The sequence below is a fragment of the Streptomyces sp. NPDC001889 genome (assembly GCF_053594535.1).
Genome location: NZ_JBSFER010000003.1, coordinates 281023 through 336637, shown reverse-complemented (window position 1 = coordinate 336637; position 55615 = coordinate 281023). Strand labels below are relative to the sequence as shown.

Genomic DNA, 55615 nt, shown 5'->3' with positions numbered 1-55615 from the left:
AGCCAGTGGTCCTGCGGGGTGACCAGGACGAAGTCCTCCTCGAAGAGCGGCAGTTCGGTGACGCCCGGCACCCCGAGCGGCACGGCGAGCAGCAGCAGATCGAGCCGTCCGCAGGTCAGTCCCTCCAGGAGGGAGGAGGTCTGCTCCTCGTGGACCTGGAGGTCGAGATCCGGGTAGGTGTCGTGCACCAGCCGGAGGACATGGGGCAGCAGATAGGGCGCGACGGTGGGGATCACGCCGAGCCGCAGGACCCCGGTGAAGGGGGCGCGTACCGCCTCGGCCTCCTCCATCAGCGCGCCGACGGCGTCGAGCACGGCCCTGGCGCGGGCGGCGAGCCGCTCACCGGCCGGGGAGAGCAGCACCTTGCGGGTGGTGCGCTCCAGCAACTGGACGCCGAGCACCTCCTCCAGCGCGGAGACGGCCCCGGAGAGCGCGGGCTGGCTCATGCCGATGGCCGACGCGGCATCCCGGAAGTGCAGATGCTCGGCGACGGCGGCGAAGGCGCGCAACTGCGCGACGCTGGGCTGCTTGCCCCGGCCCGCTCCACTCATTGATAACTTCCTCCGATCGCGGTGGCCGAGTCTAATCGCCCGCGCGGCGGTGGAAAGAATCGATCACGAGTACGGGAGCGGGGGCCGGCGTGAGCGGCGCGGCGGCGGTGCGGGGAACCGGGGACGAGCCACCGGCGGAGGAGATCCACTCGGGCGCCGAGCGGGCGTTCACCCTGCTCGCCGAGAACCCTGCTCGCCGAGAGGTGCTACCGGGGCGCCCGCACCACGGCCGGTGTCGCCATGCCGTTCTCCTCCAGCGCGATCTCGTCCAGTTCGACGCCGCGCACCAGGACGCCGGGCAGGTCCACGAATCGGCTCAGTGCGTCCGCGATGGCCTCGGTCAGCGTGTCGGCCTCGAAGGAGCACGTGAAACGGGAGTCTCCGGGCCCCTCCTGGAGATGGATGCGCCCGTCGTGGAAGCCGGCCAACTCCGTCAGGGTGTCGTCCTGCTCCTCGGTGAGAGCGTCCTGAAGGACCAGATGGAAGTACCAGTTACGCACAGCTCGCATGCCTCCGAGTGAATCGATCAATGTCCCGGGCCTCCTCCCCCTGGTTCTGCGGGGTGCAGGACACCGTGTGCCTGCGACTGCACGGGCAGCAGACCACATAACCCCAGCGGTGCCCCTTCCCCGTGCGCGCCACCTTCAGCCCCGCCGCCTCCGCCCTCCTCAGCGCCGCCTCGACATCCTTCTTCTGGTGCCGGTCACCGATCCCCATGACCGTACGTACTACTCTCCGACCGCGAGGAGGATACGAAACCGTCGGCGAAACCACCCGGTCGAGCCATCTCCCGGTGCGCCGCGACGACAGAGATTGATCGGGGTCGCGAATCACACTGACCCGATTGATCGATTTCACCCGTGATCGCGGATATGACAGGGTGCATTTGTCCAAACCCTCACGCACACCCTGGAGTAACACCGTGCTGACTGTCGGCGACCAGTTCCCCACCTTCGAGCTCACCGCCTGCGTCTCCCTGGAGACCGGCAAGGAGTTCGAGGTCATCAACCACAAGTCCTACGAGGGCAAGTGGAAGGTCGTCTTCGCGTGGCCGAAGGACTTCACCTTCGTCTGCCCGACCGAGATCGCCGCGTTCGGCAAGCTGAACGACGAGTTCGCCGACCGTGACGCCCAGGTCCTCGGGTTCTCCGGTGACTCCGAGTTCGTGCACCACGCCTGGCGCAAGGACCACGCCGACCTGCGTGACCTGCCCTTCCCGATGCTGGCCGACTCGAAGCACGAGCTGATGCGCGACCTGGGCATCGAGGGTGCGGACGGCTTCGCGCAGCGGGCCGTCTTCATCGTGGACCCGAACAACGAGATCCAGTTCACCATGGTGACCGCCGGTTCCGTGGGCCGGAACCCCAAGGAGGTCCTGCGGGTGCTGGACGCGCTCCAGACCGACGAGCTGTGCCCGTGCAACTGGACCAAGGGCGAGACCACCCTGGACCCGGTCGCGCTGCTGGCCGGTGAGTGACCCATGTCCCTCGACGCGCTGAAGTCCGCCCTGCCGGAGTACGCCAAGGATCTGAAGCTGAACCTCGGCTCGGTCATAGGCAACAACGACAAGCTCTCGCAGCAGCAGCTGTGGGGCACCGTCCTCGCCACGGCCATCGCCTCGCGCAGCCCGATCGCGCTGCGGGAGCTGGAGCCCGAGGCGAAGGCGAACCTGACGCCGGAGGCGTACACCGCCGCCAAGGCCGCCGCCGCCGTCATGGCCATGAACAATGTGTTCTACCGGACCCGGCATCTGCTCTCCGACCCGGAGTACGGCACCCTGCGCGCCGGGCTGCGGATGAATGTCATCGGCAACCCGGGCGTGGAGAAGGTCGACTTCGAGCTGTGGTCGCTCGCCGTCTCCGCCGTCAACGGCTGTGGCCAGTGCCTGGACTCGCATGAGCAGGTCCTCCGCAAGGCCGGGGTCGAGCGGGATGTCATCCAGGAGGCGTTCAAGATCGCCTCTGTGGTGACCGCCGTGGGCACGACCCTCGACGCCGAGGCCGTGCTCGCGCCGTAACGGCGCGGTACCGGACGAAGGCCCCGCCGCGACACGCGGCGGGGCCTTCTCGGTCCCGGCGTCAGCCCTCTTCGGCCCCGGAGCTCTGGAGCCGCTCCATCAGCGCCGCCATGTCGTCCTTCACCAGCGGCTCCAGCCGTGCGACATCCGCCGGGCGCAGTTCCCCGTCCGCCCCTCTCGGCGAGGAGATGCGCATGCTGATCGTCGCCCGTCCGTCCAGCACGTGGAGGGACGGTACGTCCTTGTCGACGCTCTGGACGAAGAAGGCGCGCTCGCCGAGTCCCCCGACCGGGACCAGCTCGTGGTCCTCGCTCTCGTTCAGCTCCTCGGCGGCGACGGACGCGTCGAACTGCGGCTCCGGGTCGGTCCGCTTGTGCAGGGTGTAGGTGATCGAGCCGCTGCCGGTCATCTCCATCGCCGGGTCGCCGTTCCCCTGGCCGCCGAAGCTGAACCAGCAGTGCGCCCTGTCCATCGCCGGGTCCTCGCGCCCGCTCTCCTCCGCCCCCGTCTTCTGCCCGTAGAGGGAGGTCAGCTCCGGCATGGCCGCGTCCTCGCAGAGGTTGCCGCTGGCCCGGTAGCCCTGGAGGTCCGGTGCGCGCGAGGTGTACGCCCAGAGCCCGCCCGCCCAGACCGCCGAGGCGGCCACGGCACCGCCGAGCGCCCAGAGCCAGGCCCGGGGCGGCGTGCGGCGGGGCGCGCCGGCGGGCTCCCCGGGGTCGTGGTCGCGGTCGTGGTCGTGGTCCCCGCCGGGGTCGCGGCCGGGAGCGGGGCGGCCCGGGGACCCGGCGCGGCGCACCGGCTCCCCGTCCTCGCCGATCAGTTCGAGGTCGGAGATCATTCCCGCGGCCCCGGCGGCGGGGCGGGCACGGCGGCCATGGCGGTGGCGGGAGCGGGAGCGGGGTCGGAGGGCTCCGGCGGCCGGGCGGCGACGGCGTTCAGCGCCTGTTCCCTGCTGTACGCCCGGAGGTAGCCGACGACCGTGTTGACGACCGCCACCAGCGGTACGGCCACCACGGCGCCGCCGATCCCGGCGGTCACCCCGCCCACCGCCACCGCGAGAACGACCGCGAGGGGGTGGACCCGGACCGCCCGGCCCAGGATGAAGGGCTGGAGCACATGCCCCTCGATCTGCTGCACGGCGAGCACCACGACCAGCACCATCAGCGCCGTGAACACCCCCTGGGTGACCAGCGCGACCACCACCGCGAGCGCGCCCGACATGACCGCGCCGACCAGCGGGATGAAGGCGAAGAGGAAGATGAAGACGGCGAGGGGCACGGCCATCGGGACATCGAGGATGTAGATGCCCAGACCGATGAAGATGGCATCGATCAGCGCGACGATCACCGTGCCGCGCACATAGGCGGTCAGGGTCCGCCAGGCGCGCGGCCCGGCCCCGGCGACCCCGGCGCGGGCCTGGGTGGGGACCAGCTTGAGGGTCCAGTGCCAGATGCGCTTCCCGTCGTGGAGCAGGAAGAGCGTGGAGAACATCGCCAGCAGCAGGCCGGTGAGGAACTCCACCATCACCGTGACGCCCTGGAGCCCGGCGGAGGTGATCTCCTGGGTGTTGGTGGAGATGGTGTCGCTGAGGTTCTTGGCGATGCCGTTGATCTGGCTCTCGGTGACATGGAAGGGGCTGTCCAGCAGCCATCGCTCCAGCTCCCCGATACCGTCCCTGACCCGCTCGGACAGGTTGTCGAGGTTGTCCATCACCTGCCAGACGACGAACCAGCCGACCAGGCCCATGACGACGAACCCGGAGACCGCCGTCACCGCCGTGGCGAGCCCGCGCGGCAGTCCGAGCCGCCGCAGCCGGGCCACGGTCGGCTGGAGCAGTGCGGTGATCAGCAGCGCGGAGACAAAGGCGAGCACCACGAGCTGCACGGCGCTGATCACGCGCATCAGCACCCAGAGCGTGCCCGCCAGCACCAGCAGCCGCCAGCCGGCCTCGGCCGCGACGCGGATGCCCCAGGGGATGACGGTGACGGGCTCCGGGCGGGCGGGCACATCGGGCGCGTACGCGGGAGGCGCGGGGACACTGAGCGGCGCGGCGCCGTCCGTCCCGTCGGACGCGCCGTGCCGCCCGCGCTCGTCGTCCTCGCCGGTGTCGGCGCGGCGTTCGTCGAGCCGCTCGGATATCCGGCTGAGCCCCGATCCGATGTCGGAGAGCCAGCCCGGCAGTTTCGCCATGTTTCTTCCTCTTCCCCCATGAACTCCCGACGACGGTACACGCATCGGAGCCCTCCACCGGGGAAACGGTGGAGGGCTCCGATGACGCGACGAGGCGCGGTGCCAGGGCACGCGAGCCCAGCAAGATCCAAACGGAAGGTCCTAGTACCAGCGGTTGGCCTGCCAGAACGACCAGGCGCCACAAGGGCTGTCGTACCGCTCGTTCATGTAGTTGAGGCCCCACTTGATCTGGGTGGCGGGGTTGGTCCGCCAGTCCGCGCCGGCGGTCGCCATCTTGGTGGCGGGCAGGGCCTGGACCAGTCCGTACGCACCCGAGGACGGGTTCTCCGCCTTGTAGTTCCAGGTGGACTCGCGCTGCACGATGTTGCTGAAGCACTGGAACTGTCCGGCGGGGATGATCCCCCGGGCGATGGCCTGGACCTCGGCGACCGTGTAGGAGCCCTTCGCGGGGGCGGAAGCGGAGGCGGTGCCGACGGTGTCGCGGGCAGCGGCACGGCTGGCCCGCTCCTCCTTCTCCTTCTTCTCCCGCTCCGCCTTCTCCTTGGCGGCCTTCTCCTCGGCCAGGCGCTCCTGCTCGGCCTTCGCGTCGGCGGCTTCCTTCTTCGCCTTCGCGGTCTTGGCGGCCTGGTGGCGGGCGTCCTCCTCAGCGGCCTTCTTGGCGGCGGCGTCGGCGACGGCGGCCTGGGCACTGGCCTGTTCCGCGATGGACGCGACCTGCACCTGGGCCTGCTGACCCATGGGTATATCGGCGAGGAGGGTCGCGTCGGCGGCGGCCGTCTCCAGGTTGTCGTTCGCGGGCTGAGCACTGCCCGACGCGACGCCTACGACGGCTCCGACGGTGGTGACCGCGGTGGCTGACGCCACGGCGAATCCCCGGACCGAGATCCGGCTCACACGATTTCCTTCCAGCATCACCCGCGCAGGTGACCCTGCGGGCGAATCGTGCCCCTGGCACGGGCCTCCCACTGCGTTGGGTCACAGGAGGCGCTGGCCCGTGGTCAACTCCGCTGCGGGAGTGGCCGAAACAGCTTGCGGGCGGCACACGACGGCAGGTCTTGAATTGTTTCACCGGTACGGTGCACCGGCGGTGGGGTTGTTCTGTCGTGTGCGGGGCCTGACGGAAGCAAGACTCTGCCGGAACCGGCCACCGCAAGGCAATTCTTCGATACGTGGGATAGATCACACTCGTTTGGGTGTGGAGGTCCCTGGAAAGAGCCGCACAACACGACGCCGCCCCAGTACGCTTCTGCGCTCCAGGGGCGGCGTCGCCAGTCCTTCCACCGCATCAGATCTGGACGTCCTCCAGCATTTCGGTCACCAGTGCGGCGATCTGCGAACGCTCGGACCGGGTGAGGGTCACATGCGCGAAGAGCGGATGGCCCTTCAGCTTCTCGACCACGGCGACGACTCCGTCGTACCGCCCCACGCGGAGATTGTCCCGCTGTGCCACATCGTGGGTGAGAACGACCCGGGAGTTGGCGCCGACCCGGGAGAGCACCGTCAGCAGGACATTGCGCTCCAGGGACTGCGCCTCGTCGACGATGACGAAGGCGTCGTGGAGGGAGCGGCCCCGGATATGGGTGAGCGGGAGGACTTCGAGCATCCCGCGCCCGAGCACCTCCTCGATCACCTCCCGGCCCGCGACCGCGGAGAGGGTGTCGAAGACCGCCTGGGCCCAGGGGCTCATCTTCTCGGCCTCGGTGCCGGGGAGATAGCCCAGCTCCTGCCCGCCCACCGCGTACAGCGGCCGGAAGACCATCACCTTCTGGTGCTGCTGGCGCTCCAGCACCGCCTCCAGGCCCGCGCAGAGCGCGAGCGCCGACTTGCCGGTGCCGGCCCGGCCGCCGAGGGAGACGATGCCGACCTCGGGGTCGAGCAGCAGATCGAGCGCGACCCGCTGCTCGGCGCTGCGGCCGTGAATCCCGAACGCCTCCCGGTCGCCGCGCACCAGCCGTACGCTGCCGTCGGCGGTGACGCGGCCCAGCGCCCTGCCGCGCTCGGACTGGAGGACCAGCCCGGTGTGCACCGGGAGCCCGTCCGCCTCCGGGGCGTACACCCTCTCCTCGCTGTAGAGCAGGTCCACCTGTTCGGCGGAGAGCGTCAGCTCCGACATCCCGGTCCAGCCGGAGTCGGTGATGGCCAGCTCCGCGCGGTACTCCTCGGCCAGCAGACCGACGGACGAGGCCTTGATGCGCAGCGGCAGGTCCTTGGAGACGACGGTGACGTCGTACCCCTCGGCCTGGAGGTTCCTCGCCACCGCCAGAATCCGTGAGTCGTTGTCACCCAGTCGGAACCCGGCCGGAAGCAGAGCGGGGTCGGAGTGGTTGAGCTCGACCCTGAGGGTGCCGCCGAGGTCGCCCAGGGGAATGGGGGCGTCAAGGCGTCCGTACCGGATACGGAAGTCGTCCAGCAGGCGCAGCGCCTGGCGGGCGAAGTAACCCAGTTCCGGATGGTGCCTCTTGGCCTCCAGTTCCGTGATGACCACGATCGGGAGCACGACCTCGTGCTCGTCGAACCGGGTCGGGGCGTTCGGGTCGGCCAGCAGGACGCTGGTGTCGAGAACATAAGTGCGCCTGTCGGGCAGCCGGCGCTTTGTGCTGTTCACCACGGAAGGACGTACCCCCTCGGATGAGGTCGGCGGTGCGACGCCGTCGCGGGCCAGATGGTCTCCCCGCCGCAGGGCGCGGGGGACCTCCCCGCCGGAGGCGGGGGGAGAAGCCGGGCTTCAGGCCACGATGCGTGGGCCGAGCGCCGGCCCTCCGCGTGGTCCGCACAGGGGGTGCGTTCCTTCGTGTGCAAAGGGCCTCCCGGGTGAGTGGACAGCGCCACTCACTGAGATACGACGTTCGTGGATCGGACGTCGACCTGGAAGGGATATTCCCTCGAACACCCGCCGCCATGCCACGGCGTGGGGCTACGACTGGATGAACAGAGGGTGATCGGCTGTGGTGACGTGCTGCTCAGCCGCCGTAGCGGCGGTGGCGGGCCGCGTAATCACGGAGTGCTCTGAGGAAGTCGACCTTGCGGAAGGCGGGCCAGAACACCTCGCAGAAGTAGTACTCCGAGTGGGCGCTCTGCCAGAGCATGAACCCCGAGAGACGCTGCTCCCCGCTGGTGCGGATGACCAGATCGGGGTCGGGCTGACCGCTGGTGTAGAGGTGCCGGGAGATGTGCTCGACATCGACGATTCCGGCCAGTTCCGCGACGGTGGTGCCCTTGTCGGCGTACTCCATCAGCAGGGAGCTGACCGCGTCCGCGATCTCCTGCCGGCCGCCGTAGCCGACCGCGACATTGACGAGTATCCCGGTGTGGCCGAGGGTGGCCTGCTCGGCCTCCTTCAGCACGGTCTGGGTGCGGGCGGGCAGCAGATCGAGCGTGCCGACGTGGTGGACCCGCCAGCGGCCGTCGGCGGCGAGCGCGCGCACGGCGTCCTCGATGATGCCGAGGAGGGGGCGCAGTTCCCGCTCGGGCCGGTCGAGGTTGTCGGTGGAGAGCATCCAGAGGGTGACCACCTCGACCTCGGTCTCGGCGCACCACCCCAGCAGCTCCTGGATCTTGCTGGCGCCGGCCTTGTGGCCCGCCTCGGTGGAGCTGCCGGACGCCTTGGCCCAGCGGCGGTTGCCGTCCAGGATGACTCCGATGTGCTTGGGCACCTGGGCGTGGTCGAGCCGGCCTTCCACCCTGCGGGCGTAGAGCCGGTACACCAGGTCACGCAGGTTCACGGAGTCCACCTCGGTTGTCTCGGCTCGGTTGTCTCGGCTCGGTCGCCCCGGCTCGCCGTTCCGGCCGGGAGGCCGGGTCGCCCGCCCCGGACGCCCGGGGCCGGGGCGCGGCTCGGGGGCGCGGCCCGGAGCCGGGGCCGCGCTCGCGGGCGGAACCGCGGCCGGCGCGCCGGTGGACCGGCGCACCGGATGGTGCGGTCCGGCCGGAGATGTACGGCGGTCTCCGGCGCCGTGGCGCCATCCCTGAAACGGCCACACTACTGCGGAAGGGACAGACCGGCCCAACCCGGTCTGTCACAAGTCCGTGATAAAGAGGGAGGTGTGACTGATCCCTCTGTATACCTCGCTGCGGCCGACCGGTACGACACCATGGAGTACCGGCGCACCGGCCGTTCAGGGCTGCGCCTCCCGGCGATCTCCCTCGGCCTCTGGCACAACTTCGGTGACGACCGGACCCTCGACGCGCAGCGCGCGATCCTGCGCCGGGCCTTCGATCTGGGGGTCACCCATTTCGATCTGGCGAACAACTACGGCCCGCCTCCCGGCTCGGCCGAGCTGAACTTCGGCAAGCTCTTCGCGCAGGATTTCGCCCGCTACCGCGATGAGCTGATCATCTCCACCAAGGCCGGCTATCTGATGCACCCGGGCCCCTACGGCGAGTGGGGCTCGCGGAAATATCTGCTGTCCTCCCTCGACGCCTCGCTGAAGCGGATGGGGCTGGAGTACGTGGACATCTTCTACTCCCACCGCTTCGACCCGGAGACTCCGCTGGAGGAGACGATGGGCGCGCTGGCCACGGCGGTACGGCAGGGCAAGGCGCTGTACGCCGGTGTGTCGTCCTACAACTCGGAGCAGACGGCCGAGGCGGCGCGGCTGCTGCGGGAGATGGGGGTGCCGGCCCTGATCCACCAGCCCTCGTACTCGATGATCAACCGCTGGACCGAGGACGACGGGCTGCTGGACACCCTGGAGACGGCGGGCATGGGGTGCATCGCCTATGTGCCGCTGGCGCAGGGGGTGCTCACCGGGAAGTATCTGCACGGCATCCCGGAGGGCTCGCGGGCCACCCAGGGGAAGTCGCTGGACCCGGGGCTGCTCTCGGAGGAGGTCGTGCGGCGGCTGAACGGGCTGAACGCCATCGCGGAGCGGCGCGGGCAGTCGCTGGCGCAGCTGGCGCTGAGCTGGGTGCTGCGGGACCCGCGGATGACCTCCGCGCTGATCGGCGCTTCGAGCGTGCGGCAGCTGGAGGAGAATGTCGCGGCGCTGGCGGGGGCACCGCTGAGCGCGGACGAGCTGACGGAGATCGATGTCTTCGCGGTGGACACCGAGGGCGCGAACATCTGGGCCAAGCGGGGCTGAGGCCGGGCGGCGCCCGGAGCCCGATGGCGCCGGCCCCCGGGCCGGAAAAGAAACCGGGCCGGTCCGTGGGGGGGGATACGGACCGGCCCGAGGGGGGGTTTCCACCATAACGCGTCGCAGGTCGTGGTGCGCGCCACCGGGAGGCGACCGCGTGTCGCGGCGGGCGCGAATGGCCAAAGAGCACCGGCCCGGGGCCCGTGATCCCGGGGGTTCCGGGCCTCTCGGGCCCGGGATCGGCGGCCTCGGCGCCGGGGACGGAGAGCCGGCGGTCAGGGCGTGTCCCCGGGCCCGTACCCCCGAAGAGGGACCCCGGCCGCGGTGCGCGGGGTTGACGGCCGCCACCGGGGCGGGCCGGGGCGGGCACGACCGGCGCGGGGGGTGCTGCGGGCTCTGGCCCGGCAGCGCGCGGGCGGCCGGGCGGGGTGGCCGTGGGCAGGGCCGGCGGGTCGGCGAAACGGGCGGGGCTGGCAGGGCTGGCAGGGCCGGCAGGGGGATGCTCAGGCCGTGGAGCCGGAGGCCGGGGCGGAGTCCTTCGTCCTGCGGGCGATGATCTCCTCCATATGGGTCTCGCCCCAGAGCCCCAGCGGCAGCAGCGCGGTGTTCAGGGCCTCCCCCAGCGCGGTGAGCGAGTACTCGACGCGCGGCGGGACCTCCCGGTGGACCTCGCGGTGGACGACACCGTCCGACTCCAGCTCCCGGAGCTGCTGGATCAGCATCTTCTCGCTGACACCGGCCACCGCCCGCCGCAGCTCCCCGAAGCGCAGGGTCCCGGCGTCGTGCAGCGCCCACAGGATGAGCGCCTTCCACTTGCCCCCGACGACATCCATCGCCGCGTCGAGACCGCACTGGTACGCCGGCCTGATCCTGGTCACGGCCACCCTCCGGGATCGTCAGCACTGATGATCCCGCCAGTAGACCACCCTCCCCGGCCCGCCTCGGGCCCGGCCCCATGCGGACAGGAAGCGGCCTCTCTCTCCGTTCTGCGGTCGGCGCGTGACGCCGGCCGCGGCGCGGTCAGCCGGCCGGCCGCAGCCGCAGCAGGGTGATGCCGTCCCGTACGGCGACGCGCCGGTAGCCGTACGAGCGCTGGGCGGCGGCCAGTTCGGCGGCCTGCTGCTCGGGGGGATAGGGCCAGTGGCCCGTGCGGTACGGCCAGGCCTCGGGCGCCCGGCTGTCGTGGACGATCCACTCGGCGGTCGGGCGCGGCAGCCTCTTCCGGTGGTACGCGTAGAGCCGGGCGTCGACCGGGAAGGCCGGGAAGAGCACCACGTCGCAGCGGGAGGTGAGCTGGGGCACCAGCCGGTTGGACGCGGCGACGGACGCGCCGTCGGGGATGCGCGCCAGCAGGGTGCGGGCCGCCTCGACATGGGCGGTGGTGCGCCAGGTGGCCCGCTGGGCGAGCTGGGCCAGCGGGAACGACGGCAGCATCACGAGCGTCACCGCGAGGGCGGTGGCCAGCGAGGCCCTGACGTGGCGGGCGCCCAGCGGATGTCCGCCCCTGCGCCAGGGGCCCAGCGCGTCGATGAGCCCGGCGATGACCACGGGCATCAGCACGGCGCTGTAGTGGAAGGACGTGCCCCAGTGGAAGCCGTTCTGCGAGAGCATCCGCCAGGCCAGGGTGGGGGCGGTGAGCAGTGCGAGCGGGGAGCGCAGGGCGAGCAGCGCGGCGGGCGCGAAGACCAGGATCAGGGTCATGGCCTTGATGTCCGGCCGGAGCGCGTCCAGCGGGCCGAGGACGACGGTGGCGAGGAGGGAGGCGTGGGCGCCCTCGCCGAGGTTGCCGCCGTGGGCGTAGCCGCCCGCCGGGTGGAAGGCGGGCAGCAGCACCTTGATCTCGATCGCGGAGGCGAGGACTCCGGCGCCGGCGGTGAGGGCGCCGAGGCGGCGGGGGCCCTTCCAGGCGATGACACAGCCGACGGCGGCGAGGGTGAGCCCCAGATCCTCCTTGATCAGTACGAGGGGTGCCGCCCAGGCGACGGCCGCGCGCCAGCGCCGCCGCCCGAGCGCGACGGCGGCACAGGAGAGCAGCGGGACGGCGAGCGCGACCTCGTGGAAGTCGAAGGCGGCGGCCGACGCGATGCCCCAGCTCAGTCCGTAGCAGAGCGCGACGGCATGGGCCGCTCGGCATCCCAGGGTGCTCCGGGCCCAGGTCACGAGCGGGACGACGGCGACGGCGAGCAGCGCGGACTGGGCGGTGAGCAGACAGAGGGGGGAGGGCCAGACGCGGTAGAGGGGGGCGAGGAGGGCGAGCGCGGGGTGGAAGTGGTCGCCGAGGAGGTTGAAGCCCTCGCCGCGCAACGGGACGACAGGGGCGCGGAGTCGGGCGTAGGCGCGGACGGCCTGTTCGAAGATGCCGAGGTCGTAGCCGGTGGTGCGGAGGAGGGTGTGGCGGCGTACGGCGACGGTGGTGTAGAGCGCGAAGAGGACCGCCGCCCAGCTCCAGGGGAGGAGGGCGGCGGGGCGGCGGGTGGCGGGGCGTGATCCGGGTTCCGGGGCGGCGGGCCCGGGGGGCCCGGGGGGCAGCGCGCGCCGCACCGTCAGGCTGTCAGAAAATGTCCGCATACATCCGGACTCTAGACGGGGGTGAGGAGGGCTCGGCGCGTCAGCCGGGGGCGTGTCCCGGGGGCCTGGGTTCAGGTGGTGGCGGAGAGGGCTCCCAGCAGCACCCCGGCGAAGGCGCCTGCGGTCATGAACGGGCCGAAGGGGATCACCGACCGGCGGCCCGCGCGGCCCAGGAGCATCAGCCCCGCTCCGTACAGCGAACCGAACAGGAACCCCGCGAACGCCCCCGCGAAGAGGGCCGGCCAGCCGTGCCAGCCGAGGACGACACCGAGCGAGAGGGCCAGTTTCACATCGCCGAAGCCGAGGCCGCCGGGGTGGATCAGAAAGAGCAGCAAGTAGGCGGCGCCCAGGGTCAGACCGCCCAGGAGCGCCGCCGGCCAGGAGCCCGCCGCGCCGGGCAGCAGCGAGACCGGCCCCAGGAGCAGGGCAGCGGCGGCGGCCAGCGGGAGGGTGAGACGGTCGGGGAGCCGGTGGACCCGCCGGTCGACGAGGGCGAGCAGCACGGCGAAGGGGACCAGCAGGAGCCAGACGGCGAGTTCGGGGCGGGGTCCGGTGGCGGCGGCGAGCGCCGCGCAGACGAGCGCGGTCACCACGGGGACGGCTGCCGCGCCGGGCGGGGCGGGGCGGGCGCAGGGCGCGCACCGGGGGCCGCCGAGCCAGCCGCGCGCGGGCCCGGTGAAGGGGTGGCCGGAGGGGCAGGTGTCCCGCCAGGTCTCCTCCGGCTCGACGGAGAGCCGGAAGGCGGCGCGGGGGACGAGCAGACCTGTGGTGGTGCCCCACAGGGCGGCGACGGGGATCAGCGTGACGTCCACGCCTTCGAGGCTAGGCGGCGGGCGCCCACCCGGTCTTGGGCCCGGGGGGCCCAGGGAGGGGAGAGGAGGGTTGGAGGGTGGGGTGGGTTCCGGCCGTGGCGCGCGGGGTGTGGGGTCCTGGCGCACAGGGTCCGTCCGCAGACTCCCCCAGAACTGCCACCGGGAGGCACCCCAAGACGGGCCGGAGGTGCCGGACGGGCCGGATTTGTGCGGGTCACCTGTGGCACATGGGCCGTGCCCGAACACCGGACAGGCCGTTGGTGCCAGCGGGCTGAGAATGCCCGGGATACCCGGGGCGCACGGCCACCCCCACCCCGTCGGGAGGGGCGTACCGTCGGGGGATGAGGCGATCGCGGGAATGGCGGGACGGGGAAGCCGAGTTGTGGATCGGGGGGCGCGGCGGCCCGGTGGTGCTGGAGATCGCGGCGAGCCACCGCACCCGGCGGCGCGGGCTGCTGGGCCGCGACACCGTGGAGGGCGCGATCCTGCTCGCCCCGTGCAGCGGCATCCACACCCTGGGCATGCGCTTCACCATCGACGTCGCCTACCTCGACCAGCGCCTGCGCGTCCTGGACCTCCACACCCTCCCGCCCGGCCGCCTCGGCCGCCCCCGGCTGCGGGCCCGCTACGCCCTGGAGGCCCGGGGCGGAGCCATGGCCGCGTGGGGCATCACCCGGGGCGCCCTGCTCAGGATCGAGCAGCCCTGACCCAGGGAGTTTCTTTCGGATCGGGCCGGATCGGTGAGCGGGGTCCGGTGCCGTGGATCGCGAGGCGGAGGAGGGAGCCCACCCGGAGCGCCGGCGACCGACGACAACGCGGCGGGGCGCGGCACCGGGGCTCGCGAGCCCGGCACGATCCGAAAGAGACGACCTAGTGCGCGGGCGGGGACGCGTGCCGCCCCCTGCCGCGACCGAGACCGAGCCGCACCGCCCCCGTCCAGCAGAGCAGTCCGAGCACCAGCGCGGACCCCAGCCCGATCCCGGTGAAGCCGACGACGGTCATCAGCGTCTCGCGGGTCTCGTCGTCCTCCCCCAGGGCGTCCTCCCGGTCCTCCTCGCTGATGCCGAACCCGTTCGCGACCGGGTCGCTCAGATAGGCCGGGCCCCGCTGGCGCTCCCCCTCGACCCCCACCCGCAGGGTCACCGGCACCGACCGGGCGACCTTCCGGTCGAGCGCGACCCGGATGTAGTAGACGCCCGAGAAGCGCATCGCGCTGGTGTCGTCCTCGTCGATGACCCGGTTGGCATAGGCGGCCGGCACGGTGGCGAGCGAGACCTTGGCCGGCCGGCCCAGATAGTGGGCCCCGTTGTCCTCGACGAAACCCCGGGCGGTGTTGAAGACGGTGACCCGCACCCCCTTGTTCACGGCCGCCGCCTGCCCGGCGGACACCCCGCCGAACTCCGCGTCCACGAAGAGCTGCTGCCCCCAGTCCACCGGAACCTTGTAGAACCGGCTCTGCCCGGGCCCCAGCGAGTCCTTCCACACCCCGTGCACCACCGGCGACGCGTCATTGAACCCGGACCCCCCGGTGACCCCCTTCGCCGCTCCCGTCACATGATCGGGTGTGTGCGAGTGCCAGGTGGCCGGCGCGCTCGGCCCGGTGCCCCCGCCCTTGAGCCCCGGCTCGGTCATGTACTTCAGCTCGACGGTCCAGCCCCTGGCGTTCGAGCCGCCGGCGCGGCCGATCCACTCGACGGAGTAGAGATAGTCGCCCGCGGTCTGGCACTCCCGGCCGCGCCCGATGCGCCGGGTCGAGTAGTCGGCGGTGGGCAGCGAGGTGGCACCGCCGAAGGTGATGTCATTGGTGACGCTGCACTCGGCGCCGTCGGCGGACCGCAGCGAGACCCGTATCCCGTCCGTGGCGGCGACCCCTCGGCCGGCGGGCGGGGCGAGCACGGCGGAGACATAGGCGTTCGACGTGTCGTCCAGCTCCACCCGGTAGAACTTCCGCTGCCCCGCCGAGATGGTGTCCGTGTAGGTGCCCCGGCTGAGATGGGGGCCGGGGGTGCCCGCGTCGGTACTGCCCCGGACGGCCTGCGCCTTCGGGTCGGTGCGGTACGCGGAGGTCCAGCTCACCGCCGAGGCCCCGGCGGAGGTGACGGCGGACTGGAGAAGCGCGCAGACGGTCCCGAGGACGATCCCGGCCCGCAGCGCCCCGGCCCGTGCCACCACCCGGCCGGCCGTCGCCGTCCTGCCCCGCCTCATCCGCGCGCCCCTCAGCCCACTCGTTCGACAGTCGGCCCGCAGCGTACTGCGGGCCGACCGTGTCACGTATAGCTGGCGTCACAATTGCGGGCTGTTACATCTTATCGGACCGGTCCCATCGGTCAGTTGGCGCCGCCGGTGGGGAAGGAGACCTCCACCCGGCGGTTCTTGCGGCGGCCCTCCTCGGTGGAGTTCTCGGCGATCGGGTAGTCCTCGCTGTAGCCGCGGACCTCGTAGGAGACCGCGGGGTCGTTCAGCTGATCGCTGAGCAGCCCGTGGACGGCGTCGGCGCGCTTCCTGGAGAGCACCCGGCCGTGCTGGTACGTACCGAGGTTGTCGGTGAAGCCGAAGACCCGGATCTTCCGGCCGTTGTGCTTCTTGATCTCCGCCGCGATGGCCGCGATCCGTCCGCTGGCCCGGGAGGTCAGCTCCGCGCTGTCCTTGCCGAACAGCACCTCGGCCTGGAGCGCGAACTTCAGGGACACCGGGGTCTCCTCACGGCGCTCCTCCCCGCCCTCGGTCTCGACGATGGAGACGATGTCCAGCACCCGCGACTGGGCCAGGGTGGCGCCGTCGCGCATCCTCAGCCCGGGGTTGTCACCGTCGATCTCCGGCGCCGTGGAGACCGGCTCGGTGCCCGGCGGCACGCTGGGGTCGTCGACGGCCGGCGCACCGGAGCCGGGCGACGCCGAGGCGGAGTCGAGGTGGAACCCGGTGAGCAGCAGCACCACCGCCAGCGACACGGCCGCCGGCCGCCGGCCCGCCGTGCGCGTTCGCCGCCGCGCGGTCGTGGTCACGGCGTCCATCAGCTGATCTCGATCGAGGCGCTGGGCATGAGCGGGATCTGCACATCGACCGACTCCGTCCCCTTGGGGGGCGCCGGGAACTGGGCGAAGAAGTCGACGCTCTGGCCCGCGTCGAGTGCGCTCAGGCCGGTGGTGGTGAGCGGATAGCCGTCGGTGTCACGGAGGACGTAGTAGCGCTTCTTGTCCGACTTGTCCACCAGCGTCATTCCGGCGAAGGATCGTCCGGTCTTCCTGACCTGGCTCTCCTGTCCATTCCACTGGACGGGCGGGACCTGCCGTTTGGTGGCGTTGTTCTTGAGGGCGCCGGAGACCGTGAGGAAGCCGCCCGCGTCCCGGACCGCGCTGCGGACGGTGAACTGGAATCCGTTGCTGCCGTCGATCACGGCCAGCGGTTCCTCGCTCTGCGGCTCGGTGGTGCCCTCGCCCTCGTCGGGCTGTCCGGGCTGCCGCGGAGTGGTCGCGGCCCCGGTGTTCTTCTTGTCCGACCCCTCCGAGCCGTCCGAGCCGCTGTCCCCGCCGCCACAGGCCGTCAGGGAAAGCGACAGCGCCGCCGCCACGAGGACCGCGGTCACTGTCCGTTGCGCGTGCGCTCCGTGCCGAATTCTCATCAGTGCTGTTCCTTTGCGTTCGCTGACGGTCAGTCCCCGTCCAGCCGGACGGTGAAGAGGTCGGACATGTCAGGGAGCCGGTCCGGCTGCTCCGGATCGATGGTGAGGGACTCACCGTCGCAGGAGAGCGTGCCGGGCGAGACCGGTTCCTCCTCCGGCGGGACGGAGGGCTCACCCTCCTGGCCCCCGTTCTCCTCGCCGGGGCCGTCGCCCTCGCCGGGCGGGGGTGACGACGGCGGCTCCTCGGACGGCGTGAAGGTGCAGCGGGACTCCACCACGGCGGTGGCCGTGGCCTCGGCGCGGTCGTCCTCGGTGCCGGGCAGGACGGTGTCGCCGAGCGGTGCCGACTCGACGGTGACGGCATAGCCCCAGCGGCCGTCGTCCAGCGGGGCACAGCCGTCACCGAGGAGCGTGGTGCCGTTGGCCTGGGCGAGCCGGGCGGCCTCCGCGCAGCCGGACCCGGACGACTCCTCGGCGCCGCCGCCCAGGAAGTCCCGGAGGAAGTCCGGATCGAACATCCCCTCGGTCAGCTCCTCGCCGAGGCTGTCGCGGGACTCCTGCGCCGCCGCCAGCGCGGCGGCGTCCGCGCCGGACTGGGCGCCGTTGCGCGTGGCGCCCGCCTGGCCCACGGCGAAGAACGCGAGCGCGAGAAAGAGCAGGCCCGCCACCATCGCGATGTAGATGGGGGCTGCCTGCCCTGCCTCACGCGCGCTCCGGTCCGCGGCGGCTACTCGCCGCCGCCGCCACCGCCGCCCAGGATCTCGCCGACCCTGGTCGTCAGACCGTTGGCGATGTCCTCCGCCACTCCGGAACCCACGAGTGCCGCGATGATCGCGGCCACCAGGACGATCACTCCGACGTACTCGACGGAGCCCTGCCCCGCCTCGCGCCGGTCCTGTGCCGCCCGTGCGGCTGCCGCCATCCGCGACGCGATGAACAGACGGGCCCTGATCGCGGCCTTCAGCGTCACATTCGGCATGGGCTTCCCCTCCGGCGCCGGTGGCGGGGGCGCCGGCCGGCTCGTACGAGTGCATGGCGCGGCCCACCGGTACCGCGTTCACTCGGCCGGTCCGGAGGGCAGCGTGAGAAATGTACGCCGCGAGCGCCCCGCCGGGAATGGGCCCTCGGGCCCAACTCCGTTTCCGGTGCGGGCGTTGGACCGCCCGTCCGCGCCATCCTGGTCCGCTCATGAGGGGCCGGCCCCCCTGCGCGCGAGGCCGTGCCAGACGGCGATGGCCTCGCCCCGGCTGCCCGCGTTCAGCTTGGCGAAGATCCGGTTGATGTGGTTCTTGACCGTCTTCGGGCTGATGAAGCAGAAGGCGGCAATCTGCTGATTGGTCAGACCCGACGCGATCAGCTCCATCACCTCCACCTCCCGCCGGCTCAGCTCGGTGATCACACCCCGCAGCCCGTCGGCCGCGCGGGTCCCCACCGATGAATGTCCCACATTCGCTTGCGTAAGCGAAGACCGTTGAGCACATTCCCGGAGAGGGGAATCGGGCCGCAATCCAGGAGATGTGCGGGTCATATAGTGATCCTTTGCGGCGGTTCCCGGCACAGTGTGTGCGTTCGCAGATGTTTTCACCAGGGCAGAAAAACCCGTGCGCGAACCCTCTCCCCGGCGGACCGAGGCTCCCTGGGGCTCCCCGCGCACCCCGGCCAGGAGCGCGCCCTCGGCCGAGCGCGACAGCGGCGCCCCGCCCGCCTCGATGTCCCGCACGGCGGCGACGAGTTGCTCGGCGGTGAACTCGCCGTGGACCAGATAGCCGCCCGCGCCCAGCCGCAGCGCCTCGTGGACGACCTCGCTCTCCCGGCTGTAGGTCATCATCAGCACCGGCGCCAGCCGGACCAGTGACGGCAGGGCCGCGAGACCGTCCGTCCCGGGCATCCGGACGTCCAGCAGCACCACATCCGGCCGGTGCCGGGCCACCACCTCGCACGCCTCGCGCCCGTCGGCCGCCTCCGCGACCACGTCGAGACCGGCCCGGCCCTGCAACAGGGCGGTCAGACCCGCCCGTACGACCGGATTGTCATCGGCGACGACGACCCGCACTCTCGTCGGCGGCGGGTACGGGGACCTGGGCGGTGGGGCATGCGGCGGTACGGTCCGGTGCGCCCCCGGGACAGGGGGGTGAACGTCGTGGTCGTCCGGCATGGCGGCCTCCTCTCGGAACACGGTGACGGGGTCTCGGCTCAGCTTGGACAGGGGGAACGGGGCCGGGCCGCCGGGCGGCGGACCGTGTGGACGCGGGGGCTGCGTCAAGCCCCTCCGGCGATGGAGGAGCGCGGGTACGGGGGCGTGCCCCCGGCGGAGGGTCCGGCGGGGGGCCCGCGTGGCGCGGGGTCGGCCGTGGGCGCGGGGTCGCGGCCGGTCACCGGGGACGGCCGGTCCAGCGCGGCCAGGGGGAGTTCGAGGCGTACCTCCGTGCCCTGTGCCGCCAGGCCCCGGCCGATCCGTATCCGGGCGCCGATGGACGCGGCCCGCTCCACCATGCCGACCAGCCCGAAGTGGCCGGAGCGGCGCAGTCCGTGGAGCGTGGTGCCGGGCGGCAGTCCGGGGCCGTCGTCGTACACGCTGATCCGCAGGAGGTCCCCGGTCACCCCCGCCGAGACGGACACCCGCCCGGGGCCGCCGTGGCGGTGGGCGTTCTCCATCGCCTCGGCCACGATGGTCAGCGCGTGCCGGGCGACGGCGGGCGGCACGCCGGGCGGGGCCGGGCCGATCCGGTGGAAGGCCGCCCGTACCCCGCCGCGACGGGCGAAGTCCTCCGTACGGGCGCGCAGCTCGGCCAGCAGGTCGACGCCCTCGCCGTCGAGACCCGACTCGCGGCGCAGATCGGAGAGGAGCTCCCGGGACTCGGCCGCCGCCCGCCGCGCGGCCCGCGCCACCAGCTCGGCCCGGTCCCGCACGGTCACCGGGTCCATCCGGTCGGCGGAGTGGGCGAGCCCGTCGGCGGCGAGCGCCAGGCCGTGCAGGGTCTTGGCCACCGAGTCGTGCATCTCCCGGGCGAGCCGGGCGCGCTCGCGCTCCACGGCCCCGGCGACCGCGAGCCGGGCCCGGGCCTCGGAGAGCGCCTGGCCGGCCGCGCCGAACCCCAGCATCAGCCGCCGCAGGGTGCTGCCCAGCGCCCCGGCGAGCACACAGAGCCCGGGGAGGAGCAGCGCGGTGAACCGCGCGTCCGTCTGGTCGTTGACCGCGTGCGCCCCCGCGACGATCAGCGACTGGAGCACGGCGAAGACGGCCGCGCCGCGCCAGCCGGAGATCAGCCCGGCGAGGAGGGGGGTGCAGATGGTGACGTACGCGAGAGTGGAGTCCGGGGACGCGGTGACCAGCAGCAGGGCCCCGAAGGCCATATCGGCGCCGAGCAGCCAGGGGTGGCGCAGCAGGACGGGCCCGAACCGCTCCCAGTCGCGCAGCAGGACGTACGAGGTCATGAAGGTGACCAGCACGGCGGCCCCGACCAGCCAGCTCGCGGGCCCGGGGCTGGTGCCCGCGAGGGCGAAGGGGACGGCCAGGGCGATCATCGCCAGCCGGAATCCGAAGACCTGGCGGCAGAGCGCCTGGAGGGCGTTGACCTGGAGCGGGAGCGAGGGGGAGGCCGCCGGCTGACCGGGGTCCGGCTCCCGGCCCGCCCCGGGCCCCGGCCGGGGGCTCCCCCCGGAGAACCGCCGCTGGTCGTGCCCCATGTCTCACCTCCCGTGCGCCGCTCGTGGTCGCTCGTGGCCGCTCGTCCCCGGTGCCGCCTCGCGGGCACGGCCCCGGCGGGGTGCCCGGCCGGGGCGGTGGCCCTGTCTCAGCCTCCCAGGACCTCCCCCAGATCGACCCCGGAACCGTAGTAGAAGCTCATGATGATCAGGATCATCGTCGCGGGCAGCATGATCAGGGTGACCACGAGCGTCGACTTGGGCACGGCGCGGGCCGCGTCGCGGCGGGCGTTCTGGGCGTCGGTGCGGCGCATGTCCGTGGCGATCTGGATGAGGGTCTCCACGATCGGCGCGCCCAGCTCCTCCCCCTGCTGGAGCGCGGTGACGAACATCGACACCTGGTCCGAGTCATTGCGCCGGCGCAACTGGTCGAAGGCGTCCCGGCGGCTCACCCCCATGTCCATCTGGCGCAGGGTGATGCGCAGTTCATCGGCCCAGGGGCCCTCGTACTTCTCCGCGACCCGCTCCAGCGCCTGCCGGAAGCCGAGCCCGGCGGAGACGACGACGGCGAGGACATCGAGGAAGTCGGGCAGGGTCCGTTCGATGTCGGCCCGGCGCCGGCGGATCGCCGCCTTGAGGATGACATCGGTCCACAGCAGCCCGAAGAGCAGCAGCAGCACGGCGAAGACCGGCTGTCCGCGCAGCAGCATCGACAGCGAGGCCAGCACCCCGAGGAAGCCGTAGACGGCGCGGCGGGCGGCGTACCGGTCGACGGTCAGGCCGTGCGGGTTGCCGGCCATGTCGAGCCGGCGGCGCAGGGCGTCCACCCGTTTGGGGCCCATGGCCCGCAGCACGGCGGGGGCGTACCGCATGCCGAGCCGGTCGATGGCCGAGCCCACGGCCGTGGTGCGGGTGGCGCCCACCTCCAGGGCGAGGGCGAGATCGCCGGGGAGTTTCGCGTCGGCGCGGTACATGCGGATGCCGTGGAAGACGCCGTGGACGGCGACGGCGAGGAGCGCGGCGAGGAGCAGTCCCATGGTGTCGTCCTCCCTTCTCAGATCTGGATGCGGGAGACCCGGCGGATCAGGAACGCGCCCAGTCCGTAGAGCCCGAAGGCGATGACGGTGGCGGCCTGCCCGGCGAACGATCCGGTCATCCGGTCCAGGGCGCCCGGGGTCATACCGTTGATCATCAGCAGAAAGCCGAGGCCCAGCAGGGGGACGGCGAGGGCGGTGACCTTGATCTGCGAGAGCATGGTGGTGACCTCGCGGCGGGTCTCCTTCCGCTCCTCCAGGGACTGGGTGAGGTTCCGCAGCGAGGTGACGACCTGTCCGCCCGCCCGGTTGGCGAGGATCAGGGTGGTGACGAGGACGCTCAGCTCGCGGGAGGGCAGCCGCTCGCCGAGCGCGCCGAGCGCGTCGTCCAGGCTCTGGCCGACGGCGAGCTGATCGGCCACGATCCCCAGCTCCTGGCCCGCCGGGTCGTCGAGCTCCTCGGCGGCCATGGCGAGCGCGGTGCGCAGGGCGAGGCCCGCCTGGGTGGCGTTGGTGAGGACGCGGGTGAATTCGGGGAGCTGGTTGATGAAGGCCTCGGTGCGCTTGGCCCGCTGCCAGCCGAGGAAGGCCCCGGCGCCCCACAGCCCGACGACGGCGCCCAGCACTCCGAAGAAGGGGGTGAAGACCGCGCCGACGGTGAAGTAGAGGGCGAGCAGCACGGCGAGCACGTGGACGGCGTACTCACCGGGGGTCAGATCGAGGCCGGTGGCCGCGATCTCGCGTTCGATGCGGCGGCCGAGCCGGGTGGTGCGCAGCCGCCGGTCGAAGCGCCGGAAGCGCCGCCGCCGGCCCGTCGCGCTCCCGGCGGGGCCGCTCTGGCTCATGCGGTCGACCAGGGCCTGCCGCTGGGCCCGGCCCGAGGAGTAGGTGTGCACGCCGATGACACCGAGCACACCGGCGAGCAGGGTGACCCCGGCTGTCAGAAGCGGGAGATTGTCCATGTCGGGCGGGGACCTCTTCGATGGGGTACGGGGGGTCAGACGACCGTTCGGCGGACGGCGAGCTGGTCCTCGGAGTCGGCGACCCCGAAGACCGGGGGCAGCGGCTCGTTCTTCAGATAGAGCCGCTCGGCGACCCGCCGGGGCACCGGGTAGTACGCGAACTGCCCGTGGATGCGCCCGTCGGCGGACATCGGCTGGGCGTGGAAGCGGCAGACGGAGACGATGCGGTACTCCTCCCGGCCGTAGGAGTCGACCACCGCGATCTCGGTGACCCGGCGGGAGCCGTCGGCGTGCCGGGTGAGCTGGACGATGACATCGACCGCGCTGTTGATCTGGTCCTTGATCGCCATGAAGGGGATATCGACCTCGGACATGGAGGCCAGGGTCTGGAGCCGCATCAGCGCGTCCTCGGCGCTGTTGGCGTGGACGGTGGCGAGGGAGCCGTCGTGGCCGGTGGACATGGCCTGGAGCATGTCGAGGGTCTCGCCGCCGCGCACCTCGCCGACGATGATGCGGTCGGGCCGCATGCGCAGCGAGTTGCGGACGAGGTCGCGGATGGTGACGCGGCCCTTGCCCTCGACGTTGGGCGGACGGCTCTCCAGGGTGATCACATGGGACTGCTGGAGCTGGAGTTCGGCGGAGTCCTCGATGGTCACGATCCGCTCGCCCTCGGGGATCAGCCCGGAGAGCGAGTTGAGGAGGGTGGTCTTGCCGGTGCCGGTGGCGCCGGAGACGATCACATTGAACTTGGCCCGCACCAGACCGGCGAGGAGCAGGGTCATCTGCTCGTCCAGCGAGCCGATGGCGATCATTTCCTGGAGGGTGAAGGCGCGGGGGAAGCGGCGGATGGTGAGGATGGGGCCGCTGAGGGAGAGCGGCGGGATGATCACATTGACCCGCTCGCCGGACGGGAGGCGGGCGTCGACCATGGGGTTGGCCTCGTCGACCCGGCGGTTGACGGTGGAGACTATCCGCTCGATGGTCTGCATGAGCTGCTCGGCGGAGGAGAAGCGGAGCGGGAGCATCTCCAGCCGGCCGCCGCGCTCGACATAGACCTGCTCGGGTCCGTTGACCATGATCTCGCTGATGGAGGCGTCCTCCAGGAGCGGTTCCAGGATGCCGAGGCCGAGGGCCTCGTCGACGACCCGGCGGATGAGCTGGGCGCGCTCGGCGCTGGAGAGCACCGGGCCCTCCCGGCTGATGATGTGCCCGAGGACCCGCTCCAGCCGGGCCCGCCGCTCGGCCGCGGCGAGCGCGGACATCTCGGCGAGGTCGATCTCCTCCAGCAGCTTGGCGCGGTAGACGATGACGAGGCGGTTCTCCTCGCTGTGGCCGTTGACCGGCTCGGGGCTGCTGATGCGCGCCCGCAGGCTCATGGACTCATCTCCCAGGTGCTGCTCGGTCTTTCCGGTGGTACGGGTGGTGCGCGCCGGCCTCGGTTGGTACGGGTGGTGCGCGCGGGCCTCAGTCGCAGCGCATCGTGACGGTGCGGCTCGCGGGTCCGAAGTCGAGGACGGGCAGCAGGGCGGGGACATCGACGGTGGCCGTCGCCCGGACCTCGGAGCCGGGGGCACAGCCGGCCTCCACCCGCGCGCCGTCGGCGAGCCAGCCGCTGATCGCGGCCAGACCGGCCGCCGGGCCCGTGCCCGCGCCGTCCCGCTGGGCCTCGGCCCGGGCGGCGGCACGGGCGGCGGTGCCGGCCTGCTGGGCGGTGTAGGCGACCAGGCCGAGCTGGATGGCGGCGACGCCGACCAGGATCAGCAGGGTGATCACCCCGGCGAACTCCAGGGCGGCCTGGCCCCGGTCCCGGTCCTCCCCGGGCCTCATGACAGGGCCCCCCGCGGATGCTCGTCGACCGCGGCGGCCTCGGCGTCGACATCGAAGGGGAAGTTCGCCGCGCCGGGGAAGAGGATGGGGACCGAGATCCGCACCGTGGCCCGGAACAGTCCATCGCCCCGCCGGCAGCTCGATTCGACCCGCCAGGCGTCGGGGAGGTCCTCGCGGACCGCGGCGTCACAGGCGGAGGGTCCGTCCACCGCGCCCGCCCTGGCGCCCGCGTCCGCCGCGTTCCCCGCCAGGGAGAAGGTGTAGCCGATGAGCGCGCCCTGCCAGAGGACGGCGAGGGTCGCCAGGATGACCGGCAGGGTGCCGGCGAACTCCACCGCCACCTGCCCCCGGTCGTCCCACCGCCCCGCCGCTCCCGGCCGCTCCCGGGCCGCGCCCCGGCCGCCGTGCCGTACGTGAGACCTCATCGCCCTCCGTACCCCCTCACCGTCATCGCCGGGACCGCGTCCTGCGGAGGCCGATCGAACCCCGGTCTCCCCTGAATCTGCCCTGCTTCTGGTCCGTCTCCCGCTCCTTGACGAGCCCGAGTTCGCCCGCGAGCGCCCACAGGGCCTGTTTGACGGCGGATTTGGGCTCCAGATCCTGCATCCGGCCGGCGTCGACCACGGACTGGAGTTCCTTGTACCCGGCGGGGACGGCGGTCCGGGCGACCCGGGTGCCGGTGATCTTCTCGATCAGGGGCGGCTGGATCTCGGTGGCCCGGTTGTGCCGGTTGACGACCGTGACCGTCTCCTCCGCCTTGCGGATCTGGAGCCGGTCCCAGAGGCGGACCATGCGCTTCGCCGCGCGTACGGAAACCACGTCCGGAGTCGTCACCAGCAGGGTGGTATCGGCCATTTCCACGGCGGCGGCGTTGGCGCTGTTCATCTGGGTGCCGCAGTCGATGACGACGACCTCGTACCGGTTGCGCAGGGCGCTGACGATCTGGCGCACGGCCCGGTCGCTCACCTCCTCGCCGCGCTCCCCCTCCGCCGGGGAGAGCAGCAGCCCGATCCCGGTCTGGTGGGCGAAGAGGGCGTCCTGGAGGACCCGGGGCGATATGTCCTGGATGGCGGCGAGGTCGGCGATCGAGCGGCGGAACTGCACATCCAGGTAGGAGGCCACATCGCCGGCCTGGAGATCGAGGTCGGCGAGGGCGACGGTGCGCCCGGACGCCTGGGCGGCCAGGGCGAGCTGGACGGCGGTGACGGTGGCGCCGACACCGCCCTTGGCGCCGCTGACGGTGACCACGGTGCCGCCCGGGCCGGTGAAGACGTCACCGCTGTGTCCGAGGTGGCGCCGGACCCCGGTGGACCAGCCGGCCGCCGCCTGGACCCGCTGGGCCAGTTCCTCGTACGAGAGGGGGAGGGCGACCAGGCCCCGGGCGCCGGAGTCCATGGCGGCCGAGTAGAGACCGGGGCCCGCGTCGACGGTGACCAGGATGACGCCGACGGAGGGGAAGCGCAGCCCGACCTCCCGGATCAGCTCCAGCGCGGGCACCGGGCCGATCCGCTCATGGACCAGCACGACCTCGGGCAGCTCGTCGAGGGACTCGGCGGCCAGCCGGGCGAGCAGATCGAGCAGCGAGGTGGAGTCCCCCACCGGAGTGGCCGGTTCCGCGTCCGGGAGCTGGGCCAGCAGGGTAGTGATGGAGCGGGCCGCGTCGGCTTCGCCGACCGCCGGGAGGATGCGTGTGGTCATACAGCCCTCACCTGTTCTTGTCTTCGTCGAGGGTGTAGGTGCTGTCCCCGGGGCGCAGTGCGGAGGAGCCGCCCCTGGCGAGCAGGGCGAGCCGGACGTGTTCGGCGAAGGACTCGGCGTGGGCGACGCGCTGGGCGTCCTTGGTGCCGAGGGCGAAGGTGATGGGGACCGCCTCGCGGGAACCGCCGCGGTCGTCGTCGCGGCGGTCGAGCGGGGTGAGCCGGCCCACGTCGATGACCCGGGCGCCGGGCACGATGATCCGGGACTGGTCGGCGTCGTCCTGGGTCTTCCCGGCGAAGGTGGCGAAGATATTGACCCGGTCGCCCGGGGTGATCTTGCCGGCCACCCCGGTGGCGGCATCGATCATGATGGCGATCTCCTGCTCCCCCGCCGCCAGTTCCGGCCGGTCGACGATCATGTCGTTCTGGAGCAGTGAGCCCTTTTTCAGCTGGGTGACGGCGATCTTTCCGCTGACCGCCGAGAGATCGGTGACGGCGCTGTCCGAGAGCCAGCGCTCGGGCATGCTGACCTTCTCGAACTGGTCGGCCCGCAGCGCCGTATAGGGCGCGACATCGGACTTCACCCGATAGGCGGGAACCTCGGGGCCGACCTTCGAGTTCACATCATTGATCACCGATATCACGCCGGCGAACGCACCGATGGCGCACAGCACCGAGAGAAGCAGAAGGATGACACCGCGTCGTTGGCGTGAATTCATGTGCTGGACAACCTCGTTCGCTGACTTCGCTGGATGCGCTGGATTCGCCGGGTGTGCCGGATGCGCCGGATCGCCCGGATGGGCTCTCCCCGCGAATCCGCGGACTTCGCAGACAGGGGCTGACGGAGCGGACTGAGCGGGACACCCGGCGCGGCGCCCGCCCCGTCCGGCGGGCGGGGCACGCCGGACGGGCGGGTGGCGTCGGGTTCATCGTGCCTACCGGTGCGGCGGAAAGCGGGTCAAGCGCTGAATCCGGCAGGTCACGGCGGTGATCTCCGCGGTACTCACGGCCCGTGGTGCGCGGGGGCGCCGTGGTGGGGGACGCCGGCGTCCCCGCCCGGGCCCGCCGCCGGCAGGGTCGCCGAGCAGAATCCGCAGCGGTCACCGATGAGTTCGATTCCGCACCAGGTGCACACCTCTCTCCGTACGGACGCGACCAGTTGATAGAGGGTGGAGATGTCCGGCAGGAAGGCGGCGAATTCCGTCAGCTTGCCGGTGCCCCACCAGAGCGGGGAATCCGCGGGCAGCGCGGTCTCCTCCACTCCTTGTGTCTGCCACTGCGGCGCCAGGGTCTTTTCGATCCACTCCGACTGGAGCTGTCCTTCCGCCACCACCAGCCGGGTGGTGAAAGCGGGCCCGCCGAGCCGCCCGCCGCCGCCCACCTTGACCAGTTCCGGCGTGGGGTTGGCGAGTACCCCGAACTGCGCGCCCGGAACCCATGACTTGGCGTGGGACTTCAGACTCACCGGCACCCGGTCCAGCCGGGTGACGGAATTGAGCAGCGCCCCCGCATAAACGTAGTGGGAGAGCAGCCGGGCCGCCGATGCGAGAATTCCGGGGCCGAAGTCGCAGACCGACAGCTGACGGAGCTGGCGGACGAGGACCGCGATACCGAGCGGCGGGAGGTCCACCTTCAGCAGCGCCAGCCGATTGGTCTCCAGGGCGGACCGCACGGTGTGCAGCCGCCGTTCATGGGCGAGCGGCAGACAGGACGGATAGAGCGCGACCACGTACCCGTGCTGTTCGAGCAGGACGGACGTGGCGGTGAGGGCGTCCTGGAGCGGCTGGGCGTCCGGCGGCGGAAGCAGAGCCGCCGTGGGCGTGTGCTGGTCCATCGGCGGTAGCACCAGATCTGCGCTGGTGACAGCTATTGCGGTCGGCACGCTGGTTCCCCGTTCGGCTCCGGTCACCGGTGGTCCCGTGACCGCAGATACGTACTGCTCGCTGCTCCTGCACGAGCACTTTATCCGCGACGGTGAAACCAGAGAACACCTTGCTGAACCCAGAGCCCCGGGGCGCGCACGCTCCGCACAGGCCAAAGCTCACCAAAGGATGACGATCTGTACGCCCATAGCAGGGGCGCGCGGGAGTGCGCACCCCAGGGTATGGCTGAAAACCGATGGCGCTTCCACGGCACCAATCACTGCTTGAGGGCTTGACAACCTCATTGGTCTGGACCAGTTTTACGACCCAGCGGTGGCCACCGTTTCTCACCCTCCTCCCCCCAACTCCCCCACTGGAGGCAGCAAGTGGACCGCACCACACGCTCGCGGAGATGGCTCGGCGGAGCCCTGGCCCTCGCAGTCGGGGCCGGGCTCACCGTCACCGGCATGACAGGAACAGCGCAGGCGGCGGACATCAATGTCGCCAAGAACGCCGGGTTCGAGTCGGGACTCTCCAGCTGGACCTGTGCCGGCGGCAGTGGCGTGAACGTCTCCACTCCCGTGCGCAGTGGAGCCTCGGCCCTCAAGGCGACACCGGGCGGACAGAACAACGCCCGCTGTACCCAGACCGTGGCCGTGAAGCCCAACTCGACGTACCAGCTCAGCGCCTGGACCCAGGGCGGCTACGCCTACCTCGGCGCGAGCGGCACCGGCACCACCGACGTCTCCACCTGGACCCAGGGCAGCGCCGGCTGGAGCCAGCTCAACACCAGCTTCCGCACCGGCGCGAGCACCACGTCCGTCACGATCTACACCCACGGCTGGTACGGGACCCCCGCCTACCACGTCGACGACGTCAGCGTCTTCGGCCCCGACGGCGGTGGCGGCCAGGAGCCGGAGCCCGTGATCCCGCCGGCCCCCTCCGGGCTGGCCCTGGGCGCGGTGACCTCGTCCTCCATCGCCCTCAACTGGGGTGCGGCCGCCGGCGCGACCGGCTACAACGTCTACCGCGACGGCGCCAAGGTCCAGTCGGTGACCGGCACATCGGCCACCGTGACCGGGCTGACCGCCAACACCTCGTACCAGTTCCAGGTGACGGCGACCAACAGCGCGGGCGAGTCCGTGAAGTCCACGGCCGTCTCCGGCCGGACCAGCGACGGACCGGTGCAGCCGAACCCCGTGGTGCCCAAGCACGCGATCACCGGGTACTGGCAGAACTTCAACAACGGCGCGACCGTGCAGAAGCTCCGTGACGTGCAGTCGGCCTACGACATCATCGCGGTCGCCTTCGCGGACTCCACCACCACGCCCGGCGAGCTGACCTTCAACCTCAGCCCGGCGCTCGGCTACGCCAACGTCGCCGAGTTCAAGCAGGACATCGCCGCCAAGAAGCAGGCCGGCAAGTCGGTCATCATCTCCGTCGGCGGCGAGATCGGCAATGTGACGGTCAACAGCGACGCCTCCGCGACCGCCTTCGCCAACAGCGCCTACGCGCTGATGCAGGAGTACGGCTTCAACGGTCTGGACGTGGACCTGGAGCACGGCATCAACTCCACCTACATGACGAAGGCGCTGCGCCAGCTCTCCGCCAAGGCCGGCCCGAACATGGTGCTGACGATGGCCCCGCAGACCATCGACATGCAGTCCACCTCGACCGAGTACTTCAAGCTGGCGCTCAACGTGAAGGACATCCTCACGGTCGTCAACATGCAGAACTACAACAGCGGCTCGATGCTGGGCTGCGACGGCAAGGTGTACTCGCTGGGCACGGTGGACTTCCTCACCGCGCTGGCCTGCATCCAGCTGGAGAACGGTCTCGACCCCTCGCAGGTCGGCATCGGGGTCCCCGCCTCGACCCGGGGCGCGGGCAGCGGCTATGTCAGCCCCACCGTCGTGAACAACGCGATGGACTGCCTCACCAAGGGCACCAACTGCGGCACCTTCAAGCCCGCCAAGACCTACCCGAATCTGCGCGGTGCGATGACCTGGTCCACGAACTGGGACGCCACGGCCGGAAACGCCTGGTCGAACTCGGTCGGGGCGCACATCAAGACCCTGCCGTAACCGCTTGACGGCGGGGCCGGTCCCACACCGGCCCCGCCCCGCACCGGCGGCCCCCGGGCCGCCACCGGACCAGTCGTACGAACCCGTCCACCCCCACGCCAAGGGTCGTACGACATCCATGGCAGCGCCACCGCATCCGCGGGGGCGCTGCTGTGCGTTACGGGCCGGTCCGCCCGCCGGCCCGGGCCGGCCCACCCGCCCTCTTGACCCGGGCATGTCAGGTCCAACAGGATGTGGGCGCCTGTTCGCACGATGCACGCGCCGGTTCCACCCTCCCAGTCCACATCCTGGAGACAGCATGCGACTTCGGATACGCGGCAGCGGCCGGAAGGCCGCCACGCTCAGCGCCCTGCTGGCGCTCGCGGTGGCGGCCCCCTTCACCGCCAGTGCGGCGCCACCGGACCCCGGGGCACCGGCCTCCAGGGCACCGGCCGCCACCGCCGACGAACAGACCCGGCAGTACCGGATCAGCGGTGAGACCACCGTCGCCTCCCGGACCGCCATCGCGGCGAGCGGGGCCACCGTCGACGAGGCCGGCGACCACTCCACCGTCGTCAGCGCCACTTCCGCGCAGGTGAAACGGCTGCGGGCGCTGGGCCACCGGCTGACCGCGCTGCCCGGCCCGCCGGCCCGTACCGCCGGCGGCCCCGTCCAGGCGCTCGACTTCCCGCCCGCGGACTCGCGCTACCACAACTACGCCGAGATGAACACGGCGATCGACCAGCGGATCGCCGCCCATCCCGACATCATCAGCAAGCGGGTCATCGGCAAGAGCCACCAGGGCCGGGACATCATCGCCGTCAAGATCAGTGACAATGTCGCCACCGACGAGAACGAGCCCGAGGTCCTCTTCACCCACCACCAGCACGCCCGTGAGCATCTGACGGTGGAGATGGCGCTCTATCTCATCCGTGAGCTGGGCGACGACTACGGCACCGACTCCCGGGTCACCAACGCCGTGAACAGCCGGGAGATCTGGATCGTCCCGGACGTCAACCCGGACGGCGGCGAGTACGACATCGCCACCGGCAGCTACCGCAGCTGGCGCAAGAACCGCCAGCCGAACACCGGCTCCACGGCGGTCGGCACCGATCTCAACCGCAACTGGAACTTCCGCTGGGGCTGCTGCGGCGGCTCGTCCACCTCTCCGGGCTCGGACACCTACCGGGGCCGCGCGGCCGAGTCCGCGCCCGAGGTGAAGGTCGTCGCGGACTTCGTCCGCAGCCGGGTCGTCGGCGGACAGCAGCAGATCAGGACCGGTATCGACTTCCACACCTACAGCGAGCTGGTGCTCTGGCCGTACGGCTACACCACCGCCGACACCGCGCCCGGCATGACCCAGGACGACCGCAACGCCTTCGCCGCGGTCGGGCAGAAGATGGCGGCCAGCAACGGCTACACGCCCGAGCAGGCCAGTGACCTCTACATCACCGACGGCTCGATCGACGACTGGCTGTGGGGCAACCAGAGGATCTTCGGCTACACCTTCGAGATGTACCCGGGCAGCTTCGGCGGCGGCGGGTTCTACCCGCCCGACGAGGTGATCGAACGGGAGACCAGCCGCAACCGGGACGCGGTGCTCCAGCTCCTGGAGAACTCGGACTGCATGTACCGCTCGATCGGCAAGGAGGCGCAGTACTGCGCCTGACGGCGGCGGTACGCGGCGAGCGGGCCGCCCGGTCGGCACCGGGCGGCCCGCTCGCGCGCGGCGGGGGGCCGGATCAGCCCAGGACCGCCAGGGCGTCGATCTCGATGAGCAGCCCGGCGGGCAGCCCGACATAGACCGTCGTACGGGCCGAGGCGGGGGCCTTGAGGCCCTGCTCCTCGAAGTAGGCGTTGTAGATCTCGTTCATCTCGGCGAAGTGGTCCACGTCCGTGAGGTAGACGCGCATCATCATCACGTCGTCCCAGCTCGCGCCGCCCTCCTCCAGGATCGCCTTGACGTTGGCGAAGGTCTGGAGGGTCTGCTCGCGCAGGGTGGGGCCCGCCGGGGTCGGGGCCTGGCCCTCGACGGCCGGGAGGAAGCCGACCTGGCCGGCGACCTGGAGGATGTTGCCCTTGCGGACGCCGTGGGAGAACTTGGCCGGCGGGGCGGTGTGGGTCGCGGGGGTGATCGCGGTCTTCTCGGTCATGCGGGTTCCTTCGGGCTGGTCGTGTCTCTACGGGGTCGGACGGTTCAGTGCGGGGTGCCGGAGCCGGAGTACTCCCGGCTGATGGCGTCGGCGGTGCGGCGCACCAGCGGGAGGAGGGTGAGCAGCTCCTCGGCGGTGACGACCACATTCGGCGCGGAGACCGACATCGCGGCGACGACCCGGCCGGCCGCGCCCCTGATGGGGGCGCCGATGCAGTTGATGGACTCCTCGTGGCCGCCGAGATCGGTGGCCCACCCCTGGTCGCGGACGGCGGCCAGCTCCTTGAGGAAGGCTGCGGCGTTCGGCGTCGAACGGGAGGTGTACAGGGGGTAGTCGAGCTTCTCGGCGATGGCGCGCCGCTCGTGCTCGGGCAGATCGCCGAGGAGGAGTTTGGCGACGGCGGCGACGGTGATCGCGACGGGTTTGCCGATACGGGAGTACATCCGGACCGGGTAGCGGCTCTCGACCTTGTCGATGTAGAGCACCTCGCTCTCCTCGTACACGGCGAGATGGACGGTGTGTCCGATCTGCTCGTTGAGGGTGACGAGGTGGGGGTGGGCGATGTCGCGCACGTCGAGGTTCTCGACGGCCTCCTGCGCGAGGGCGAAGAGCCGGGCGCCCAGGCGGTAGCGCTGGTCCTGCTGGCGGTAGACGAGGCCGTGGTCGTGGAGGGTGCGCAGCAGGCGCAGCGCGGTGGACTTGTGGACGCCGAGGCGGTCGGCGACCTGGCCGAGGTCGGCGGGGCCCTGCGCGAGCAGCGGCAGGATGCTCAGCGCGCGGTCGACGGTCTGGCTCATGGGGTGCGTACCTCCTCATCCGCGGCTGAGGTCCAGCCGGGGGCGAGACGAAGTCTCTCCCAGTCGGCGTCGCCGAGGGCCACGAGGCGGTCGGCGTGCGCGGTGGAAGGGGGGGTGGTGAGGTCGCCGGGGACGGTGAGGGCGGCGGCGGCCCAGAGGTGGCCGTGGCGGAGGAGGTCGCGGGGAGGGAGGGAGCGGAGGGTGGCGGAGAGGAAGCCGGCGGCGAAGGCGTCGCCGGCGCCGACGGGCGCGGTGACGTCCACGCGGGGCGCGGGCACGAAGGTGACGGTGTCCCCGACGCCGGTGCGCTGCCCCGCCCCCGGCCCCACCCCGGCCGACCCGGCACTCGAGGACGAACCCTCGCCCCCAGGAGCCGACACCCCGTCGGGCCGCTGCCCAGAACCCGGTCCCACCCCGCCCCGTCCGGCGCTTGAGGACGAACCCTCGCCCCCAGGAGCCGGCACCCCGTCAGGCCCCTGCCCAGAGGCGGGGCCCACCCCAGCCCGTCCGGCGCTTGAGGACGGACCCTCCGCCCCGGGAGCCGGCACCCCGTCAGGCCGCTGCCCAGAGGCGGGGCCCACCCCAGCCCGTCCGGCGCTTGAGGACGGACCCTCCGCCCCGGGAGCCGGCACCTCGTCGGGGCTCCGCCCCGAACCCCGCTCCTCAAACGCCGGAGGGGCTGAGGTGAACGGGCTCTCGTCCACCGGCAACGCTGAGGTGAACGGGCCCCCGGACGCCGGCGACGCCGAGGCGGACAGGCCCCCGGACGCCGGAGAGGCTGAAGTGAACGGGCCCTCGGTCACCGGCGACGCCGAGGTGAACGGGCCCCCGGACGCCGGCGACGCCGAGGCGGACAGGCCCTCGGTCACCGGAGGGGCCGAGATGAGCGGGCCCCCGGTCACCGGCGGAGCCGAACCCACCCGGCCCCCGCGAACCCCCTCCTCGCGGGCGAACATCGTCGCACCCCGGGCAGCCTGCTTGACGATCAGGACCGCGGGGTCGGGGAGGGCCTCCCTGATGGCGGCGGGGCCCACCAGGCCCCAGGCCTCCTCGGCCTCGTCCTCGCCGACGAAGACGAGGTCCGCGCCCCGGGCCAGCTCCAGAAGAATCTCCGCGCCCGAGGACTCCCCCCAGAGACCGGGCCGGTGATTCAGGTCGAAGGAGACCAGGGGCCGCCCGGGCCGGCGCGCGGTCAGGGCGCGCATCAGGGCCAGGCACTCGGGCGAGAGCGCCGCGGTGATCCCGGAGAGGTGGAGGACGCGGGTCGCGTCCAGCACCCCCGCCGGAACGGTCTCCGGCGACATCGCGGACGCCGCCGACCCCCGCCGGTAGTACACCACCTCGTGGACATCGGTGGCCCGGTCCGTCGCGGTCCGGAAGTAGATCCCGGTCGGACGGCGCGGGTCCCGGCCGACGGCCGAGGTGTCCACCCCGTACCCCCCGATCGCCCGGATCAGATGATCCCCGAACCCGTCCGCCCCCACCCGGCTGACCCACTTCACCCGGTGCCCCGCCGCCGCCAGCGCGCACGCCACATTCGACTCGGCCCCGCCGATCGCGCGCGCGAAGGAGGGCACGTCCGCGAGGCGTCCGGGCTGCGACGGCAGGAACGTGACCATGGACTCGCCGAGGCAGATGACATCGGCGACATCCACGGCCTCGGTTCCGGTCAGGCTGCTCACCCTGGGGCTCCTCGCGGTGGTCTGGTGTGGTCGGGTCCATTGACCCGACACTGCGCCGGATGTTAGACACCATCGAGCGATATACGCAATGAGTGTTGCACACAGTGCAACGACAGGGAGGACCCCATGCCCGACGACCACCTCGCCGCACTCGGGCGGGAGCGCGTCGACCACCGGTTCAAGGCGCTGCCCCCGGACGCCGAAGGACTGACCGTCGCCGAGCTGGCGGCCGAGCGGCGCTCCCTCTTCACGGGCGGCTTCACCACCCCCGTACTCGCCCTCTCCGCCGCGTCCGTCGAGCACAACCTCACCCTGCTCCAGACCTACTCCGAGCGCCACGGCCTGGTCTTCGCCCCGCACGGCAAGACCTCCATGTCCCCGCAGCTCTTCGCCCGCCAGCTGGAGCACGGCGCCTGGGGCATCACCGCCGCCGTCCCCCACCAGGCCCGCGTCTACCGCGCCCACGGCATCCAGCGGATCTTCCTCGCCAACGAGGTCGTCGACACCGCCGCCCTGCGCTGGCTCGCCGGCGAGCTGGCGGACCCCGACTTCCGCTTCATCTGCTACGCCGACTCCGTGCGCGGTGCCGAGCTGATGAACGAGGCGCTCACCGGGGCCGGCGCGCCCCGGCCCCTCGATGTGGTGGTGGAGCTGGGCGCGGGCGAGGGAGCCCGCACCGGGGCCCGTACGGAGGCCGAGTGCGCCGCCGTCGCCGATGCCGTCGCCGCCGCCCCCGCGCTGCGGCTCGTGGGCGTCGCCGGGTACGAGGGCGAGGTGCCGGGCGCCGACAACGGGAACGTCCGCGCCTGGCTGCGCCGCCTCGTCGCGCTGGCCGCCGCCTTCGACCGGGAGGGCCGGTTCGCGGACTCCGGCGAGATCGTCGTCAGCGCGGGCGGCAGCGCCTGGTTCGACGCGGTCGCGGATGTCTTCGCGGAGATCCCGCAGCTCTCCCTGCCGGTGCTGAAGCTGCTGCGCTCGGGGGCGTATGTCTCCCACGACGACGGCCACTACCGCCATCTCACCCCCTTCAACCGGGTCCCGGAGGAGGGTGCCCTCCAGCCCGCGTTCCGGCTCTGGGCCCAGGTGGTCTCCCGGCCGAGCCCGGGGCAGGCGTTCCTCAACGCGGGCAAGCGGGACGCCGCGTACGACCTCGATCTGCCGGAGGCCCAGGTGGTCCGCGACGGCCGCACCGGGGAGATCCGGGCGGCGGACGGCATCACCGTGACCGGTCTCTCCGACCAGCACGGCTGGGTGGAGACCGCGCCCGGCGCCGCGCTGGAGGTCGGCGACTGGCTGGGGCTCGGCCTCTCGCACCCCTGCACCTCCTTCGACAAGTGGCAGCTGATCCCGCTGGTCGAGGCGGACGGCACGGTCACCGACTACATCCGCACGTTCTTCTAGGCCGGGGATCTCGCACCATGGATCTCGTCATCCGGGCCGCCCGGGTCATCGACGGCACCGGCGGCCCCTCCTTCCGGGCCGATGTCGGCGTCCGCGCCGGGCGGATCGCCGCGATCCGCCGCGCGGGCGAGCCGGCGCTCGACGGCACCCGCACCCTCGACGCCGCGGGGCTCGCCCTCTCCCCCGGCTTCATCGACATGCACGCCCACAGCGATCTCGCCCTGCTGCGCGACCCCGAGCACCTGGCGAAGACCGCCCAGGGGGTGACGCTGGAGGTCCTCGGCCAGGACGGGCTGTCGTACGCGCCGGTGGACGACCGCACCCTCGACGAGGTGCGCCGGGCCATCGGCGGCTGGAACGGCGGCGGGCCCGGTGACGACTCCGTGGACTTCGACTGGCGCACCGTCGGCGAGTACCTGGACCGCCTCGACCGGGGCATCGCGGTCAACGCCGCGTATCTGATCCCGCAGGGCACGGTCCGGATGTACGCGGTGGGCTGGGACGACCGCCCCGCCGGCGAGGCCGAGCTGAACCGGATGCGGCAGCTCGTCGCCGAGGGCATGGAGCAGGGCGCGGTCGGGATGTCCTCGGGGCTGACCTACACCCCGGGGATGTACGCGAAGGACGCGGAGCTGACCGAGCTGTGCCGGGTGGTGGCCTCCTACGGCGGCTTCTACTGCCCGCACCACCGCTCGTACGGGGCCGGGGCCCTCCAGGCGTACGAGGAGATGGTGACCCTCACCCGGGAGGCCGGCTGCGCACTGCACCTGGCCCACGCCACGATGAACTTCGGCGTCAACAAGGGCAGGGCGGGCGATCTGCTGGAGCTGCTGGACACCGCGCTGGCGGCCGGGGCCGACATCTCGCTCGACACCTATCCGTACACCCCGGGCTCCACCACGCTGGCCGCGATCCTGCCGGGCTGGGCCGCCGAGGGCGGGCCCGACGCGCTGCTGGCGCGGCTGGCGGACGGGCCGACCGCCGAGCGCATCCGCCACGATCTGGAGGTGACCGGCTCGGACGGCTGCCACGGGGTGCCGGTGGAGTGGGAGACGATCGAGATCTCCGGGGTGACCGATCCGGCGCTCGCCGCCCATGTCGGCCGCACCGTCGAGCAGTCGGCGCGGGAGCGCGGGGAGGCGCCCTGGGTGACCGCGCGGCGGCTGCTGATCGAGGACCGGCTCGGCTCCACGATCCTCCAGCACGTCGGCCACGAGGAGAACGTCCGGGCGATCATGCGCCACCGGGTGCACACCGGGGGCAGCGACGGCATCCTCCAGGGCGAGAAGCCGCACCCGCGCGCGTACGGCACCTTCCCGCACTATCTGGGCCGGTACGCGCGCGAGCTGGGCATCCTCTCCCTGGAGGAGACGGTCGCCCATCTCACCTCCCGCCCGGCGGCCCGGCTCGGGCTCGCCGACCGGGGGGTCGTCCGGGAGGGACACCGGGCGGACCTGGTGCTCTTCGACCCGGAGACGGTCGCCGCGGGCTCGACCTTCGCGGCCCCGCGCACGCTGCCCACGGGCATCCCGCACGTGCTGATCGATGGGCGGTTCGTGATCGAGGACGGGGTGCGGACGGAGGTCCTGGCGGGCCGCTCCGTCCGCCGCACACCGCGCGGATAGGCCGTACGGGGATCAGGAGGGGAGGCCGCCGGAGACCCCGCCGGGGACGATCTTGCCGACGATGTCGGTCACGGGCGCGAGCGCGCCCCCCGGCGGCGGCTTGAGCAGATTGCGGTCGACCTCGGTGGCCGAGGGCTTGGCGGCGGGCTGGTGGGCGGTGGCGGCCTGGGCCGCACCGGCGGCGGAGACGGCCAGGGCACAGGCGGCGGCCGCGACGGCGGCGGCCTTCTTGTACTGGATCATGCGCTGTGCAACGCCCGGGAGGGGCGGCTGGTCACGTTCCGACACGTGTGCCACTACGGCATGGGCGGTCACTTTGGCGATCATCCGTTACCGCCCACGGCCTGCGGCGTTGAAGGAGCGTGAAGGCCGCAGGCCCTGTGGCCGCTGTTCTGAAGAACTGCAAGGAGAACTGATGTCGCGTTTCGCCAAGGCCGCTGCCGTCGTCGCCGGCTCGGGCGCCCTCCTGGTCGGCGGCGCCGGTATGGCCACCGCCGACGCGGGAGCGCACGGCGCTGCCACCCACTCCCCCGGTGTGCTGTCGGGCAACCTGGTGCAGGTCCCCGTCCACATCCCGGTCAACGTCTGCGGCAACACCGTGAACATCATCGCGCTGCTGAACCCGACGTTCGGCAACACCTGCGTCAACGCCTCCGAGGGCAGCGCGTACGGCCACTGATCCACCGCACCTCCCCGAGCACCGCGGCCTCCCCCCGCTTCCGCGGGGGAGGCCGCGGTTCTGCGTACCGGGCGTCACACGTACCGGTAGACGCGGGAGTGGTCGAGCAGTTCGGCCGGGCGCACCTCCCACGGCGGCAGCGGATCGTGGAGGGCGAAGACCCGCCCGGCCTGGGGGTCGGAGCCGGCCGGCGGGGTGCGCGGCAGATAGCCGGAGCGCGGATGGGCGCGCTGCCAGCGGTCCCACAGCAGATCGATGAAGGCGTGGTGGAGCCAGAAGACGGGGTCGTTGGGCGAGGTGGCGCCCAGCATCAGCCCGCCCACCCAGCGGTGCACACGGTTGTGGTTGCGCCAGCGCTCCTCGCCCCCGGCGCTCCAGCCCTCGATGCTGTTGCGGAAGCCGGTGCGCGCGGTGGAGTCCCAGGGGGCGGTGTCGTAGACGGGGTCGGCGAGGGCCCGGCGGACCTCGCCGGCGGTGGGCAGGTGGACCGGGTCGGCGGGGCGGCCGAGATCGCGGGTCAGATACTTGCCGTCGGTGATCCGGGAGGTGATCCGCCAGTTCCCGTTCCGGTACGCGAAGGGGCCGGTCATCACCTGACGGTCGCCGAACCTGCCGGTGCCGCCGAGGAAGTCGTCCGCCCAGAGGGAGGCACCGGGCGTGCGGTCGGCGGTCCAGTCCCAGTACGGGACGGTGACATCGGGGTCGATCCGCTGGAGCGCCCGCTCGAACTCCAGGAGATAGCGCCGGTGCCAGGGGAAGAAGGAGGGGGTCATATGGGCCGCCCTCGGCCGGTTCTGGCCGTCGGGGACGTAGAAGGCGTCGTGCATCCGGACGAATTCGTCGTACTGCCCCGAACGCTTCAGCTCCAGCAGCGCCCCGACCAGCCGCCGCTTCTCCTCGGCCGTCAGATTCCGCTGGTTCTTGCGGGTGTGCACGGGTGCGGCTCCTCGGTCGTCAGTGGGCGGGGTGCGGCGCGAGACGGGCGCCGCCCAGGTCGTCCACGGCGGCCCGGGCCACCTCGCGCAGGGTGGGGAAGGATTCGTAGTGGTTGACGGAGCTGAGATAGCTGCCGTCGGCCCGGCGCATCACGTGGAGCGGCCGCCCGTCGATCCGGACCTCGACGCTCGGCACCCCGCCGCCCGGGGGCGCGCCGGCCGGGGTTCCTCCGGCGGGGACGATGACGGTCTCGCCGCCCTGGATGTGCCGCCCCCGGTACATCTCCGCGAACCGCTCCAGATCCCGCCCGGGCCCGGGCGCCCGGCGAAAGGGCCCCGCCGGGGCCCGCCGCCCCACGAGCACCGGCGCGAGAGCTCCTGCGGTGCCCGCGACCACCCCGGCGGTGAAGAGCGCCCGCAGGGCGGTGCGCCGGGTGAGCGGGCGGGTGGGGATGCGCATGGTTCGTTCCGTCCTGTCCGGAGGAGTGTCCGCACGACAACGGGCCTCCGGCGCGGGGAGTTCGGGGGCGCGGGTTCGGAGAGTGCTGCTCCCCGGGTAACGAGTGGGGAGGGGGAACGGGTGCGGATGTCGCCTGTCCGCAGCAATGGGGGTGGGCGTGAGCCATGGGCCCGCCCGCCCTTGACCGGGCCTCGCGGGGGTGCGGCGGCCTGGGCCCCGGGGCCCGTCCTGGCACCCCCCCCAGAGCTGCGTGGGAGGTGCCCCCGGAGGGGCTGGTTGGTTCGGCGTCGCTCGAACCGGAGCAAACCGGGCCCCGCCGGAGACGCTGGGGCAACGCACTCCGGCCCCGCTGTCGTCTGAGGGCACCCACCCGGCCCCGGCCCCTGCCGGAGCGGCTGAAGCAACACACCCCGGCCCCACCGGAGACAGCGAGGCAGCACACCCCAGCCCCGCTGTCGTCTGAGGGCACCCACCCGGCCCCGGCCCCTGCCGGAGCGGCTGAAGCAACACACCCCGGCCCCGCCGGAGACAGCGAGGCAGCACAACCCAGCCTTGCCGGAGACGCCGAGGCAGCACACCCCAGCCCCGCCGGCGTTTGAGGCGCGGGGGTTCGGGGGCTGGCCCCCGACCGTGGCCCGCGGGATGCGGGGACCTGTGGCACAGGGTCCGTCCTCAAGCTTCCCCAGAGCTGCCTCCGGGAGGTGCCCCCAGACAGGCTGAATTGCTTGGTCCGGGGGGCGTTCGCGGATGCCCGGCGGTGGGGTGAATCCGAGGGAGGCGGGGTCGTGTTCAGCCGGGCTCCCCCTGGCACGTGGGCCAGCATGGGCCCTCCGGCACACGCCCCCTCAGGAGGCAGCCCCCATGACCGTCCCGCCCGACCTCGCCAACCCCGCCTTCTGGCGCCTCCCCCGCCCCGACCGCCTCTCCGCCTTCGCCCACCTCCGCTCCCTCGGCACCCCCCTCCGCTTCGGGCCCGGCCCGGGCTTCTACGCGCTGGTGAAGCACGCCGACGTACGCGAGGCCAGCCGCTCCCCCCGGCACTTCGCGAGCGCCCCGGGCGTCACCACCCCGGAGCCCGCCCCCTGGGCGAAGGCCGTCTTCGGGAACTCGATGGTCAACATGGACGGCCCCGAACACGCCGGGCTGCGCGCGATCGTCGCCCGCGCCTTCACCCCGCGCCTGCTGGCGACGGCCGAGCAGAACATCCACTCCGTGGCGCGGCGGATCGTGGACGAGATGATCCGCGACCGCCCCGGGGACTTCGTACCGGCGATCGCCTCCCGGATGCCCTTCGAGATCATCTGCGATCTGATGGGCATCCCCGCCCACCACCGGGCGGACATCGCCCGGCGGATCGACGAGGCCTCCGAGAACGTCGGGGTGGGACGCCGCCGGGTCCGCGTCCCCGGGCGCGGGCTGCGGGCCCTCGCCCATCTCCAGCTGGTGATGGCGCGGCTGGCCCGGGAGCGCCGCCGCCGCCCCGCCGACGATCTGATCTCCGCACTGGTGTGCGCCGATGTCGACGGGTCGGCGCTCAACGCGCGCGAACTCGGCGCCTTCTTCTCCCTGCTCCTGGTCGCCGGCGTGGAGACCACCCGCAACGCCATCGCCCACGGCCTCGCTCTGCTCACCGAGCACCCTGCCCAGCGCGCCCTGCTGGAATCGGACTTCGACCGGTACGCGGACGGCGCGGTGGAGGAGATCGTGCGCCATTCGACGCCGATCATTCAGTTCCGCCGCACGGTGGTGGCCGAATGCGAGCTGGGCGGAAGGATTTTCCGCCCCGGCGAGAAGGTGGTGCTCTTCTACGCCTCCGCCAATCGCGACGCGGCCGTGTTCGAGAACGCCGATGATTTCGACATCACCCGCGACCCCAATCCGCATCTGGGGTACGGGGGCGGCGGCCCGCATTACTGTCTGGGCGCCCATCTGGCCCGCCAGGAGATGAAAGCCCTCTTCGCCGAACTGCTCACGCGCCCGCGCGGGCTGCGGGCGGTGGGCGCGGCCGAACTGGTGGACTCCAGTTTCGACAACCGGGTCCGGGCCCTGCCCTTCGCCTTCGACACCGCCGCCGGTTAGCCGCGGAGCCTGCTCACCGGCAGCAGGGCGTGGGCCGCCGCCATCAGGGTCTCCTCGTCGCCGAGGTGGGCCCGGAGGACGTCCTCGGTGACGGGCTCGCCCGGGACCGCCTCGGGCCAGGGGCGGGTGCCGAGGAGGAGATGGACGTGGCCGCGTGCGTCGGCGGCGGCGAGCCACTCGGGCGGGGCGGGGCACTGGGCGCTCAGCCCCGGCATGTTGAGGACGGCCCGGCCGCCCTCGACCAGCAGCCGGACCGGGGAGTTGAAGGACGCCGCGGTGGCGTCGGTGAGCCCGGAGATCGTCAGCCCGGCGTCCTCGATCAGCGCCGTCAGGGCCGCGGTGCCGCCCTCGGGGCCCGCCTCCCCGTCGCCGAGGGAGTACACCAGCAGATACGGCATGTCGTGGCCGCCGGCCGGGTCACCGGTCCAGGCGAGCATGGAGACGGTGCCCAGATGGCTGCGCTGAACGGTGGAACGTGCGGAATTCGCAAGGGTCATGGGTCGGCACCCTAATGCCCGGTGCGGCTTGTGCGGGGACCGCGTTCACCTGGATGGGGGAAAGCGGAGCTGCCAGACGGAGGTGTGGTTTCCGAGGGCTGTGTGGAGCCGTACGATCCTTGACCGCTCGGGCACTTCGAATACCAGCCAGCCCTGTTTCTGTTCGCCGACCGCGAGCGTGTTCCATGTCAGCGGGGCGCCGGTGGTGAGCCTTCCGGTGGTGACCGGGGAATAGCGTTTTCCCGTCTCGTCGACGGCCCAGGCGCGGGCGCCGGTGGTGTCGTAGGGCCTGCCGCCGATGTTGAGGAGGGAGACATCGGCGCCGAACCACCGCTTGCCGCTTCCCGGCCCTTCGGCGGCGCGGGTGGCGACGGCGGGGTCCACCTGGCCGAGCACGGAGACGCGGAGGTGCTCGCCGAAGCCCCGGCCGGTGAGGTCGACCGAGTCGCCGAACCACGCGGGGGCGGGGGTGGGAATGGCGGGGCGGGGCTTGTGGTCGGTGGGGGGGTGGGGCGGGCTGTCGAAGGGGTTCTGGCAGGAGGTGGTGGTGGTGAGTGCCAGTGCCGACAGCAGGAGGGTGGAGGCCATGTGACGCATGGGTCCCCTTCGGCAGACCGTTTTCCGTATCATCACCGGCTCGGCCGGGGAAGGGGTCGCTGTGGGGCCCGTGTCGCGCCCCAAGTCCCCCGGAGGGCCCGCACCCGGCCCGTCGGACCCACCCGGCCGTCCGGCGCTGAGGACGGCCCCGCGCCACGGGCGGCCCGGGCAGCCCCGGGCCCGTCTGGGGGTGCCTCCCAGAGGCGGCTCTGGGGGAGCTTGAGGACGGACCCGGTCCACGAGAGCCCGGGCCTGTGCGTCTCCAGCCCGTCCGGCGCTTGAGGACCGACCCCGGTCCACAGGTCCCCGCATCCTGCGGGCCCGGGTCGGGGGCCGGCCCCCGAACCCCCGCTCCTCAAACGCCGGAGGGGCTGGGTTGCTCAGGTCTCCGGAGGGGCTGAAGTGGCGCGGCTCCAACACCGGAAGGGCTTGGTGCCTCACGCGCCGGAGGGGCTGAGGATGGCGCCTCACGCGCCGGAGGGGCTGAGGTGGTGCGGCTGCGGCCCCCATCGCCGGAGAGGCCGAAATGGTGCGGCTCCCACGCCGGCGGGGCCGGACGAGTGCCGGCTCACCGGCGGGGCCAAAGGAGTGCCGGCCCGCGGGCGAGGCCGGAGGAGTACTGCCCCGCCGTCGGGCCGGACGAGTGCCGGCTCACCGGCGAGGCCGAAAGAGTGCTGCCCCGCCGGCGAGGCGATCAGCGGTCGCGGGCCGGCTGGCGTGGGGGGAGGGATGGTTCGGCCGGGCGGGGGAGGCGGACCGGCGGGCGGTCGCGGAGGCGGCGGCGCACCCCCGCCACCAGCCGCTGCGCGGTGAAGCTCGCACCGTGCACGAACCGCATCGCCGGCCCGAACGACGGCGCCGTCAGCAACCCCGCGAAGAACAACCCCGGGCAGGACGACTCGAACCCCGCCGTCAGCTCGGGCGCCCGCCCGCCCCCGACCGTCCCCACCGCCCTCCGCAGCGCGGTGTCCAGCAGATCGAGCCGGTCCAGATCCGGGGTGAAGCCGGTCGCGGCGAGCACATGATCGGTCTCCACCGGCACGGCGCTCCCGTCGGGCGCCCGCAGCGTCAGCAGCACCCGCTCCCCCCGGACCTCCGCACTCCGCAGCCCGTGCCCCAGCAGCGCCGGCACCCGGCGCTCGTACCGCTCCCTGAGCCACCACGCCCCCGCCGGGCCGAGCGCCGTGCGGGCGATCTGCTCCCGGGTGGCCGCGGGCAGTTGGCGTACCGCCCAGGGGGTCTCGGACCAGACCCAGCTCGTCCAGCCGGTGCCGAGCCCGCTGTGCGGGGTCCGCAGCGAGCGCAGCAGCCCGCGCTGGAGGGGTTCGGGCGGGGTGTTCCAGTTCAGCCGGGAGCGGCGGGCGACCAGCCGGGGCCTGGCGCCCTGTTCGGCCAGGAGGGTCGCCGTCTCCAGCGCCGCCTGGCCCGCGCCGAGCACGGTGACGTCCTGGTCGCGGAAGCCGCTGAGGTCCCGGTGGCCGCTGCTGTGGGAGACATGGGGCGCGGGCAGCCCGGCGAGCTGCCCGGGCAGGTTGACGAAGGGCATCACGCCCACCGCGAGGACCACCGTCCGGGCCCGCACGCGCTCGCCGTCGGCGGTCTCCACCCGGAAGCCGTCGCCCACCGGGGCCACCAGGGTCACGGTCCGCTCGTCGACCGCCGGAACGGCGTGCTCCGCGAACCACATGCCGTACTCGGTGAACGCGGCGATCGGCAGCGGGGTGCCGTGCGCCGCGTCGAAGCCGTGCTCCTCGCCGAAGTCCCTCAGCGTGTGCGCGCCGGACGGGTCGGAGAGATTGGACGACCAGGGCTCCGACTTGAGGTACATGCCCTCGGGCATGTGGTCGCGCCAGGACGCCATGGCCCGCCCGAAGACCTTCAGACTCATCCCCGCCGCGGCGGCGTGGGCCGCGATGGAGAGCCCATAGGGGCCTGCGCCGATCACTGCGATGTCGTACATGGGGTTCCTTCTCGCTGAGGGGTGGACGGGGCGGGTACGGGAGCGGGAGCGGGAGCGGACGCGGACCGCAGCCGGGCGACCGCCTTGACGGCCCCCCGGCCGAGCCAGGCGCGGGTCATGGAGAGCAGTGGCCTCGGGTCGTCGGCCGCGTACCAGGCGGTCTCCAGCGCCGGGGCGGAACCGGCGCTGTCCCGCCGCGCGGCCGGCCCTCGGGACGCGGGAGGCGCGGGCGGCCCCGGGGGCTCACGGAGCGAGGCGAGCGCCGAGAGCAGCGCGTAGTTCTCGGCGACGAAGACCCGCCCCGCGCCGCCCTCGCGCTGGACGGCCCGCTGCCCGGTGAGATCGCGGTAGAGGGCGCGTACGGCGTCGAGCCCGTCGGGGTCCGTGAAGAGCCGGAACTGCGCCCCGGGCCGGGGGTTGGCGTCGAGGAGCTGATAGGTGCCGGTGGAGCGGTCGTGGCGGAAGTCGAGATCGAGGATGCCCCGGTAGCCGACATGCGCCACCAGCCGCATCGCGGCGGCCTCCACCTCGGGGTTGGGCTGCCAGCGGCCCTTCGCGGTGAGGCCGGTCCGCACCGGCCAGGACAGCTCCTTGCGCCCGGAGCCGCCGAGCAGCCGGACGGGCCCGTCCGGGCCGCCCGCGCCGAAGCAGCCGTGGAAGAACCAGTCCGTGTCCGGCGCGTCGGGGATGTACCGCTGGAGCAGCAGTCGGCTGCCCGCCGCCCCCGCCTGTTCGCAGAGGGCCCGGGCGGCGGCCGGGGAGCGCACCAGGGTCGTGCTGCGCAGCCCGGCGGCCGGGGGCAGCAGCCACGGGTGGCTCCACTTCGCCACCAGCGGCAGCCCCAGGCTCCGTACCGCGTCGGCCGCCTCCCCGGGACCCTCGGGGACCACGGTCGTCGGGTGCGCGATGCCCGCCTCGGCGCAGAGCCCGGCGAGTTCGGCCTTGTCGGCGAGGCGGCGCGGCAGCCCGGGGGGCTGGTCGGGGAGGTGGAAGCGGTCGGTGAGGCGGGCGGCTTGGGCGGCGGTGTGGATCGCGCCGAGGTCGTCCATGGCGATCAGCACCGCGCGCCGGCCGATCCGCTCCGAGATCCGCCGCAGCAGCGCCACCAACTCCTCGGGCCCCACGGGCCCCGGCGGGACCGGGTGCGCCCGGCGCAGAAAGCGGGAGCGGGCGACGGGGCTGCGGGCCGACTCGACCACGGCGTGCACGTCGACACCGGCCCGCCCGAGGGACCGCACGGCGCCGAGGGTGCCGTGGTGAAAGGGATTGGGGTCGAGCCGGAGCACCAGGGCGGGCACCCGGGGGTCGAAAGGGGCTCCGGCGGTATTCCCGGTTTCGTACGGCACTTCGGGCGCGGCTCCGGTGTCGAAGGGGGGCATCAGCGTCACAACTTTCACCTGGATGGTCCTGAACAACCGGCCCGTTCTCGCGAATGGCGCGCTGACGGGATGTCAATCGGCACATAAGTAGGACTTTCTGTCTACGGTCGGGTACGCCGTGTTTCTCAACGGCTTTCTCGGCCCGGACAGCACGCACTGCTTTCTTGAGGAGGAGCCATGACCCGTCGGCGCCGGTTCACCGGAACCTGTATCGGGACGGTTGCCGCCAGTCTGCTGGTTTCCGCGGGAGTATTCGGAGAACGGACGGCGGGCGTCGCGCGCGCCGACGAGGCGTCACCCCCGCCGACCGGTGTCTCGTCGGTCGCGATGGGCGCCTATCTCGACTACGGACCGTCCGGCGTCTGGCGGATGGATCAGCTCTCGCGCTGGCTCGGCGGTACGGAGCTGAGAGTCGGGCACACCTATCTGCCGGGCGACCGGTGGAGCAATATCGAGGGCGGCCCCGGCTTTCTGGAGGACTGGGCGCGCTGGCGGCGCGGCGCGGAGGGCCGGATGCTGGTGCTCAACGTGCCCATGCTGGAGCGGAACGAGGACCGCGTCCCCGACCACGAGGTCGCGCGGCTGCTGCGGGCGGGCGCGGCGGGGCGGTTCGATCAGCACTTCAGGACGCTGGCGAACCGGCTGGTGGAGCTGGGGGTGCCGGACACGGTGATCGTGCTCGGCTGGGAGATGAACGGCACGACCTACACCCATCGCTGCGGCCCCGACCCCCGGGCCTGGAAGGCGTACTGGAATCGTATTGTCACAGCGATGCGTTCCGTTCCGGGGCAGGGTTTCCGGTTCGACTTCGCACCGAACCGGGGGACCGACGCGATTGCCTGGACCGAGTGCTACCCGGGTGACCGGACCGTGGACATCATCGGAATGGATTCGTACGACCAGGCGCCGGGGCGGACGTTCGATGAGCAGGCAAACGCTCCGTACGGTCTCCGGCACCAGGTGGAATTCGCGGCGGCGCACAACAAACCGATCTCGTACCCGGAGTGGGGGCTGTTCCGGAACGGGGACAACCCGGAATACATGCGGGGGATGCTCGACTGGATCGAGCGCTACCGGCCGCTGTATCAAACCATCACGGATTACTGTCCGCACGGTGTCTGGCAGTGCGATGACAACCCCAAGTCGTCGAAGGTCTTCCATTCGGTGTTCTCCGCGAAGCCGGGCCCCGCGGTGCCGACACCACCGGCCCTCCCCACACCCCCGGCCGTCCCGGCACCGACCCCGGTGCCGACGCCCACGGCGGTGCCCACGGCGGTGCCCACGCCACAGGCGCCCGCCACACCGACCACACCGCCCATGCCCTCCGTACCCTCCGTACCCTCCGTACCGTCGCCGGTGCCCGGCCCGTCCGTCGTCACCGCGCCTCCCGTGGCGCCGGTACCGCTCCCCGTCCCGAGCGCCACACCGACACCCACGCCGACACCGACACCGACACCGACACCGACAGCCGCGCAGACGCCCGCACCCGCACCAACGCCCAGCCCCGCCGGTCCGACACCCGCTCCCACCCGGACGCCCGGGGCACCGGCCGGGACGGCGGCGCCGGTGCCGGCACCCGCGCCGGTGCCGGCCACCGCGCCCCGGCTCAACTCCCGTGAGTGGTGCGTCCCGGTGAACCTCGGGAGCTGGGTCACCGCCTGGGTCCCGCAGCGGAAGTACTGCGTGACGATTCCCTGGCCCACCGGCTGGCCCTTCGGCCCGTCCGGGTCCGGCGACCGGAGCGCGTCCTGAGGCTCAGGACCTCCTGGCCGCCCGCCAGTCGTTGAGCCGGGCGCGCCACTCCTGCGCGGCGGGGAAGCGGGTGTGCACCGCCCCCGCCGCGCGGGCGCGCCAGGTCACCCGTGCGGCGTGCAGCCGGAGCAGGGGCGCCAGCGCCGGCGGGGCCATCAGCAGCCGCTGATTGGTGACCGGTTCGGGCCGCCAGTGGCGTTTGTACGGCTCGTCGCCCCGCAGCATGCTCAGCACCCGCCGCCCGGCCGAGGCGGCGGCGTCGGCGTCGTGCCGGAGCAGCATCGTGGCGACATCGATCCGCCGCTCCCGCAGCCCCGGGTCGGCCCCGTAGAGATATCCCCCGGCCAGCGCTCCGGAGAAGAGCGCCACACTGGCCGCCACGACCTCGCCGTCGTGGCGGTACTCGGTGAGATCCGCCTCGCCGTCGCGCACCATCCGGCGGGTGGCGCGCGCCAGGTGCTCGGCGAACCGGGGCCGCAGATGCTCGACGGTGACCCCCCGGCCCCGCCACTGGAGTTCGTGCAGCCGCAGCAGATGCGCCATGGCCTCGGGAACCTCCTGGCCGGTCACCGTACGGTCCTCGATCTTCAGCGAGTCGATCCGGCGCAGCTTGGCGCGGACCCGCTGGGCGCGGTGCGCGGGCAGCCGCTGGACCAGTCCGTCCATGGGGGCGGCGGGCAGCTCCAGACAGACCGAGTCGGCCAGCCGCCGCCGGCCGCCGCGCCAGCTCTCGTACAGCAGCTCGGCGGCGGCCCCGGGGCGCACCTCGCGCAGGTCGACCACGGTGCGCCGGGCGGCGCGCCACAGTCCGCGCTCCAGGGCGGCGACCGCCCGGCCGCGGTGGTCGTCGTCCAGGAGGATGTCGCCGTAGTCGGAGACGGTGCCGCCGAGGAGCACGAGGAGCGGCATCGGGCGGTGGACGAGCATCAGCGGGGCGGCCCCGATCAGCCGCCCGTCCAGACGGACGAGAAGGGTCCGCAGCCGGCCGTCCGTGCCGTACGAGAGCCACCAGGAGTCGAGCCAGGCGTGGCTCTGGAAGGGGGTGGCGGTGGAGCAGCGGCGCCGGAGGTCGTCCCATTCGGGGCGCAGCCGGGCGAAGGCGCGGGGGTCGCGGCAGAGCGTGACGGTCACCCCCGCCGGCGCTCGCCCCATCAGACCCGCTCCCGCTCGACGGCGTCGCCCGCCCCGGCCGGTGCGGGCACGGCGGCGACGGCGGCCCGGGGCCGCCGCCGGGGCCTGACCAGCAGCGCGAGACCGCCCAGCAGTCCGCCCGCGCAGCCGCCGACGGCGGTGGCGATGCGCGGGGAGGGCGAGGCGGGGTGGGCGGGCGGGATGGCCTGGGAGAAGCTGACCAGCTGCACGCCGGTGCTCTTGGCGACCTGGTTGCTGCTCACGAAGACGGCGTCCGCGACCGCGTTGGCGATGTCGGCGGCCTCGGTGGGGCGGTGCGAGGTCCCGGTGATCGCGATCATCGGGGAGTCGGGGGAGGTCTCGGTCCGCACCCGGGAGCGCAGCACCCCGGCGGGGACTCCCGCGGCGACCCGGGCGTACGCGATGGTGGATTCGCTGGTGGCGATGCGCCCGTACGCCTGGGCGAAGCCGAGGGCGGCGCCGGGCTGGGTGTCCTTCGCCGGGACGGCGACGACATAGCTGGTGGCGGAGTACTGAGGGGTGGCGAGCAGCCCGTAGGCGGCGCCGGCACCGGCACCGGCGAGGGCGCAGACGGGCAGTGGCCACCAGCGCAGGGGGGCGGCGAGCCGGGTGACGAACCTTCTGATCCGCCCCCGGGAGGCGGGGGCGGGGGCGGCGGATTCGGGCGAGTCGGTCATGAGCGTGCTCTCTCGGTCGTGGGGTGGGAGGGGCCGGCGAGGACGCGCTCATAGACCTCCATGAGGCGCTCGCCGCTGGACGCGATGGAGTAGTGCCGGACGGCGGGCGGGGCTTCGAGCCGCCGCGCCCCGGCGGACCGCAGCCGCCGCAGCGCTCCGGCCAGTTCCTCGGGCGGCCCGTCGATCCGCCGGCTCCCGGGCGCCTGGCCCGCCGGCAGGTCCTCGACGGCCGGGCAGGCGCCGTGCAGGACGGGCAGCCCGGCGGCGAGCGCCTCGACGACGGCGAGTCCGAAGGCCTCCTCCCGGGACGCCGACACGAAGACGTCACCGGCGCAGAGCACCCCGGGCACTCCGCTCGCCCGCCACGCGTCCGGGGCCCCGGCGCCGCCGGCGGGTGGGGAGGGGCCCGGCGGACCGGGCGGACCGGGCGGGCGCACGGGCCCGGCGGCGGGACCGGGACCGGCTCCGGGACCGGCTCCGGGACCGGCTCCGGGACCGGCTCCGGGACCGGCGGCCCCGGCGGCGGCTTCGGCGGCGGCTCCGGCGGCGGCTTCGGGAAAGGGCGGCGGGCCCTCCGGCGCGGGAGCGCGGCGGGGCGCGTCGCACTCGCCCAGGAAGTGCACGCGGTGGGCGATGGAGAGCCGGGCCGCGAGGGACTCCAGGGACGCGCGCCGGGGACCGTCACCGGCGAGGAGGAGATGGGTGCCGGGGAGCCCGGCGACGGCGCGGATCAGGGTGTCGAAGCGCTTGCCGGAAACCAGCCGGCCGACCCCGGCCACCACGAACTCCCCCGGCCCGATGCCCAGTGAGGCGCGGACGGCCGCGCGCACCGCCGGGTCGAAGCGGAAACGGGCCGCGTCGATCCCGTTGGGCACGAGGTGAATCCGCTCGTCCGGCACCCCCCAGGCCCGCAGCCGCGCCGCCACCGTCGGCGACACCGCGACCGTCGCCGCGCCCAGCCGCTCCGTCGCCAGATACAGCGCGCGCACCCGCCGGGTCAGCGGACGCCCCTCGATCTCGGCCGCGCCGAGCGAGTGCTCCGTCGAGACGGTGGCGCGGACCCCCGCGAGCCGCGCCGCCACCCGCCCGTACACGCCCGCCCGGTACAGATGCGTGTGCACCAGGTCGTACCGCCCGCCCCGGATCAGCGCGGTGAGCCGGGGCAGCGCCCCGAGGTCCCGGTTGCCGCCCATGCCGAGGTGGTGCACCCGCACCCCGTCCGCGCGCAGCGCCCTCGCCACCGGGCCCGGGTTGGTGAGGGTCACCACCTCGCACTCCAGCGGCAGATGGCGCAGCAGCAGCAGCAACTGCTGCTCCGCGCCCCCCACACCGAGCCCGGTGATCACCTGGAGCGCCCGCACCGGGCGTCTCACGCGCTCAGCCGGTGCCGCAGCCGCTTGAGCCGCAGCCGCCCGGCGCGGTCGGCCTGGCTGATGTGCGTACGGGGCAGGGCGTACGGGCCGGTCAGGGCGGCGGGCGGGCGGATCGCACAGCCGTAGCCGTACCCGGCGGCGCGCACCGCGTCCGCCACCCGGCCGTCGACCGTGCCGTACGGATAGCAGAAGCCCTCCGGCGCGGTGCCGGTGATCTGCTCCAGCCAGGCGCGGCTGCGCCCCGCCTCCTCGTCCAGCACGGCGTCGTCCACGGCCGTCAGATCGACGTGGTAGAGCCCGTGGGAGCCGATCTCGACCCCCGCCTCCGCCGCGCCGCGAATCCCCTGTTCGTCGAGGAGCGGTTTGCGCGGGCCCTCGGGGTCCCACACATTCGCGCCGCCGAGCCTCCCGGGCAGGACGAACAGCGTGGCACCGCACCCGTGCCGGCGCAGCACCGGCAGGGCGGCCTCGGTGAAGTCGGCGTAACCGTCGTCGAAGGTGAGCCCGACCAGCCCCCGGGCCCTCCCCCGGGCGTGGGCCCGCAGCAGGGTGGCCACGCCGACGCCGGTGAGCCCGAGCCGGCGGAGGCGGGTGAGCTGGAGGTCGAGCCGGCCGGGCGCGACGGTGATGCCGTAGGGGTCGACGGCCGGGTCGGCCACCGAGTGGTACATCAGAATCCACGGCCAGGAGGGCGGCGGGGCGGCGGGCGCGGCGGGGCGGGTGGCGGCAGCTTCGGTGGCTTCAGTGGCTTCAGTGGCTTCAGTGGCGGTGGAGCCGGTGGCGGTGGTCGTGTCAGCGGACATGACGAATCCTCTGTCGGGTGAGGGCCAGCAGATGGACGACTTCCGGGGCCCGGAGCGCGAGCCCGGTGGCGGCGAAGACGGCGGGCACGAGCAGCACACCCGCCGTCAGGCCGAGCAGCGGCGAGGGGATGAGGCCGCTGACCACCCGGCCGGCCAGCGCGGCGACGGCCGCGGCGGCGGCGAGCCGGGCCAGGCCGGCGCTGATGGCGCGGACCTCGATGGCGATGCCCCGCGAACCGAGCCCGTGGAGCAGCAGCAGGGCGGTGGCGCAGATGCCGGCGGCGTTGGCGGCGGCGATCCCGTACACCCCCCACGGTCCGGCGGCGGCCCATCCGGCGGCGACGGTGACCAGCAGACCCGCGCCCATCGCCGCGGCCGGGTACCAGGTGGGGCGGCCGGTGGAGAAGAACGGCCGGCCCAGCGCGCCGACGAGGGTGTGGCCGATCAGCCCGGCGGCGTACACCCGCATCACGGATGCGGTGGTGGCGGTGTCGTGGGCGTCGAAGGCCCCGCGCTCGAAGAGGACCTCCACGATCTGGTGGGCGCAGCCGAGGATGAGCGCGGTCCCGAGCAGCACCACGAGCCCGGCGAGAACGAGATCGTTCTCGACCCGGCGGCGGGCCCGTTCGTGGTCGCCGTCGGCCATCGCCCGGGCGATGACGGGGAAGGTGACGGTGCAGAACATCAGCGACAGCACCATCGGCATCTGCGCGACCTTCTGCGCGTAGTTGAGGTGGGAGATCGCGCCGCCGGGGAGCGAGGAGGCGATGAACCGTTCCACCAGGACCTGGGACTGTCGGCTGACGGCGAAGAGGACGATGGGCGCGACGACCGCGAAGCCGACGAGGGAGGTCGCGGCGCGGGGTGCCCGGGGGACGGTGCGCCGGGACGGCCTCACCCGGCTCACCCGGCTCACCCGGCTCACCCGGCTCAGGAAGGCGGGCAGTTGGGTGAGGACCATCAGCAGCCCGCCGACGGCGACCCCGGTGGCGGCGGCGCGCACACCCCAGAGGGAGTTCAGGAGCAGGGTGGTGGCGATGATGCCGACGTTGGAGGCGATGTAGACACCGGCAGGCGGCAGGAACCGGCCGTGGGCGCGGAGCGCGGCGCTGAAGTATCCGGCGATCCCGTAGGTGAGGACGGTGAGGGCGGTGAGCCGGGTGCAGTCGACCGCGAGGGCGGGATCGGCGAAGCCGGGGGCGAGGGTGGAGACGAACTGGGGCGCGAAGAGGATCAGCAGACCGGTGACGCCCGTGAGGACGGCGAGGAGACGCGGCAGGGTGGCGGCGACCAGCTGCTGTACGGGGTCGCCGCCCCCGGCACGCGACGCGTCGGGCGGGGCAGCCGCGCCGGAGGAGGCGGGCGGGGCAGCCGCCGAGGACGCGGTGGAGCCAGCCGAGGCCGAGGCCGGGGAAGCCGGGGAAGCCGCATCGCGTGCGGACACGACGGACGCCCCACCCGCCGCCGAGGCCGAGGAGGCGGAGGAGGCCGCACCCGCCGAGGACGCCGAGGACACCGCGCCCCCCGCCAACACGACGGACGCCGCACCCGCCGAGGACGCCGAGGACACCGCGTCCCCCGCCAACGCGACGGGCGCCCCACCCGCCGCCGAGGCCCCGGGCGCCGAGGAGGCCGAGGACGCGTTGGGCGCGGGGGAAGCCGTCGCGGCCATGGCCGCGCGCCGGGTGAGGGCGTGGCTGAACGCCGGGACGAGCAGGAGCGCCATCGCGTCCTCGATGAGGAGCGTCGCGGCCATCTCGGGCACGGTCCAGGCGATGAGGAAGGCGTCGCTCTCGGTGCTCGCGCCGTAGATCTTCGCGATGGTCTGGTCCCGTACGAGCCCGAGGACCGCCCCGGCCACGGTCAGCCCGGCGGTGACGGCCGCGGCCCGGGCGAGGACGTTCCCGAGCCGGTGCGGAGCCTGACGCTCCCCGGCGGCCTCCCCGGCCGCCCCGCCGCCCGGCCCGGACCGGATGTCCACCTCCACGGCGACAGCGCCGGTCCCCTGCCCCGGTGTCACCGCGTCCGGCACCGCCGGCCGCGCGGCTCCGCACCGCCGGCACTCCCGCTCCCGGCACGGCCCGGTGCCGCGCGCGCCTCCGGGCCCGGCGCAGCCGGCCGCCGCCGGGGCGGACCGAGCGGCCTCGGGCCCGGAGGCGCCCGGTCCTCGTACCGCCGCCGTCCCCGGCCCGCCCGCCCGGCCGGCGAGCCGCCCCCCGAGGCCGCGCATCGGCAGCGGGTGCGGCGGCCCGGACGGTACGGCCCCCGGGTCCGCAGGGTCCCCCGGGTGCACAGGGTCCGCCGGGTGCACAGGGTCCGCCCGGTCCTCCCGCGCCTCCGGGGCCGGGCCCACCGAGAGCAGCGGCCCGCCGGCGGCCCGCGCCGCCCGCCTCAGCCGCCGCCGCGCACCGGCGCCCGCCGGTTCCGTCACGGCGCGGTCGCCCGCTCGCGCCCGGCGGCCCCGCCGGCCCCGGGAGCCCCGGGAGCCCCGGGAGCCCCGGCCAGACCCCACCAGGCGGCGAGCCCCAGCACCACCCCGGTGAGCACCGTCGACGGCCCGCCGATGTCCGCGTACAGGAAGTCCACCGTCTGCCAGAGCATCAGCGCGACGGCGGCGAGACCGCACTCCGCCCCCCTCCGGCCGGCGCCCCGCAGCAGCCGGCGCACCCCGGCGGCGAGGATCAGGGCCCAGGACCCGGCGAACGCGGTCACGCCGATCAGTCCCTGCTCGCTGAGGATCAGCAGATACATGTTGTGCGGCGACAGCAGCGGCTGGCGGCGGAAGGCCTGCCCCGCGCCCCCGGTGTCCCCGGCGGAGGAGAGGCCGATCGTGGCGTGGCCGTCGCGGTGGGCCGGAAAACCCTTGAGGCCGACCCCGGTGAGCGGCTGCTCGCGCCACATGCTCGCGGCGGCGGCCCACATCGTGTAGCGGTCGGTCACCGAGCGGTCGGGGGCCTGCGCGACCCGGGTGATGCTGCTGACCCGCTGGGAGATCAGCTCGGAGCCCACCCCGAAGCCGCCGACCAGGACGACACCGGCGGCGGTCACCACGGCGACCGCCTTGAGGGCCTGCCGCGCCCCGGTCAGCGCGATCATCACCAGCGCGGCCAGCGCCGTGGCGATCCACGCGCCCCGGCTGAACGACAGCGCCAGCGGTACGAGGAGACCGGCCGCGACCGCGACGGCGGCGGGCCGCACCCAGCGGGGCGCGCCCGGGGGTGTGCGGAGGGCGAGCGCGAGCGCCACCAGCAGCCCGTAGGCGACCACCGTGGCCATGCCCATGACGTCGGTGGGCCCGAAGGTGCCGACGGCGCGGATGTCGGCGCCCATGTAGGAGGCGCCGGTGCCGGTGGCGTACTGGTGGAGGCCGATCGCGCCCTGCACCAGCGCGACGAGGGCGAGGGCGGCGGCGACGGCCCGGAAGTCCCGGGCGCCCCGCAGGAGCAGCAGCACCGCGCCGGGCACCAGCACGAAGACCTGGAGGTAGCGCACCACCCCGGGCAGGGCGGCCACCGGGTCGGCGGCGGTGACGGCGGCGACGGCCACGGCCACCACCGGCAGCCCGAGGACCAGCGCGGCGGCCGGTCCCAGCGGCCGGGTCCTTCCGCGCGCCACCTGGACCAGGCACCACACCACCAGCACGGCCGACGCGAGGTCGGACGGGGCGAGCCGCCCGGAGCCGGCCTCGCTCC

The 55615-nt window shown here is 73.2% G+C and carries 51 protein-coding genes and 2 pseudogenes (2 of these 53 running past the window's edge); 11 read left to right on the top strand and 42 right to left on the bottom strand.

Annotated elements, in window-relative coordinates:
* Positions 1-551: the 5' portion of a LysR substrate-binding domain-containing protein gene (locus ACWCRA_RS05030; RefSeq protein ID WP_351547093.1), read on the bottom strand. Its footprint begins 394 nt before the window's first position; only the first 551 of its 945 coding nucleotides appear in the window; the start codon lies at positions 549-551; the stop codon falls past the left edge of the window.
* A 206-nt stretch (positions 552-757) separates the two neighbouring features.
* Entirely contained in the window at positions 758-1060 is a 303-nt protein-coding gene (locus ACWCRA_RS05025; RefSeq protein WP_351547091.1) for a hypothetical protein, read from the bottom strand.
* Positions 1061-1473: 413 nt separating this feature from the next.
* On the opposite strand from ACWCRA_RS05025, the gene ACWCRA_RS05020 reads away from it, so the two are divergent.
* Positions 1474-2028 (top strand): peroxiredoxin, encoded by a 555-nt coding sequence (locus ACWCRA_RS05020; protein ID WP_347729811.1) that lies wholly within the window; start codon positions 1474-1476, stop codon positions 2026-2028.
* A 3-nt stretch (positions 2029-2031) separates the two neighbouring features.
* On the top strand, positions 2032-2568 hold the full coding sequence (locus ACWCRA_RS05015) for an alkyl hydroperoxide reductase (protein ID WP_351547085.1): 537 nt from the start codon (positions 2032-2034) through the stop codon (positions 2566-2568).
* A gap of 61 nt (positions 2569-2629) precedes the next feature.
* Here ACWCRA_RS05015 and ACWCRA_RS05010 read toward each other — a convergent pair whose 3' ends face one another.
* From ACWCRA_RS05010 to ACWCRA_RS04990, 5 genes are all read right to left on the bottom strand, one after another.
* Entirely contained in the window at positions 2630-3406 is a 777-nt protein-coding gene (locus tag ACWCRA_RS05010) for a hypothetical protein (RefSeq protein WP_351547082.1), read from the bottom strand.
* Positions 3403-4758: an AI-2E family transporter gene (locus ACWCRA_RS05005; protein ID WP_351547079.1), complete on the bottom strand. Its 1356-nt coding sequence runs from the start codon at positions 4756-4758 to the stop codon at positions 3403-3405. Before ACWCRA_RS05005 ends, ACWCRA_RS05010 begins: the two co-directional genes overlap by 4 nt.
* A 141-nt stretch (positions 4759-4899) precedes the next feature.
* Complete coding sequence (locus ACWCRA_RS05000) at positions 4900-5652, bottom strand: aggregation-promoting factor C-terminal-like domain-containing protein (protein ID WP_351547076.1); 753 nt, start codon at positions 5650-5652, stop codon at positions 4900-4902.
* A gap of 391 nt (positions 5653-6043) precedes the next feature.
* Positions 6044-7366, bottom strand: coding sequence for a PhoH family protein (locus ACWCRA_RS04995; RefSeq protein WP_351547073.1), 1323 nt, complete (start codon positions 7364-7366; stop codon positions 6044-6046).
* Positions 7367-7718: 352 nt separating this feature from the next.
* Positions 7719-8480 carry an isoprenyl transferase gene (locus ACWCRA_RS04990; protein ID WP_351547070.1) on the bottom strand — a complete coding sequence of 254 codons (762 nt, stop codon included), beginning with the start codon at positions 8478-8480 and terminating at the stop codon, positions 7719-7721.
* A 321-nt stretch (positions 8481-8801) separates the two neighbouring features.
* On the opposite strand from ACWCRA_RS04990, the gene mgrA reads away from it, so the two are divergent.
* Positions 8802-9839, top strand: coding sequence for an L-glyceraldehyde 3-phosphate reductase (gene mgrA / locus ACWCRA_RS04985; protein ID WP_451066863.1), 1038 nt, complete (start codon positions 8802-8804; stop codon positions 9837-9839).
* 497 nt (positions 9840-10336) lie between these two features.
* On the opposite strand, the gene ACWCRA_RS04980 is transcribed toward mgrA, so the two are convergent.
* From ACWCRA_RS04980 to ACWCRA_RS04970, 3 genes are all read right to left on the bottom strand, one after another.
* Positions 10337-10666 (bottom strand): winged helix-turn-helix transcriptional regulator, encoded by a 330-nt coding sequence (locus ACWCRA_RS04980; protein WP_351547147.1) that lies wholly within the window; start codon positions 10664-10666, stop codon positions 10337-10339.
* Positions 10667-10853: 187 nt separating this feature from the next.
* Positions 10854-12401 (bottom strand): DUF2079 domain-containing protein, encoded by a 1548-nt coding sequence (locus ACWCRA_RS04975; RefSeq protein ID WP_451066862.1) that lies wholly within the window; start codon positions 12399-12401, stop codon positions 10854-10856.
* Positions 12402-12472: 71 nt separating this feature from the next.
* Complete coding sequence (locus ACWCRA_RS04970; RefSeq protein ID WP_351547061.1) at positions 12473-13213, bottom strand: prepilin peptidase; 741 nt, start codon at positions 13211-13213, stop codon at positions 12473-12475.
* 341 nt (positions 13214-13554) lie between these two features.
* Here ACWCRA_RS04970 and ACWCRA_RS04965 point away from each other — a divergent pair, with 341 nt between their 5' ends.
* Positions 13555-13920: a DUF192 domain-containing protein gene (locus ACWCRA_RS04965; RefSeq protein ID WP_351547058.1), complete on the top strand. Its 366-nt coding sequence runs from the start codon at positions 13555-13557 to the stop codon at positions 13918-13920.
* A 163-nt stretch (positions 13921-14083) separates the two neighbouring features.
* Here the strand turns inward: ACWCRA_RS04965 and ACWCRA_RS04960 are convergent, their stop codons facing one another.
* The 15 genes from ACWCRA_RS04960 to ACWCRA_RS04890 all read right to left on the bottom strand — a co-directional run bounded on the left by ACWCRA_RS04960 (position 14084) and on the right by ACWCRA_RS04890 (position 27831).
* Positions 14084-15418, bottom strand: coding sequence for a hypothetical protein (locus tag ACWCRA_RS04960; RefSeq protein WP_451066861.1), 1335 nt, complete (start codon positions 15416-15418; stop codon positions 14084-14086).
* Positions 15419-15540: 122 nt separating this feature from the next.
* Complete coding sequence (locus ACWCRA_RS04955; protein WP_451066860.1) at positions 15541-16224, bottom strand: OmpA family protein; 684 nt, start codon at positions 16222-16224, stop codon at positions 15541-15543.
* Positions 16224-16832: a hypothetical protein gene (locus ACWCRA_RS04950; protein WP_451066859.1), complete on the bottom strand. Its 609-nt coding sequence runs from the start codon at positions 16830-16832 to the stop codon at positions 16224-16226. The genes ACWCRA_RS04955 and ACWCRA_RS04950 overlap by 1 nt, the downstream gene beginning before the upstream one ends.
* Positions 16833-16861: 29 nt before the next feature.
* Entirely contained in the window at positions 16862-17503 is a 642-nt protein-coding gene (locus ACWCRA_RS04945) for a pilus assembly protein TadG-related protein (protein ID WP_451066858.1), read from the bottom strand.
* A gap of 56 nt (positions 17504-17559) precedes the next feature.
* Entirely contained in the window at positions 17560-17811 is a 252-nt protein-coding gene (locus ACWCRA_RS04940; RefSeq protein WP_451066857.1) for a hypothetical protein, read from the bottom strand.
* A gap of 207 nt (positions 17812-18018) precedes the next feature.
* On the bottom strand, positions 18019-18987 hold the full coding sequence (locus ACWCRA_RS04935; protein ID WP_451066856.1) for a response regulator: 969 nt from the start codon (positions 18985-18987) through the stop codon (positions 18019-18021).
* Positions 18988-19091: 104 nt separating this feature from the next.
* Positions 19092-20519, bottom strand: a complete 1428-nt coding sequence (locus ACWCRA_RS04930; protein ID WP_351547043.1) for a sensor histidine kinase — start codon at positions 20517-20519, stop codon at positions 19092-19094.
* Positions 20520-20626: 107 nt separating this feature from the next.
* Positions 20627-21514 carry a DUF5936 domain-containing protein gene (locus ACWCRA_RS04925; protein WP_351547040.1) on the bottom strand — a complete coding sequence of 296 codons (888 nt, stop codon included), beginning with the start codon at positions 21512-21514 and terminating at the stop codon, positions 20627-20629.
* Positions 21515-21531: 17 nt separating this feature from the next.
* Positions 21532-22473 carry a type II secretion system F family protein gene (locus ACWCRA_RS04920; protein ID WP_351547037.1) on the bottom strand — a complete coding sequence of 314 codons (942 nt, stop codon included), beginning with the start codon at positions 22471-22473 and terminating at the stop codon, positions 21532-21534.
* Between the two features lie 35 nt (positions 22474-22508).
* The gene (locus ACWCRA_RS04915; RefSeq protein WP_351547034.1) at positions 22509-23849 is read right to left on the bottom strand and encodes a CpaF family protein; all 1341 of its coding nucleotides are present in this window, start codon (positions 23847-23849) and stop codon (positions 22509-22511) included.
* A gap of 88 nt (positions 23850-23937) precedes the next feature.
* The gene (locus ACWCRA_RS04910) at positions 23938-24300 is read right to left on the bottom strand and encodes a TadE/TadG family type IV pilus assembly protein (protein ID WP_351547031.1); all 363 of its coding nucleotides are present in this window, start codon (positions 24298-24300) and stop codon (positions 23938-23940) included.
* Positions 24297-24725, bottom strand: coding sequence for a TadE/TadG family type IV pilus assembly protein (locus tag ACWCRA_RS04905; RefSeq protein ID WP_351547028.1), 429 nt, complete (start codon positions 24723-24725; stop codon positions 24297-24299). Before ACWCRA_RS04905 ends, ACWCRA_RS04910 begins: the two co-directional genes overlap by 4 nt.
* A 22-nt stretch (positions 24726-24747) precedes the next feature.
* Entirely contained in the window at positions 24748-25998 is a 1251-nt protein-coding gene (locus ACWCRA_RS04900) for an AAA family ATPase (RefSeq protein ID WP_351547025.1), read from the bottom strand.
* A 7-nt stretch (positions 25999-26005) separates the two neighbouring features.
* On the bottom strand, positions 26006-26716 hold the full coding sequence (cpaB, locus tag ACWCRA_RS04895; RefSeq protein WP_451066855.1) for a Flp pilus assembly protein CpaB: 711 nt from the start codon (positions 26714-26716) through the stop codon (positions 26006-26008).
* A 284-nt stretch (positions 26717-27000) separates the two neighbouring features.
* The gene (locus tag ACWCRA_RS04890; protein WP_451066854.1) at positions 27001-27831 is read right to left on the bottom strand and encodes a hypothetical protein; all 831 of its coding nucleotides are present in this window, start codon (positions 27829-27831) and stop codon (positions 27001-27003) included.
* A gap of 414 nt (positions 27832-28245) precedes the next feature.
* On the opposite strand from ACWCRA_RS04890, the gene ACWCRA_RS04885 reads away from it, so the two are divergent.
* Positions 28246-29943, top strand: a complete 1698-nt coding sequence (locus tag ACWCRA_RS04885) for a chitinase (RefSeq protein WP_451066853.1) — start codon at positions 28246-28248, stop codon at positions 29941-29943.
* 298 nt (positions 29944-30241) lie between these two features.
* A complete protein-coding gene (locus ACWCRA_RS04880; protein ID WP_451066852.1) occupies positions 30242-31591 on the top strand; it encodes a M14 family metallopeptidase in 1350 nt (449 codons plus the stop codon).
* Positions 31592-31664: 73 nt separating this feature from the next.
* Here ACWCRA_RS04880 and ACWCRA_RS04875 read toward each other — a convergent pair whose 3' ends face one another.
* The 4 genes and pseudogenes from ACWCRA_RS04875 to ACWCRA_RS04860 all read right to left on the bottom strand — a co-directional run.
* Positions 31665-32075 carry a RidA family protein gene (locus tag ACWCRA_RS04875; protein WP_351547010.1) on the bottom strand — a complete coding sequence of 137 codons (411 nt, stop codon included), beginning with the start codon at positions 32073-32075 and terminating at the stop codon, positions 31665-31667.
* A 44-nt stretch (positions 32076-32119) separates the two neighbouring features.
* Positions 32120-32872 carry an IclR family transcriptional regulator gene (locus ACWCRA_RS04870; protein WP_351547007.1) on the bottom strand — a complete coding sequence of 251 codons (753 nt, stop codon included), beginning with the start codon at positions 32870-32872 and terminating at the stop codon, positions 32120-32122.
* Positions 32869-33165, bottom strand: a pseudogene (locus ACWCRA_RS04865) (PfkB family carbohydrate kinase); the annotation flags it as partial. The gene ACWCRA_RS04870 and the pseudogene ACWCRA_RS04865, both read right to left, overlap by 4 nt.
* A 630-nt stretch (positions 33166-33795) precedes the next feature.
* A pseudogene (locus tag ACWCRA_RS04860) lies at positions 33796-34491 on the bottom strand (sugar kinase); the annotation flags it as partial.
* Between the two features lie 189 nt (positions 34492-34680).
* Between ACWCRA_RS04860 and ACWCRA_RS04855 the strand changes: the two are divergent.
* Together ACWCRA_RS04855 and ACWCRA_RS04850 are read left to right on the top strand one after the other, a co-directional pair.
* Positions 34681-35955, top strand: coding sequence for an alanine racemase (locus ACWCRA_RS04855; protein ID WP_351547004.1), 1275 nt, complete (start codon positions 34681-34683; stop codon positions 35953-35955).
* A gap of 17 nt (positions 35956-35972) precedes the next feature.
* On the top strand, positions 35973-37580 hold the full coding sequence (locus ACWCRA_RS04850) for an N-acyl-D-amino-acid deacylase family protein (protein WP_351547001.1): 1608 nt from the start codon (positions 35973-35975) through the stop codon (positions 37578-37580).
* A gap of 12 nt (positions 37581-37592) precedes the next feature.
* Here the strand turns inward: ACWCRA_RS04850 and ACWCRA_RS04845 are convergent, their stop codons facing one another.
* Entirely contained in the window at positions 37593-37823 is a 231-nt protein-coding gene (locus ACWCRA_RS04845; RefSeq protein WP_351546998.1) for a hypothetical protein, read from the bottom strand.
* Between the two features lie 172 nt (positions 37824-37995).
* Here ACWCRA_RS04845 and ACWCRA_RS04840 point away from each other — a divergent pair, with 172 nt between their 5' ends.
* Positions 37996-38259, top strand: coding sequence for a chaplin (locus ACWCRA_RS04840; protein WP_351546996.1), 264 nt, complete (start codon positions 37996-37998; stop codon positions 38257-38259).
* 74 nt (positions 38260-38333) lie between these two features.
* On the opposite strand, the gene ACWCRA_RS04835 is transcribed toward ACWCRA_RS04840, so the two are convergent.
* Positions 38334-39194: a tyrosinase family protein gene (locus tag ACWCRA_RS04835; protein ID WP_451066851.1), complete on the bottom strand. Its 861-nt coding sequence runs from the start codon at positions 39192-39194 to the stop codon at positions 38334-38336.
* Positions 39195-39213: 19 nt separating this feature from the next.
* Positions 39214-39654 (bottom strand): tyrosinase family oxidase copper chaperone, encoded by a 441-nt coding sequence (locus ACWCRA_RS04830; RefSeq protein ID WP_451066850.1) that lies wholly within the window; start codon positions 39652-39654, stop codon positions 39214-39216.
* Between the two features lie 861 nt (positions 39655-40515).
* Between ACWCRA_RS04830 and ACWCRA_RS04825 the strand changes: the two genes are divergently transcribed.
* Complete coding sequence (locus ACWCRA_RS04825; protein WP_351546988.1) at positions 40516-41733, top strand: cytochrome P450; 1218 nt, start codon at positions 40516-40518, stop codon at positions 41731-41733.
* On the opposite strand, the gene ACWCRA_RS04820 is transcribed toward ACWCRA_RS04825, so the two are convergent.
* The 4 genes from ACWCRA_RS04820 to ACWCRA_RS04805 form a co-directional block, all read right to left on the bottom strand.
* Positions 41730-42230, bottom strand: a complete 501-nt coding sequence (locus ACWCRA_RS04820; protein ID WP_351546985.1) for a DUF5949 family protein — start codon at positions 42228-42230, stop codon at positions 41730-41732. The two genes, ACWCRA_RS04825 and ACWCRA_RS04820, sit on opposite strands and share 4 nt — an antisense overlap.
* Before the next feature lie 45 nt (positions 42231-42275).
* Positions 42276-42818, bottom strand: coding sequence for a DUF4352 domain-containing protein (locus tag ACWCRA_RS04815; RefSeq protein WP_351546982.1), 543 nt, complete (start codon positions 42816-42818; stop codon positions 42276-42278).
* Between the two features lie 703 nt (positions 42819-43521).
* Positions 43522-44787, bottom strand: a complete 1266-nt coding sequence (locus ACWCRA_RS04810) for an NAD(P)-binding domain-containing protein (protein ID WP_351546979.1) — start codon at positions 44785-44787, stop codon at positions 43522-43524.
* Positions 44769-46166 carry a carboxylate--amine ligase gene (locus tag ACWCRA_RS04805; protein WP_451066881.1) on the bottom strand — a complete coding sequence of 466 codons (1398 nt, stop codon included), beginning with the start codon at positions 46164-46166 and terminating at the stop codon, positions 44769-44771. Before ACWCRA_RS04805 ends, ACWCRA_RS04810 begins: the two co-directional genes overlap by 19 nt.
* Positions 46167-46343: 177 nt before the next feature.
* Between ACWCRA_RS04805 and ACWCRA_RS04800 the strand changes: the two genes are divergently transcribed.
* Positions 46344-47918 (top strand): glycoside hydrolase family 26 protein, encoded by a 1575-nt coding sequence (locus ACWCRA_RS04800; RefSeq protein WP_451066849.1) that lies wholly within the window; start codon positions 46344-46346, stop codon positions 47916-47918.
* A gap of 3 nt (positions 47919-47921) precedes the next feature.
* On the opposite strand, the gene ACWCRA_RS04795 is transcribed toward ACWCRA_RS04800, so the two are convergent.
* The 6 genes from ACWCRA_RS04795 to ACWCRA_RS04770 form a co-directional block, all read right to left on the bottom strand.
* A complete protein-coding gene (locus ACWCRA_RS04795; protein WP_451066848.1) occupies positions 47922-49070 on the bottom strand; it encodes a GNAT family N-acetyltransferase in 1149 nt (382 codons plus the stop codon).
* Positions 49070-49747: a YveK family protein gene (locus tag ACWCRA_RS04790; RefSeq protein ID WP_351546970.1), complete on the bottom strand. Its 678-nt coding sequence runs from the start codon at positions 49745-49747 to the stop codon at positions 49070-49072. Before ACWCRA_RS04790 ends, ACWCRA_RS04795 begins: the two co-directional genes overlap by 1 nt.
* Positions 49744-51108: a glycosyltransferase gene (locus tag ACWCRA_RS04785; protein WP_451066880.1), complete on the bottom strand. Its 1365-nt coding sequence runs from the start codon at positions 51106-51108 to the stop codon at positions 49744-49746. Before ACWCRA_RS04785 ends, ACWCRA_RS04790 begins: the two co-directional genes overlap by 4 nt.
* Positions 51109-51116: 8 nt before the next feature.
* Complete coding sequence (locus ACWCRA_RS04780) at positions 51117-51923, bottom strand: polysaccharide deacetylase family protein (protein ID WP_451066847.1); 807 nt, start codon at positions 51921-51923, stop codon at positions 51117-51119.
* Positions 51913-53943, bottom strand: coding sequence for a lipid II flippase MurJ (locus tag ACWCRA_RS04775; RefSeq protein WP_451066846.1), 2031 nt, complete (start codon positions 53941-53943; stop codon positions 51913-51915). The genes ACWCRA_RS04780 and ACWCRA_RS04775 overlap by 11 nt, the downstream gene beginning before the upstream one ends.
* A 407-nt stretch (positions 53944-54350) precedes the next feature.
* Positions 54351-55615, bottom strand: partial view of an O-antigen ligase family protein gene (locus tag ACWCRA_RS04770; protein ID WP_451066845.1) — the 3' portion only. The gene runs 163 nt beyond the window's last position; only the last 1265 of its 1428 coding nucleotides appear in the window; its start codon lies beyond the right edge, outside the window — the gene reads right to left on this strand; the stop codon is at positions 54351-54353.

What these genes read in the sequence shown, in the direction of transcription:
- ACWCRA_RS04800 (WP_451066849.1), top strand. Translation starts at nt 46,344, where the DNA reads ATGACCCGTCGGCGCCGGTTCACCGGAACCTGTATCGGGACGGTTGCC.
- ACWCRA_RS04925 (WP_351547040.1), bottom strand. Translation starts at nt 21,514, where the DNA reads ATGGGACTGCTCCTCGCCGCGCTCCTCGCCGTCGCCGTCCACGGCGTC.
- ACWCRA_RS04830 (WP_451066850.1), bottom strand. Translation starts at nt 39,654, where the DNA reads ATGCGCATCCCCACCCGCCCGCTCACCCGGCGCACCGCCCTGCGGGCG.
- ACWCRA_RS04980 (WP_351547147.1), bottom strand. Translation starts at nt 10,666, where the DNA reads ATGGATGTCGTCGGGGGCAAGTGGAAGGCGCTCATCCTGTGGGCGCTG.
- ACWCRA_RS04820 (WP_351546985.1), bottom strand. Translation starts at nt 42,230, where the DNA reads ATGACCCTTGCGAATTCCGCACGTTCCACCGTTCAGCGCAGCCATCTG.
- ACWCRA_RS04905 (WP_351547028.1), bottom strand. Translation starts at nt 24,725, where the DNA reads ATGAGGTCTCACGTACGGCACGGCGGCCGGGGCGCGGCCCGGGAGCGG.
- ACWCRA_RS04945 (WP_451066858.1), bottom strand. Translation starts at nt 17,503, where the DNA reads ATGGTGGCGGGCCTGCTCTTTCTCGCGCTCGCGTTCTTCGCCGTGGGC.
- ACWCRA_RS04975 (WP_451066862.1), bottom strand. Translation starts at nt 12,401, where the DNA reads ATGCGGACATTTTCTGACAGCCTGACGGTGCGGCGCGCGCTGCCCCCC.
- ACWCRA_RS04870 (WP_351547007.1), bottom strand. Translation starts at nt 32,872, where the DNA reads ATGAGCCAGACCGTCGACCGCGCGCTGAGCATCCTGCCGCTGCTCGCG.
- ACWCRA_RS04815 (WP_351546982.1), bottom strand. Translation starts at nt 42,818, where the DNA reads ATGGCCTCCACCCTCCTGCTGTCGGCACTGGCACTCACCACCACCACC.
- ACWCRA_RS04810 (WP_351546979.1), bottom strand. Translation starts at nt 44,787, where the DNA reads ATGTACGACATCGCAGTGATCGGCGCAGGCCCCTATGGGCTCTCCATC.
- ACWCRA_RS04845 (WP_351546998.1), bottom strand. Translation starts at nt 37,823, where the DNA reads ATGATCCAGTACAAGAAGGCCGCCGCCGTCGCGGCCGCCGCCTGTGCC.
- ACWCRA_RS04805 (WP_451066881.1), bottom strand. Translation starts at nt 46,166, where the DNA reads ATGCCCCCCTTCGACACCGGAGCCGCGCCCGAAGTGCCGTACGAAACC.
- ACWCRA_RS04790 (WP_351546970.1), bottom strand. Translation starts at nt 49,747, where the DNA reads ATGACCGACTCGCCCGAATCCGCCGCCCCCGCCCCCGCCTCCCGGGGG.
- ACWCRA_RS04840 (WP_351546996.1), top strand. Translation starts at nt 37,996, where the DNA reads ATGTCGCGTTTCGCCAAGGCCGCTGCCGTCGTCGCCGGCTCGGGCGCC.
- ACWCRA_RS04850 (WP_351547001.1), top strand. Translation starts at nt 35,973, where the DNA reads ATGGATCTCGTCATCCGGGCCGCCCGGGTCATCGACGGCACCGGCGGC.
- ACWCRA_RS04935 (WP_451066856.1), bottom strand. Translation starts at nt 18,987, where the DNA reads ATGCCGGACGACCACGACGTTCACCCCCCTGTCCCGGGGGCGCACCGG.
- ACWCRA_RS04890 (WP_451066854.1), bottom strand. Translation starts at nt 27,831, where the DNA reads ATGGACCAGCACACGCCCACGGCGGCTCTGCTTCCGCCGCCGGACGCC.
- ACWCRA_RS05005 (WP_351547079.1), bottom strand. Translation starts at nt 4,758, where the DNA reads ATGGCGAAACTGCCGGGCTGGCTCTCCGACATCGGATCGGGGCTCAGC.
- ACWCRA_RS04825 (WP_351546988.1), top strand. Translation starts at nt 40,516, where the DNA reads ATGACCGTCCCGCCCGACCTCGCCAACCCCGCCTTCTGGCGCCTCCCC.
- ACWCRA_RS04915 (WP_351547034.1), bottom strand. Translation starts at nt 23,849, where the DNA reads ATGAGCCTGCGGGCGCGCATCAGCAGCCCCGAGCCGGTCAACGGCCAC.
- ACWCRA_RS04955 (WP_451066860.1), bottom strand. Translation starts at nt 16,224, where the DNA reads ATGGACGCCGTGACCACGACCGCGCGGCGGCGAACGCGCACGGCGGGC.
- ACWCRA_RS04950 (WP_451066859.1), bottom strand. Translation starts at nt 16,832, where the DNA reads ATGAGAATTCGGCACGGAGCGCACGCGCAACGGACAGTGACCGCGGTC.
- ACWCRA_RS04780 (WP_451066847.1), bottom strand. Translation starts at nt 51,923, where the DNA reads ATGTCCGCTGACACGACCACCGCCACCGGCTCCACCGCCACTGAAGCC.
- ACWCRA_RS04910 (WP_351547031.1), bottom strand. Translation starts at nt 24,300, where the DNA reads ATGAGGCCCGGGGAGGACCGGGACCGGGGCCAGGCCGCCCTGGAGTTC.
- ACWCRA_RS04795 (WP_451066848.1), bottom strand. Translation starts at nt 49,070, where the DNA reads ATGGGGCGAGCGCCGGCGGGGGTGACCGTCACGCTCTGCCGCGACCCC.
- ACWCRA_RS05015 (WP_351547085.1), top strand. Translation starts at nt 2,032, where the DNA reads ATGTCCCTCGACGCGCTGAAGTCCGCCCTGCCGGAGTACGCCAAGGAT.
- ACWCRA_RS04960 (WP_451066861.1), bottom strand. Translation starts at nt 15,418, where the DNA reads ATGAGGCGGGGCAGGACGGCGACGGCCGGCCGGGTGGTGGCACGGGCC.
- ACWCRA_RS04965 (WP_351547058.1), top strand. Translation starts at nt 13,555, where the DNA reads ATGAGGCGATCGCGGGAATGGCGGGACGGGGAAGCCGAGTTGTGGATC.
- ACWCRA_RS04875 (WP_351547010.1), bottom strand. Translation starts at nt 32,075, where the DNA reads ATGACCGAGAAGACCGCGATCACCCCCGCGACCCACACCGCCCCGCCG.
- ACWCRA_RS04880 (WP_451066852.1), top strand. Translation starts at nt 30,242, where the DNA reads ATGCGACTTCGGATACGCGGCAGCGGCCGGAAGGCCGCCACGCTCAGC.
- ACWCRA_RS05010 (WP_351547082.1), bottom strand. Translation starts at nt 3,406, where the DNA reads ATGATCTCCGACCTCGAACTGATCGGCGAGGACGGGGAGCCGGTGCGC.
- ACWCRA_RS04920 (WP_351547037.1), bottom strand. Translation starts at nt 22,473, where the DNA reads ATGGACAATCTCCCGCTTCTGACAGCCGGGGTCACCCTGCTCGCCGGT.
- ACWCRA_RS04940 (WP_451066857.1), bottom strand. Translation starts at nt 17,811, where the DNA reads ATGCCGAATGTGACGCTGAAGGCCGCGATCAGGGCCCGTCTGTTCATC.
- ACWCRA_RS04855 (WP_351547004.1), top strand. Translation starts at nt 34,681, where the DNA reads ATGCCCGACGACCACCTCGCCGCACTCGGGCGGGAGCGCGTCGACCAC.
- ACWCRA_RS05025 (WP_351547091.1), bottom strand. Translation starts at nt 1,060, where the DNA reads ATGCGAGCTGTGCGTAACTGGTACTTCCATCTGGTCCTTCAGGACGCT.
- ACWCRA_RS04900 (WP_351547025.1), bottom strand. Translation starts at nt 25,998, where the DNA reads ATGACCACACGCATCCTCCCGGCGGTCGGCGAAGCCGACGCGGCCCGC.
- cpaB (WP_451066855.1), bottom strand. Translation starts at nt 26,716, where the DNA reads ATGAATTCACGCCAACGACGCGGTGTCATCCTTCTGCTTCTCTCGGTG.
- ACWCRA_RS04930 (WP_351547043.1), bottom strand. Translation starts at nt 20,519, where the DNA reads ATGGGGCACGACCAGCGGCGGTTCTCCGGGGGGAGCCCCCGGCCGGGG.